Source organism: Pseudophaeobacter flagellatus, assembly GCF_021228235.1.
Taxonomy (GTDB): domain Bacteria; phylum Pseudomonadota; class Alphaproteobacteria; order Rhodobacterales; family Rhodobacteraceae; genus Pseudophaeobacter; species Pseudophaeobacter flagellatus.
In genome coordinates this window covers 114451-171465 of sequence record NZ_JAJQRG010000005.1, presented here as the reverse complement: position 1 = coordinate 171465, position 57015 = coordinate 114451, and the positions used below count along the sequence as shown (strand labels likewise).

Genomic DNA, 57015 nt, shown 5'->3' with positions numbered 1-57015 from the left:
ACCGCAAAGTTGTTCAACACCTCCAGCGGCGGCAGCTCTCCGGAAACGATAACGGTTCCGACATCAGGCACCGGCTGTCCGATACCGTTGAGCTGCGTCCAATCAAAGCTCGTGAAATCAACGCCAATTTGGGCCGTCGAATCCCACTGCTTCATCATCGCTGCGTTGTTTTCATAGCCGAAGGTCGTGTTCTCTCTGATCGCGATCGCAGTATTCTGAGAATAGACCTCTGTCACCTCTACCCGCCTAACCAGCTTGGGTTCGGATATAACCGCCTGTACGCGAGCATCGACCTTCTCGCCAAACTGCGTCGTGACAAAATACCCAATAGCCCCACCCAACAGGATAGAGACAACGATCATTACAATGCGGTCCATCAAGAATATCCTTCTATGAATACTCACACCGCACTGATTATGTCTGCAAAAGTCAACAAACTTTCGCGCAGCGATGACTGCCAAGGCCATCTACGCGCGTTTGATCTGCCGCCTGCTAACAGCCGCCGTCTTTACACAGCTCGTCCTTGACCATGGGACCGACTTTGCCGAAATCCATCTGGCCGGTGAATTTGCCCTTCAGGGTCGCCATCACCTTGCCCATATCACGTATTGATGCGGCACTGGTTTCGCTCACGGCGGCCTTTACGGCAGCGCGGATTTCTGCATCGTTCAGCTGCTTGGGTAGGAACTCTTCGATAATTGCAATTTCTTCCAGTTCCCGCTCGGCCAGATCCAGGCGACCACCCTCTTCATAGGCGCGGGCACTTTCATTGCGCTGTTTGGTCATTTTGCCAAGAATCGCCAGAACGTCGTCATCGCCGATGGCAATCTCGCCGTCATCTGCACGGGTCGAGATTTCTTTGTCCTTGATTGCAGCGTTGATCAGGCGCAGCGTGCTTAGCCGCTGGGCGTCCTTGTCTTTCATTGCCTTTTTCAGAGCCTGATTGACCAGGGTGCGCATATCCATACGTTATATCCATCCTCAGGAAAGCGGAATTGGCACCTCTAGCCAATCCCTCCGCGCATTTCAAGGACCAGCCGTTGCAACCTACCTGACGGCAAGCAATAGTTTCAGTGCGCCGCACGACAGTTCATTTTCCGGGCGCGGCTTTTCCAACCGCCCAAGCAAACCAGGCAGGCTTGACCCCACGCCCGCCGCCCCCTAAAAGCCGATGAATTTAACCCTCAGGAGAGTCTCGTCATGGCCGATTCCGCACCGTCCAAGCCAACCGCATGCCTGGCGCTTGCCGATGGCACCGTCTTTTACGGAGCCGGGTTTGGCGCCACCGGTCGATGCGTGGCCGAACTGTGTTTCAACACAGCTATGACCGGCTACCAAGAGATCATGACCGATCCGTCTTATGCCGGGCAGGTCGTGACCTTCACCTTTCCGCATATCGGCAATACCGGCATCACCCCAGAAGATGACGAAACAACAGATCCCGTGGCCGCCGGCATGGTGGTCAAATGGGATCCGACACAATCCTCCAACTGGCGCGCCACCGAAGAACTGGCAGCCTGGCTCAGCCGTACTGGACGGATCGCCATTGGCGGTATCGACACCCGCCGCCTGACCCGCGCCATTCGCCAGCTGGGTGCCCCCCATGTGGCCCTGGCGCATGATCCCGACGGCAATTTTGACGTCGAGGCCCTGATTGCCGAAGCCCGCGCCTGGGCAGGGCTGGAAGGCATGGATCTGGCAAAAGAGGTAACCTGCGCCCAAAGCTATCGCTGGGATGAAATGCGTTGGGCCTGGCCCGAGGGCTATCCCCGCCAGGAAACCCCTGTGCATAAGGTCGTTGCGCTCGACTATGGCGCCAAGCGCAATATCCTTCGCTGCTTGGCTTCGGCTGGCTGTGACGTGACCGTCCTGCCAGCAACCGCCACCGCCGAAGAGGTTCTGGCGCATAGCCCCGATGGGGTGTTCCTATCCAACGGTCCCGGCGATCCCGCTGCCACTGGCGAATATGCGGTACCGATGATCCAAAGCCTGCTGCAGGACACCACCCTGCCCGTCTTTGGCATCTGCCTTGGCCATCAGATGCTGGCACTGGCGCTTGGCGGCCGGACCGTCAAGATGAACCACGGCCACCACGGAGCCAACCATCCGGTCAAGGAAAACGCCACTGGCAAGGTTGAAATCACCTCGATGAACCATGGCTTTGCTGTCGATTCCCAGAGCCTTCCCAAAGGAGTGGAAGAAACCCATGTCTCGCTGTTTGACGGGTCGAACTGTGGGATTCGCATGACCGGGCGCCCGGTATTTTCCGTCCAGCATCACCCAGAGGCAAGCCCTGGACCGCAAGACAGCTTCTATTTATTTGAACGTTTTGCCGAAGCTATGGCGACCAGAAAAGTCTCGTAAAGCCTGTGTAAATTCTTGGTAAAATCGCGCCAGGGTTGTTGAGCTCTCCCCTTGCCTAGGTCACGCTAAACAATCTCGGATGCATCAAGCATCTGAGATTTTTTGGTGTTGAGTGATCGCATGCCCGGTTCGCAGCCTCCCAGATCTAGACGACTTCGCCGCTCTGTCTGGGCAACCAGAGTAGGGGCGGCCACACCCGTTTCCAATGCCGCGCCCCGGTACGAACAACCGGGAAAACACAGGACGCCACGACCGGCAGAGATCGAAACAAAGGGCCAGCTGCCACCACCACTGCGACATCCGCCGACGCCCACTGACAGGCACCTCCTTGCGCTGCCCGCCACTGTCCTGCCCGAACAGGCGGCGTCACTGCAATCGGCGGGCCTTGCGGATCAAACGCCCCCTGCGGACCAGACAGGGCGCATTGCCAAGATGGCTCAGACCAGCCCGTGGGCCACACTGGCCGCCACGGTGCCTTCTTCCGCTGCGATATCAACGCCCCCATCGGTGCCATCGGCGGTCGATGGCGTTTTCCGCGCCGAGGCCCTTGCTCTGCGCACCGTAGACCTTAGCAAACATAAGCCGAGCATACCGCTCTTGAACCGGATGCCTGCCAATTTTTGGCTGCGCAACTGCGCAATTCCCTGGGTACAACTTGGCGATACCGTTGCCATCGCATTTGGCAGCGCCGAGGTCGCGGAAAGCCAAAGGCAAGTTCTGACAGACCGCTTTGGCCCCTTCATCCCGGTCTTGGCCACCGAACCCCAGATCCTGCCACTGCTGCAGCAGCATTTCAAAACCGCCATGGCCCGGCAGGCCAATATCAGCATCGCACCCGAGCTGAGTACCAGAACCCTGTTTTCACGCTCAAAGCGGCTGAAACAATTGCTGCCGGTCAGTTCGTTCGTGTCGCTCTCTATCGTTTTCCCGCTAGAGGTCTTTGCTGTCTGTTGCGGCGCAGCGCTGATCCTGCTGATGCTTTATACGGTGCTGAAACTAGCTGGGCTTGCAGCCCACCTGATGACACGGGCGAAGGCACACCAAGCGCCACTTGCCAGCGGCGCGCAGCCGCAACAGTCGGTCACCAGCCCGCCCCCCCCTGCGGAAGCTTTGCCAAAGATTTCCGTTCTCGTGCCCCTCTACAAGGAGGCCGCGATCAGCTCTGCCCTGCTCAAACGGTTGGGGCGGCTGCAATATCCCGCAGAGCGGATGGATGTAATACTGGTGCTGGAAGAAGGTGATACCGTCACGCAGCAAGCCATTTCCAAGGCCAGCCTGCCCAGTTGGATGCAGGCGATCGAAGTGCCAATCTGGGGCAGCTTGCGCACCAAGCCACGCGCAATGAACTATGCTTTGAATTTCTGTCGCGGCGACATCGTCGGGGTTTGGGACGCCGAAGATGCACCGCAACCCGATCAGTTGCACCGGGTCGCCGCCGCCTTTGCCCAGGCACCGCCCGATGTGGCCTGTTTTCAGGGCGTTCTAGATTATTACAACCCTCGGGCCAACTGGATGTCACGCTGTTTCACCCTGGAATATGCAGGCTGGTTCCGCATCGTATTGCAGGGGATTGCGCAGCTTAAGCTGGTGGTGCCACTGGGCGGGACCACCATGTTTATACGGCGCGCTGTGCTGGATGATCTGGGCGGCTGGGATGCCCATAATGTGACCGAGGATGCCGATCTTGGGGTGCGCCTGTTTCGCGCGGGTCATCGCACCCAGATGCTGCCCACTGCCACCTATGAAGAAGCCACCTGTCACCTCCCCGCCTGGATCCGCCAACGCTCGCGCTGGCTAAAGGGGTTTATGGCCACCTATCTGGTCAATATGCGCCAGCCCGTTCGACTGGCCCGTGAACTCGGCTGGGCCGGCTTCTTGGGCTTTCAGGCGTTTTTTCTGGGCACGGTTGGCCAGTTTCTGCTGTCCCCCTTTTTGTGGACCTATTGGCTGATCGCCTTTGGCGTGCCCCATCCCAGCGCCGAAATTCTTCCTGAACATCTGCTTTATCTTGGGGTTTCCTGGCTAGTATTTTTTGAGCTTTGCGGCATGATCATCGCCGCATTCGGGGCCTTTGCCTCAGGCCGACCTGGCCTGGCGCTCTGGGTGCCGGTGCTGCCGTTCTATTATCTGATGGGGCCTATTGCCGTATACAAAGCCCTGTATGAACTGCTGTATGATCCCTATTTCTGGGACAAGACCAGCCATGGGGTTCACCCCCCCGACACGAATGCACAGCACCATCTTGGCCCCTCCGACAATCCGGCTTTCACTGAACCAGAACCGCCGCCCCGGCCAAAACAGACAGCCCAGCCCGATTATGTCGCGGCGTATCTTGGCGAAGCCCAGTCAGCACAGTCCCAGTCAGCGCAGGCAAAAGAAGCGCGGTCGCAGACCGAAAAGACCGCCAGCACCAAAAACCGCGCCGACAATGCCGAGCAGGTCTGATAAGGTACTGAAAACCCTATGCCCTCTGCCTGAGAAATAGCGCCTGAACCCGGCGCAAAACCCGCTAGCGGCCCTTGCCACGTTCGCCGGCATCCTGTTTCAACCGGGTCATAAAGGCGACAGAGATGTGATCCTTCAGCGCCTGCCCCGCCGCCTCTTCATCCCGCGCCTGGATGGCGGCGACGATGCGTTTATGTTCAGCCTGGGCAATTTCGCCACGCCCCTCGGCCGCCAGCGAAGTGGTCGCCATCAGCGCCATGGAACGATGCACCAGGTTCAGCTGCTGCACCAGATACCGGTTATGCGAGGCCAGGTGGATCTGTTCGTGAAACCGTCGGTTGGCCTTGGCCAGATCAGAGGGCATATCAACCAGCGCGTCATCCGCATTGACCATATCCTGCAGCACCCGCACCTCTTCTTCGGTAGCGTGGCGCGCCGCCAAACTGGCGGCAAGGCCTTCCAGTTCGCGCCGGACCATATAAAGTTCAGCCATCTGATTGTGATCCAGCGAGGCGACAATAAGTGAACGCCCGTCCCGCTCTAGCAGCGACTGGGTTTCAAGCCGCTGAAGGGCCTCACGGATTGGCGTGCGCGAGACGCCAAATTTCTCGGCAAGATCGCTTTCCACCAGACGGTCGCCCGGCTTATAGACACCCACGTCGATCGCTTCCAGGATCAGGGAATAGGCATCGTTCTGGTTGCTGCGGCTCTGGTTCATCGGCTTTCCCACTTAGACGGTCGCTGTATATTCCTACAGGTCATGCCATGGCATACAAGCCTTGGCGCACCGATCAGCCAGAAAACCAGGCCAGAAGCCAGGCGAGAAACCAAGCAGCCCGACCACCATAGCGCCACTGGCCCGCCAGAAAACACGATTGCAAATCGGCTCCAGCCTGCCTAAGCCAGCACCATGATCAAGACATCCTTCTCTCATGTGCGCCACTGGGTCTTTGACCTGGACAATACGCTGTATCCCCCCTCAGCCCGGTTGTTTGACCAGATCGAGGTCAAGATGACCAACTACGTGATGGCCCAACTGGGGGTCAACCAAGCCGAGGCGGATCATCTGCGCAGCAGCTATTGGCGAGATCACGGCACCACGCTTGCCGGCTTGATGCGTGACCATGATATGGATCCCCTGCCCTATCTGGATGCCGTGCACGATATCTCACTGGATCACCTGGAACAGGATCCCGCCCTGGCCGCCCGCATTGACGCGCTGCCCGGCAAGCGTATCGTCTATACCAATGGCAGCGCGCCCTATGCCAAACGCGTTCTAGCCGCCCGGGGCCTTAGCGGGTTGTTCGATGGGATTTACGGGGTGGAAGACGCAGAGTTTCGGCCCAAGCCAGAGCGCGCCGCCTTTGATATGGTGTTTGAAAAAGCCGGCATTCATGCCACCACCGCCGCCATGTTCGAGGATGATCCGCGCAACCTCTCAGCCCCCCATGCCATGGGCATGCGCACTGTCTATGTCGCCCCGACACCACTTGATGAAGACCATGAAAGCAGCCACATCCATCACCAAACCGATGATCTGACCGGATTTCTGGCCCAGATCCTGTAACTGCGCCTGGGACCGGTCGCGGCGGGGACATTCTGCCGCAGCCAAGATCGTCAGGAAGCGGCAAACAGATCTCCAAAAGGTATCTTTTCCATCCTATATGCAGCTGCGAGACACTCATAAGGATCGCGCGCATGGCTCTTGCCTTTAACCTTCCCGACCGCCTGCCCCTATGGCAACGTATCCTCTTTGCCCTGCCCCTGTTGGGACGGATCGCCAAAGAAGTCGCCTATGGCCCGGAAGAAAACTTCATCTACGCCCTAATCAGCCTGGTTTGCCTTTGGGGGTGCTCGGTCCTGTTGTTTGGCATTCCAGGCCTCTATTTGCCCGCCGTTGCCTTGGTGCCGGTGATCTTTACCCTGCTCATCGCCATCACCCGGGGCTAGGCTCTGGGCCTGGGGCACGGAATTGGCCCTGCCCTGCGACGCCTAGCGAAGATGCTGCTTGTCATTGCTGCAACTGCCAGCCTATCTGAACAAGAACGACAGGAGGCAGGGCCATGGGTGAAACATGTGATATTCTGATTTCCGGTGGCGGTGTTGCCGGTCTCACCGCTGCGGCAGGCTTTGGGGCGGCCGGGTTTCAAGTGATCTGCGTTGATCCGACACCCCCGGTAACCACCCGCGATGGCGCCGGGGCGGATCTGCGCACCACGGCGTTTTTGCAGCCCGCACAGGAATTGCTTGAGCGTTTTGGCCTTTGGCAGAGCCTGGCCGATCACGCCGCGCCGCTACAGATCATGCGCATTGTCGATGCCGGTGGAGCAACCCCGGAACCGCGGGTGACCAAGGATTTCAATGCCGTTGATATTTCCGACAAACCCTTTGGCTGGAATCTGCCCAATTGGCTGTTGCGCCGCGAGATCCTGGCGCGGATCAGCCAATTGCCCAATGTGGATTTCCGCGTCGGCACCGGCACAGAAACCCTGTTTACCCGCAGTGATGAAGCCCGCGTCACCCTGACCGATGGCAGCCAGATCCGCGCTAGGCTGGTGATTGCCTGTGACGGCCGCACATCACCGATGCGGCAGGCAGCGGGTATTCCTGTCAAGACAACGCGCTATGGACAAAAGGCACTGGCCTTTGCTGTTACCCATCCCATCCCGCATGAGAATGTCTCAACCGAGATCCACCGTTCGGGAGGGCCCTTTACCCTGGTGCCGCTGCCCGATCACGAGGGCCAGCCCTGTTCTGCGGTGGTTTGGATGGAACGGGCAGCGCGCGCCGATGCCCTGCAGGCATTGGATCCCACCGAGTTTGAGGCGGAAATGACCCGCCGCAGCTGTGGGCTGTTTGGCCCGCTGACGCTGGCCTCGCGCCGCAGCATCTGGCCCATCATCAGCCAGTATGCAGCGCGGTTGGAAAATCAGCGCCTGGCCCTGATGGCCGAAGCCGCCCATGTGGTGCCGCCAATCGGGGCACAGGGACTGAATATGTCACTGGGTGATCTGCGCCTGCTGCTGCAATTGGCCGAAGCCCGCCCAGAGGGGTTGGGGGATGCTGAAATGCTGGCCACCTACCACCGGGCGCGCCACCGCGAGATCCTGATACGGGTGAAGGGAATTGATCTGTTGAACCGCAGCTCAATGATTGAAGCCCGCCCGCTGCGCGACCTCCGTGCGCTGGGACTCAATGCGCTCTATTCACTGGCTCCTGTACGGCGCAGCCTGATGCAGATGGGGCTTGGGGTGAAATCCTAGGGGCGCGGCACGCGGGGGAGAGCATAGGAAACCGGCTTTCCCAAGGGGAAAGCCGGGGCCTTCGGCGAAGGTATTTTTAGCAAGATGAAATCAAGGCCCCGCACCTGACACCTTTTACCTGCAAATGGGCCTTAGAGTATCTGATCCAGGGCCGTTTGCAGGCGCGCCAGCGTTGCCTCGACGTCATAGAGTTTATCAAGGCCGAAGAGGCCGATCCGAAAAGTGCGGAATGCCACTGGTTCATCACATTGCAGCGGCACGCCAGCGGCGATCTGCAGGCCGAGGCTGGCGAATTTCTTGCCGTTTTGCACCTCTGGGTCGCTGGTGTAGCTGACCACAACGCCCGGCGCGCCAAACCCATCCGCCGCCACCGATGTGACGCCCTTGGCGGCCAGCAGCGCGCGCACAGAATTTCCCAAGTCCCACTGAGCCTGTTGCAGGCGCTCAAACCCGTAGTCCCGGGTTTCCAGCATGGTATCGCGGAAGGCGCGCAGGGCATCGGTGGGCATGGTTGCATGATAGGCATTGCCGCCATCCTCATAGGCCTGCATGATGGCGCGCCATTGTTTGAGGTTGAGGGCAAAGCTGTCGGAGGTCGTATCCTCTAGCCTGGCAAGCGCGCGCGGCGAGAACATCACCAGGCCTGCAGAGGGCGCGGCGCTCCAGCCCTTTTGCGGGGCTGAGATCAGTACATCGACACCGCTGGCCTGCATATCCACCCAGGCGCAGCCAGAGGCGATGCAGTCGAGCACCATCAGCGCACCGACGTCATGCGCGGCGGCAGCCATCTGCTGCACATAGCCCTCGGGCAGAATGACCCCGGCGGCGGTTTCCACATGTGGTGCAAAGACGATACCCGGTTTTTGTGCGCGGATGGTCGCGGTGACCTCCTCGATGGGGGCAGGTGCAAAAGGCGATTGGTCTTCATTTCCTGCCCGGCGGGCCTTGAGCACCGTGGAGGAGGCCGTCAGGCCACCGGTTTCAAAGATCTGGCTCCAGCGATAGGAAAACCAGCCGTTGCGCACCACCAGAACATCCTGGCCTTTGGCAAACTGACGCGCGACAGCCTCCATTGCGTAGGTGCCGCCGCCCGGTACCAACGCCACCGCCTCGGCCTGGTAGACCTCTTTCAGCATGGCGTTGATATCCAGCATCACCGCCTGAAAGGTCTTTGACATATGATTGAGCGAGCGATCGGTGAAGACCACCGAGAATTCGTCGAGACCGTCCGGGTCCACAGTGTTCAAAAGCGCCATTATAGTCTCCGATGTTTTTGCATGACTGCCTGCCCGCATTGGATGCCGGGCGCGGTTGCCTTGCAGATATACTGAATTGCGCGCCCGCTCGAAACCCGGCAATCGGCGATAGCTCTGTCCAAAATCAAAAGACAATGCCGCCGAAAGAGCCTAGCCCAAGGGGCCGGGGCGGCGTTCCTCGGACAACAGGACATTGGCATCCACAGAGCCAACCCCCGGCAGCAACATGATGCGGCGACGCAGTACCCGTTCAAAATCGGCAATATCGCGGGCGGTGACCCGCAGACGATAGTCGTAAAGCCCCAGCACATGTTCCACAGTCTGAACCTCGGGAATGGCGCAGACCGCGCGTTCAAAATCTTCCAGGCTGACGCGGCCTTTGGTGCCCAGTTTGACGCCCAGAAAGACCGTCACGCTAAAGCCCAGCTTTTCGCGATCCAGCTCTAGCCGACTCCCGGTGATAATCCCAAGGTCCTGCAGGCGCTTGATCCGTCGCCAGGTGGCCGGTTGGCTCAGCCCCAGTTTGCGCCCCAGTGCCCCGGCCGTTTGGTTGGCATCGCGCGACAACGCCTTGAGCAGGCCAAGGTCGATCTCGTCCAGGTCGCTCATAGGGGCAGGCTTTCGTTGGATTTGATCCGTGCCACATGCATCAGCGCCTCGATATCCGCGATATGCGGCAGGGTCAGAATAGCACTGCGATAGATCTGCTGATAATGCGCCATATCGCGGGCAATCACCGAGAGGCGCACATCCACCTGGCCCAGAAAGGTCTGGATTTCCAACACTTCTGGGATTTCCCGCGCCTGGGTGATGAATTCATCAAAGGCGCGTGGATGGGTTTTGTCCAGGGTCACCCGCAATGAGACCTCGACCGTATAACCAAGCACCCGCCAATCAATCACCGCCCGGCTGCCCAGCAGGATCCCAGCTTCGCGCAGCTTATCCAGCCGACGCGACAGGCGCGCCGCGCTAAGACCCAACGCGGCGGCGAGATCTGGAATCGACTGTTCCGGATCACTTTGCATGTGGCGCAATATGCGCCGGTCAAGATCATCAAGCATGAAACTTACAGCAACTATTCATCTGACGAATGATAAACTCAAAATTACCAGAATTAGCAACCTCAATCACGGTGCATTTCCCGACTGTCGGCCTATGATGCCTGCAACAGACAACCAAGAGGATCTCTGATATGCGCGTATACTACGACCGCGATTGCGACGTTAACCTGATCAAAGACAAAAAAGTAGCCATCCTGGGCTATGGCAGCCAGGGCCACGCCCATGCGCTGAACCTGCGCGATTCCGGTGCCAAGAACCTCGTAGTGGCCCTACGCGAAGGCTCCCCTTCTGCCAAGAAAGCCGAAGGCGAAGGCCTGAAAGTCATGGGTATCGCCGAAGCCGCAGCCTGGTGTGACGTGATCATGTTCACCATGCCCGATGAACTGCAGGCAGAGACCTATAAGAAATACGTCCACGACAACATCAAGCCAGGTGCTGCCATTGCATTCGCCCATGGCCTGAACGTTCACTTTGGCCTGATCGAGCCAAAAGAAGGCGTTGATGTCATCATGATGGCCCCCAAAGGCCCCGGCCACACCGTGCGCGGCGAATATACCAAAGGCGGCGGCGTGCCCTGCCTGGTGGCCGTCGACAAGGATGCCACTGGCAAGGCACTGGAAATCGGCCTGTCCTACTGCTCTGCCATTGGTGGCGGCCGCTCGGGCATCATCGAGACCAACTTCCGCGAAGAATGCGAAACCGACCTGTTCGGCGAGCAGGCCGTTCTGTGCGGCGGCCTGGTTGAGCTGATCCGCTGCGGCTTTGAAACTCTGGTTGAAGCGGGCTATGCGCCTGAGATGGCCTATTTTGAATGCCTGCACGAAGTGAAGCTGATCGTTGATCTGATCTATGAAGGCGGCATCGCCAACATGGATTACTCGATCTCCAACACTGCAGAATATGGCCAGTACGTCACTGGCCCCCGGATCCTGCCCTACGACGAAACCAAAGCCCGCATGAAAGCGGTTCTGGAAGACATCCAGCAGGGTAAATTTGTACGTGACTTCATGCTCGAAAACGCCGTTGGTCAGCCCACATTGAAGGCCTCGCGTCGTGCCAATGATGAGCACGGGATTGAAGCCACCGGCGCCAAGCTGCGCGGTATGATGCCCTGGATCTCGGCCGGCAAAATGGTCGACAAAGAGAAAAACTAAGCTGCCGAACTGGCTGGGCGGCAAAATCTGCCCGGTCTAGTTCCTTTTGGCCTTACTTCTCTGCCGGGCGTTCCATTTTTTGGAACGCCCTTGCTATTTTCTCAGGAGCACCACCCATGCAGAGCCCAGCCCGAACGCTGCCCGCCCAAACAGGAGTCGGCACCATCAACTGGATCAAGCTGCTGATTCTCGGGCTCATCTGGGGTTCCTCCTTTATGTCGGTCACCCTTGCCCTGCAAGGGCTGGGGCCGATGACGATCGCCGCCGGGCGGATCAGCCTGGGCGCGGCCGCCCTGCTGACCATCACGTCAGTGATACGCATTGGCCTGCCCTCGCTGGTCAACCGCCAAGGGCGTCTTATCTGGCTCTGTGCTTTGGGGATGGGGTTTTTCAGCAATGCGCTGCCGTTCTCGCTGCTCAGCTGGGGCCAGACCTATGTGGCCAGCGGCTTCGCCGGGGTCTGCATGGCAGTGGTACCGCTGTTTGTGCTGCCACTGGCGCATATTCTGGTACCGGGCGAGCGCATGACCCTGCGCCGCGCCCTGGGCTTCCTTATTGGCTTTGGCGGCGTCTTGACCCTGATCGGGTTCAAGGCCTTTGCCAGTGCCGGCAGTGATTATGAATCACTGGCACGGCTGGCCTGCCTTGGCGCAGCGCTGTGCTATGCGGTTGGTTCCATCATCACCCGGCTGTGCCCTGGCGTGAACCTGCTGTCGCTTTCTGCAGCGGCGCTAAGTTGCGGCGCGTTGATGATCGTCCCCGCCGCCCTGTGGCAGGAAGGCCTGCCCAGCCTGCCACAGGGGCGATCGCTGCTGGCGGTGCTCTACCTTGGCCTGGTACCGACCGCGCTGGCGCAGGTGTTGTTGGTGCAGGTGGCGCGCAGTGCCGGGCCCAGTTTCCTGGCAACCGTAAACTATCAAGTACCCGTCTGGTCGGTATTCTTTGGCGCGCTCTTGCTGAATGAAACCCTGCCGCCGCAACTGTTTGCAGCCCTGGCTCTCATCCTTGCCGGATTGTTGCTCAGCCGTCCGGCCGCCCATCGCCAACGACCATAAAGGGCCAGAACATGCCGGAACAAATGGGCCGTTATTGGCTGATGATTGCCACCTTGGGGCTCGTTTGGGGATCCACCTTTCTCGTGATCGAACTGGCGCTGCAGGGCATTACCCCGGTCTGGCTAACGACTGGACGAATTGTCTTTGCCGCGCTGGTGATGGGTTGCATCTGGGGCGCGCGTGGTTTTCGCCTGTTTCTGGGACGCCCCAACTGGCCAATCATAGCCATCCTGGGCCTGACAAGCACGGTGCTGCCCTTTCTGCTGATCAGTTGGGGCCAGCAATATGTCACCTCTGGCTTTACCGGCGTTGCCATGGCGGGCACGGGGCTGATGGTCTTACCACTGGCGCATTTCCTCGTCCCCGGAGAACGCATGTCGCTGCGCCGCTTTATCGGGTTCTTGATTGGTTTTCTTGGGGTTGCACTGCTGATAGGGACCCAGGCGTTTGACAGCACTGGGGCGGCGCATGAATCCCTGGGCCGGGCTGCCTGTCTGGGGGCTGCCGCCTGCTATGCGACCTCGTCAATCCTGACCCGGCGCCTGCCCCCGGTGGATCCGGTGGGGCTGGCGGCTGTCTTGCTGTGCCTTGGCGCGCTGCTGATCCTGCCCCTCGCCTTGATCTCGGAGGGAGCGCCCCCCCTGCCCGATAGCCAAACCCTGTTCTGGATCGCCCTGCTGGGTCTGCTGCCCACTGCGGCAGGTAATTTCCTGCGCATACTGGTCATTCGCGGCGCTGGTCCCACCTTCATGAGCCTCACCAGCTATCAGGTGCCGATCTGGTCGGTCCTGCTTGGCGCACTGTTTCTGGCAGAGCCGCTGCCCGCGACACTGCTGTTGGCGCTGGGGCTTATTCTATCCGGGGTTTGCATTAGCCAATGGGGGGCCTTGACCCGGATGTTTGCGCCAAAGACAAAGCGAGCCTAATGTACCGCCTGCCACAGGTGCAGCGCCTGAACGGTCTCGGCCACATCGTGCACCCGCAGCAATTGCACCCCTTCGGCCACCCCCGCAAGCGCCAGCGCAATAGAGCCGGGCGCCCGTTTGTCGGCCTCAGGGGCCTTGCCGATGCTGCCGATAAACTTCTTGCGGGAGACCCCCAGCAGGATTGGGCAGCCAAGCCCGTGAAACAGACTTAACCCCTTTAGAAGCGCCAGATTATGCGCCTGCGTTTTGCCAAAGCCGATGCCCGGGTCCACCACGATCTGATCACGCAGAACGCCGGTTGCCTCTAATCGATCCACCTGAGACGCCAGAAAATCATACACATCCAGCAAGACATTGGCATATTTTGGATCGTCCTGCATGGTTTCTGGGCTGCCCTGCGCATGCATCACGCAAACCGAAACCCCTGCCTGCGCCGCCAGCGGTGCAAGCGCCGCATCATAGGTAAAGCCGGACACATCATTGATCAGCTGCGCACCAGCGTCCAGGGCCTCCATCGCGACCTGCGCCTTCCGGGTGTCGATGGAAATTGGCACCGAAGATACCGCCCGAATGGCAGAAATCACTGGGGCAGTGCGCGTGATCTCCTCTGCTTCGGGCACAAACTTCGCACCGGGACGGGTGGATTCGCCCCCGATATCAAGGATATTGGCCCCATCAGAAATCAAACGCTGGGCTGCACTCAGCCCCGCGGCGACGCCGATACTGCGCCCGCCGTCTGAAAAGCTGTCAGGTGTTACATTCAAGATCCCCATAATCTGGGGACGCGTCATATCCAGCCCGGCAATGGCGGCACGGCGAAAACTCAGCCGATGGCGCATCTCTGCCGGGATAAGTCCAGCTGGAACGATACGCGGCGGCGCATCCCGGCTGAGCAATTCGACTTCGGAAAACCACAGCGCCCCGCCGGCAAGCGGTAGCGCACCTTCTGGTCTTGTCTCTCCATGACGCACCAACGGCCGGTAATACATCACAACTGTGTTTGCTCCACATCCACGACGCGCAAAGGAACCTGAGGACAGGCAGGCAGCTCGGCGCCAATGACGATCATCTCGCCTGCCTCGAAGGTTGCCGCAAACCAGGCAGCCAATGCAACCGATTCAGACGGGGCCGCGGATGGCCCGTCCACCGCGTCCAGCACAATTTTGGACGGAGCCCAGACACAGATCTGCCCATTTTTCATCGCCCAATCGAGCTCTGTCCGGGTAGAGACCACCACGCAGCGGTCATCTTTTGCCGCCACGCGCCAGGCGTTTTGCTCGATCGACAACAGATCAATGCGGCGCTGGGTCATCTTATGGCCGGTTTTAGGCACCTCCAGTGGATGCGCCCCAACACAGAGAATCAGTGGTCGCTGACGGCTGGCCATCTGGTCGATCCAGGTAGAGAAGTTTTTGCTCTCGATGGCTGCATTGGACAGATACATCAGCCGGGGATGCGGTGGCTCATCCTCTTCGACAATGTGGCTCACCTGATCCTTCGAGCGCGCGATCTCGACCCCGAGGGCACCGGGGCCACGGTCCAGCTTTTCGATCCGCACAAAAACCCGCACGGCCTGGGGCTCCAACAAGATCCGCTCTGCCACGCGCTCTGCCAGTGTTTCCAACAGGTTGAGCCGCTCTGCCGCAAGCTCATAAGCGATAGCTTCCGTGACCTTGTCGTAAGACAGGATCCGGTCCACATCATCGTCCAGATCGGCAGGCAGGGGCGTCACTTCGACCACCACATTGAAGCTGATCCGCTGGGTATTGCCGCGTTCTGCCTGAAAGGCACCGATCTCGACCTCAACCATGTGATCGCGCAGAGAGATCCGGTCCAAGGGGCCAGGCCGCGCCGTTGCAGCTGCGCGTTCGCTGGGGTGTTCAAAGGCAAGGCGAACTTCTGAAGACATGGGCAAAGACGGGCCTTTGGCTGGCTAACGGGAAAAGGTTGGTTCTGTTTACTCTTGTGCCGGGGCCTTAACAGGCCTGCATGCGCCAGACTAGAGAGCGAATGCGGCGTCATAGCCGCTTCGTCCGGCGCAATACACCCGCCCCCGTCGCACCAAAGGGTCGCGCAGGTCAGTCTGCCACTGCCTAGATCCTTGGCAGGTTGTGGGCCGACCCTGATACAGAACTGACAGCAGCCTGGACGTCAGCTCTCGTCGTTCATCGCGGTGCGGTAACGGTCGTCGCGGTAAAACTGGTGTACCCCAATGCGGGTGGTTTTGGTAAAACTGCGGCTCCAGCGCGGACGCACCGCTGTGGTGTGGTAATAGGTGGCGCCCTCGGTCAGATCCGGGACCGCCCCATCAATCACCGCCCTGGCCACCTTGGCCACCCGCTCATAGGCGGTTTTTTCGCGGATCACCTCTTCGTGACCATCGCAGGTATAGGTGAACTGACACTGATAGCGCCGCCCAGTGCCCTGGTTAATCACCCCGCACAGCGAATTGGGGAACTGGGCGCTTTCAACCCGGTTCATGATCACCTCGGCAACCGCAAACTGACCTTTGACCGTCTCGCCGCGCGCCTCAAAATACAAGGCCTCTGCCAGGCAGGCAAAGTTTTTTCCACCCTTGGCCATCGGCTGCTCATCCAACCAGGCTTTCGAAAACGAAAGATCATCTGCTGGCGTGTCTTTGCGCCGGAATTGAAAGCCAAGAAAACCGGACAGGCGGGTATCGGGGAGCGCACTCAGGGTGGATTGTTCACGCTTGAACAGGGCACCCAAGCTGGTTTCGGCCGCCGCCACTTGTCCCATCATTGTTGTTGCTGCCGCCAGGGCAGCCAAGGTCAGGAATTTCATGTTCAGGGATCCTCATTTTTCCGCTTGCGTGCGGCCTCCCCAGTCCGTCACAAGCGCCTCCCTTAAGCGCATTTTGGCAAAACGTCCAGTTCTGGCAGAATCGGACCCACACAGCACCCTCTGAATTCCGCAGGAACCAAAGGGCAGCAGAGGTGGAAAGATGAGATTTTTCTTATATTTTTTCGTATGTTGGAGAAACCACCCCGGTTTTCTCTTGGATTGCGAGCTGCGCCGCCGCCAAGCGCACCACCGGAACCCGGAAAGGGGAACACGAGACATAATCAAAGCCGGCCTCTCGGCAAAATGCGATTGATTCGGGGTTGCCACCGTGTTCGCCACAGATCGACAGGGTCACGTCGGGATTTGCCTCACGGCCCCGCTGCACCCCCAGCTTCAACAGCTCTCCGACACCATCGACATCCAGCACATGGAACGGGTCTTCGGGAAAGACCCCCTGCTGCACATAATTGGACATAAAGCGGCCGGCGTCATCCCGCGACAACCCATAGGTCATCTGTGTCAGATCATTGGTGCCAAAGCTCAAGAAAGAAGTATGCGGCGCGATCTCTGCCGCCCGCAGCGCAGCGCGTGGGGTTTCGACCATGATTCCAAGACGGTAATCAAAGGTCTCCCCCTGCTCTGACGCGACAGCCGCCGCCACCGCATCGATGCGCGCCTTGACCAGTTCGACCTCGCGCTTGGCGGAAACCAGCGGGATCATCACCTCGGGCACCACTGGCGCCCTATCGCGAGAAGCCAGAAGCGTGGCTTCAAAAATGGCGCGGGCCTGCATGTCGTAGATTTCCGGCACCGTCACACCCAGACGCACCCCACGCAGGCCCAGCATCGGATTATACTCCGCCATATCCTCGACCCGGCGGGTCACATCGCTCACCGGAATGCCCAGGGCCTCTGACAGCTCCCGCTGGCCCGACTTGGAGGTCGGCAGGAATTCATGCAGCGGCGGATCAAACAGACGAATGCAGACTGGCAGCCCCTCCATGATGCGAAACAGTTCATGGAAATCATCGCGCTGCATCGGCAGCAACCGGGCCAGAACCGCGGCGCGGCGGCTGGAGGTTTCGGCAAAGATCATCTCGCGCATGACTGTCAAGCGGCCCGGATCAAAGAACATGTGCTCGGTCCGGCACAGGCCAATGCCCTGGGCGTTGAAATTGCGCGCCGTCTGCGCATCCGCCGGGGTATCGGCATTGGCACGAATATCGATGTCACGGACCTCGTCTGCCCAGGCAAGCAAGGCCTGAAAGGCATCATCTTGCGCCGCCTCCAACATCTCGGGTTCGCCCGCCAGCACCTCGCCGCTGCTGCCATCAATGGTCACGATATCGCCAGCGCGAAAGACCTGCCCCTTGCAGGAAATTAGCTGTTTCTTACGGGAATCAAAGGTCATATCCGAAGCTCCGACGATGCTGGGCAGGCCAAGGCCACGCCCGATAACCGCCGCATGGCTGGTCATACCGCCCTTGCCAGTCAACACCGCCACCGCCGCATGCATGCCGCGCACATCCTCTGGCGAGGTCTCGCGCCGCACCAGCACGCAGGGCTCGCCACGCGCCGCGCCAGACTGGGCATCCGCCGCCGTAAAGACAAGATGCCCGGTCGCCGCGCCGGGACTGGCCGCAATGCCCGAGCCGATCACATCCCGCGCCGCGCTTGGGGCAACCTGACGGTGCAGCAATTCGTTCAGCACATGGGCATCCACCCGCATCACCGCCTCATGCGGTGGGATAATCCCATCCTGGGCCAGGGCGACCGCAATCCGCACGGCCGCATGCGAAGATCTAAGCACCCGCACCCCGTCAAGGATATGCAGTTCTCCGTTCTGGATAACAAATTCCACCTGCATCTCTTCGCGCAGACGCTGCCGCATCAGCGCGGCATCCGCCTTGATGCTGGCAAAGGCCTCTGGTGCCAGCTCCTCCAACGACGGCCCCCGCGCATCCTTTTCCAGGAACAGCGCATTTGTCCCCGCCCCCAAGGCCTCGCGCCCCTGGCTCTGGCTTAGGTAGCGGCCCGTCAGTTGCCGTAGCCCGGTTGTCGAATCCACCAGCTGCAACACCCCAGATCCGCATTCCCCCTGACCCAGTCCCGGAATCATCTCTTGCACCACCAGCCCCAGGCCCGCATCCGCCGGCGCGCCCTTGGCCTGACGCAGCAGCCGCGCCGAGGTCCCCTCCCAGGCCCGCGCCATAGAACGCAAAACCGCCGCCAGCTGCTCTCCGGGATCCTGCGGGAACACCTCGTCGGTTTCCGCCTCATAGGCCTGCAGGATTTCGCTCAAGGCATCCGGCCCGCCATCTTCTACATCGTCAAAAACATCCGGGTCCAGCCGCGCCACATGCACCGCGTAAGATTGCACAAACCGCAGATACAGCGAGGCCGCGGCCTCCTGCCCCAAGACCTTGCTCAACGACAGGTAGCGCGCGTCGTTCATGCCGATATTCAGGATCGCACTTGGCCCGCCCCAATCCTGCACCTCTGAAGAGGGGCGCACACAGAGCAGCGCATCCTCGGAAAACTCTGCCAGGATGGCGGGAATATCGGGCAACTCTCCCGCGGCGGTATTTTTCACCGCAGCAAAGGACAGGGCCACGGTACAGGGCACCGGCAAATCAAGCCGAACCAGCCGCTGCAAGCATTTGGCCCGGCCGCCGTGGCTGGCCGTGGCAATGGGCGCCGTTGCGGTGATCAACGAAGCAAGCGGAGTCTCAGACGGGGGATTCTGCACTGCGGCACCTCTTCTTTATCCTGCAGCATAATCCTCCAAGATCACACCGCAAGGCCCAAGCCCCAGCACCAGGCCGGAAAAGCCATAAAACAGCACCGCAAACCGCAAAAGCAGGCCAGAAGCCCCCCTTTTTTTTTGCCGCGACGGGGGTCAAGGCCCGCGCAGCGGCCCTGCACAGCAGGGTTCAGCCTTGAGGCCCGGCGCGGCCTCAAAAACTCGCAGCGGCGCTTTCAGGGGCAGACCGCCCCCTGAAGCGCTTCTCAGCAAAATCAAAAAGGGCCGCACCACAGCACGACCCTTTGAGATGTTTGATCGTTTGATCCGCTTGGCCAGGCAACCGGGCCAGTCGTCTTGGCAGATTTACGCTTCGATCCGGGTCAAATCAGCCACCTGGCCACAGACCTTGCGGATCTGGCTCAACAGGTTCAGCCGGTTGCGGCGCACCACCTGATTGTCAGAGTTCACCTGCACCGCCTCGAAAAACGCATCCACCGGCGCGCGGAGTGCGGCCATGCCGCCCATGGCGGCCGCGAAATCCTCGGCCTCGATGGCCGAGGAGATCGCCCCCTCGCCCGCTGCAAGCGCATCAAACAAGGCCGTCTCTGCCGGGTCCTCGATGAATTTCTTGTCGGCCCCGTAGGAATATTCGACCCCGTCTTTTTCCTCGGCCTGCGACAGGATGTTGTTGGCGCGTTTGAACCCCTGCAGCAGATTGCCGCCATCCTCTGAGGACATGAAGTCCTCCAGCGCCCGGGCGCGTTTCACCAGGAGCGTCAGGTCGTCATTGCCCTCCATGGCGATACAGGCATCGATCACATCGTGACGAATGCCCTGATCGCGCAGGAAGACTTTTAGACGGTCGTGGAAGAAGGAGAGGAGATCAGCAACCATCTCAGGGCTACCTGCCAACACATTGGACTGGATTTTCAGGACCAAGCTCTCTTCTTCATCAGCATTCAAGTCATCACCGAAATTGAAATGGACACATTGAGCGAGCACTTCGGTGTATTGCCAACTTTCTTCGGAATGAAGCAGCGGTTCTGACCAAGCAGAACCTCCGCAGTGCATTCCGAACTCAACGCCGTTAGTGACAATGTCAGCCCTAGAACGGCGAAACGCCGGAACCAGTACAGTCGCGAGGTTCAAACGCAAACCACTTTCCTGCATCAATCGGATCACCCCTAGCGCCGCACGGCGCAGGGCGTAGGGGTCTTTGGACCCGGTCGGCTTTTCATCAATCGCCCAGAACCCGGTCAGCGTGTCGATCTTGTCGGCCAGCGCCACGGCGACCGAGACTGCTTGCGTCGGCACGTCATCGCTTGGCCCCAGCGGCGAATAATGCTGCTCGCAAGCATTGGCGACCTCTTGCGGCAGGCCTGCGGCCTGCGCGTAGTAGCGCCCCATCAGGCCCTGCAACTCGGGGAACTCATAAACCATTTCCGACGACAGATCCGCCTTGGCGAGTTTCGCCGCCTGTTCCGCCAGGTCCGCATCCGCGCCCACAACGGGCGCGATTTCACGTGCCAGCGCCGCGATCCGGTCGATCCGTGCGGCTTGCGTGCCGAGCTTGTTGTGGAAGGTCACATTGCCAAGGCTCTCCAGCCAGCCTTCCATGCCGACCTCGGATTTCGCCACCCGCAGGTCATTCTCCCAAAAGAACTTGGCATCCGCCAGACGTGCCGACAGAACCTTCTGGTTGCCTGCCAGAATGGTCGCGCCGTGATCAGCGGTTTCACGGTTGGCCACGGTGACAAAGCCTTCGATCCGACCGGTTTTGGGGTTTTTCACGCTGAAAAACTTCTGGTGCTCTTTCATCGAAGTCTGCAGCACCTCTGGCGGCAGCTCCAGAAATTCAGCGTCGATATCGCCCAGCAGCACCACTGGCCATTCCACCAGGCCGGCAACCTCGGCCAACAGACCCTTGTCTTCGACCAGCTCCAGCCCACGGGCAAAGGCCTGATTGCTGGCCTCCTGCCAGATCGCCTCGCGGCGTTCGGCCGGGTCCAGCACCACATTGGCGCGCTTCAACTTGGCAGCATAGTCTTCAAAACCGGAGACAGTGATCTCACCCGGCGCCATAAAGCGGTGGCCGCGGGTGGTCTTGCCCGTCGTGATGCCGTCCAGCTCCAGCGGCACCACTTCGCCGCCGTTTTCGTCGCTCAGCACACACAGGATGGAATGCAGCGGGCGCACCCAGCGCAGGGTTCCCGCCCCCCAGCGCATGCTCTTGGGCCAGGGAAAGTTACGAATGGTCGCCTCCAGCACCTCGGCGATGATCGCAGAGGCCGGGCGTCCGGCTTTTTCGATGCTGGCGAAGTAGATCACCCCCTTGGGGGTGTCGCGCTCTTCCAGCTGGTCCCGCGTCAGGCCGGCCCCGCGCAAGAAACCTTCGATTGCCTTGTCCGGCGCCCCCACCTTGGGGCCTTTGCGCTCTTCGCGCAGCGTCGGGCTCTCGGCCAGCAGACCTTCGATTGCCAGGGTCAGACGGCGCGGCGTTGAAAAGGCAACAGCCCCGGCGTAGGTTAGCCCGGCCTCGACCAGGCCATCGGTCATGCGCTTTTTCAGGTCCTCGGCTGCACGCGCCTGCATGCGGGCCGGGATTTCTTCGGAAAACAGTTCAATCAGCAGATCAGGCATCGAAGTTCCTTGCACAGTCGTTGCGCCATCTTTTGACGGCGGGCGCGCAGATAGATATGCGCTTTGGTCTCACGGGGCAGCGGCCATCTCGTCACAAGTGGCCGCTGCATTTATATTATCGTCGGGCTAGTCACCCTGGGTTGGACGCGGCGGGCAGGTTTCCCCGACCACGGTGCCATCATAGGCTTTTTCTCCGCAGGCGTTCAGCTCATGCCAGGCAAAGCCCTGGCCCTGTTCCGTCACCGCAACAATGCGGTCCACCCCGTAAGAGATGTTCTTGACAGAGACAAAGGCCGTCGCAGTGCCATCCGCCAGAGCCGCGCCTAGGGCCTGGGCATCAAAGCAATCAAACCAGCCCGGCGCATTGCGCGGGTCTTTCTGGCTGGAAACCTGGAACAGCTGCGCCAGCGCCTGCGGCCGCAGCGGGGTGGTGAAACAGGCGCGATAGCGGATCGGAGAGCTCTCTGCGTCAATCGCTTGGAAATTTTCATAGGCGATCGGCTTGGGGGTCTCGGCGTTCAGTGGTAGCAGCACCACATCCTCCCCCGGGGTCAGGGCAACATCGTCATAGTAGCCATAGACCTGCAGGTAGTACATCGCCCCGCCCGCCGCGAGCCCGGAAACGACAAGAACAATGGCAAGAAACTTACCCAACATTAGCAATAACCTTCATAATTTCGCCCGCACAGCGGCGCGCTTGGGGCACGGTGGCCAGATGTGACCACCGCCTTTGGGCCAGCCGCCCTAGGCCGCGAACCCACCGGCGCTGGTCTGCACAAAGGCATCAGCGCATTGCTTGGCCAGGTTGCGCACCCGCCCGATATAGGCCTGGCGTTCCGTCACCGAAATAACCCCGCGGGCATCCAGCAGGTTAAAGATATGGCTGGCCTTGATGCACTGGTCATAGGCCGGATGCGCCATGATGATGCGTTTTCCAGTCTTGGGGTCGTCATAGGCCTGGGCCAGAATGGTGGCGCATTCGGCCTCGGCCTCTTCAAAATGGCGCAGCAGTACATCGGTGTTGGCCACATCAAAGTTCCAACGGGCGTATTCTTCTTCGGTCTGCTTGAAGACATCGCCATAAGTCAGCGGGATCGGCGCATCCGGATCGTTAAAGGGCATGTCCATCACATGATCGACGCCCAGCACATACATCGCCAGACGTTCCAGCCCATAGGTCAGCTCGCCGGAAACCGGGTGGCAGTCGTGGCCGCCGACCTGCTGGAAATAGGTGAACTGGCTGACTTCCATGCCGTCGCACCAAACCTCCCAGCCCAGGCCCCAGGCCCCCAGGGTTGGGCTTTCCCAGTCGTCTTCGACAAAGCGGATGTCATGCATGCCCATGTCAACGCCGATTGCCTCAAGACTGCCGAGGTAAAGCTCTTGCAGGTTGGGCGGGCTGGGTTTGATCAGCGCCTGAAACTGGTAGTAATGCTGCAATCGGTTGGGGTTTTCACCATAGCGCCCATCGGTGGGGCGGCGCGAGGGCTGAACATAGGCGGCCGCCCAGGGCTTGCTTCCCAGCGAGCGCAGCGTGGTGGCCGGGTGAAAGGTGCCTGCGCCCACTTCCATGTCATAGGGCTGCATGATGGCACAGCCCTGGTCGGCCCAGTAATTTTGCAACCGCAGAATGATCTCTTGAAAAGAGCGCGGAGCGGCTCTGGCCGCGCCAGATGTCATCTCAGATGTATGGCCGGTGGTCTGGGTCATGTCCAAATCCTTGGTATGGGGCGAAGTGCAGCAGCAAATGCGCGCTTCTTCCTATGCAAGCCCCCCGGCAGGGTCAACGGCTAGAACGCCGCCAAACCCCGCCAGAGGGCCGTAGCCACACATAGCGCGGGCCGAAACCCGCCTTTTGTCCACAACAATTGCCCGGCCAAACGGGTTTGCCGTGACAATAAGGCCATAATCCTCAGATTGCTGCAACGCCGGGCGAATTCCCCCCTGCAAGAGGCGTTCCCTTTACTGCTGCAAAATGTTTATCTGCGCCGCAATAATTTGGTTTACCGGGATAGGGTCCTGATAATGAAAAAATTGATCGCCGCATTGGTTCTGTCGCTGCAGGCGCTAGCCATTGGCTTTGTCGTGCCCGCGCAGGCACAGCAAAACACGCAGGAAACCGTCTGGATCCAGGTGGCCGCGCGGCCCTCTCTGGCTTCGGCCAGCGCAGAGGCGCGCGCAATCGCCGCCAGACTGCCGGATGTGGCCGGGTTTTCCCTGGGCGGCGGCTGGTACGGGGTGCTGATTGGCCCCTATACTCGCGAAGATGCGAATCGCGTGCTGCAGGTCTATCGCTCTGAAGGGCAGATCCCGCGCGACAGTTTCATCGCCTTTCCCGCCAACCTGCGCACCCAGTTCTATCCGCTGGGCGAAGATGCCGCCCAAACGAATGCAGTACCAGCAGATCCTGCACCGCAAACAGCGGAAACAGCGGCCACGGCACCAACCAGCCCAGAGGCCGACCAGGCCCCCGAAACCGCGCCTCTTGTCATTGCGGACCCTGCGCCAACCCTGCCCGACGAAACCCCGGCACAGGCGCGGCGCAGTGAAAGCCTCCTCAGCAGGGACGAGCGGAAAGATCTGCAAACCGCCCTCAAGGCGGCCGGGTTTTACACCTCTGCCATCGATGGCGCCTTTGGTCGCGGCACCCGCAGTTCCATGGCAGACTGGCAGGTCTCGAACGGCTATGAGGCGACAGGTGTGCTGACCACCGCGCAGCGCCAGGCGTTGATGGATGAATATAACGCACCGCTGATTTCGGTTGGCATGCGCCGGATTACCGATGAACAGGCTGGCATTTCGCTGGAGATTCCCGCCGCAGAGGTAGCGTTTGCCCGCTACGAGCCGCCCTTTGCTCATTACGACAGTTCTGGCGATCTGGGCCTGCGGGTTCTGCTAATTAGCCAGCGTGGCGACAAGCGCACGCTCTATGGTCTTTATGATATCATGCAGACACTGGAAATCGTGCCGCTGGAAGGCCCGCGTTCGCGCAGCGGCGACAGCTTTACCCTGGAAGGGCGCAACAGCCGCTTTACCTCCTTCACCCAGGCCAGCCTGAAGAATGGTGAAATCAAGGGCTTTACCCTGATCTGGCCCGCCAACGACGAGGCCCGCCGCAGCCGGGTTCTGGCCGCCATGCAGGACAGCTTTGAACGCCGTGACGGCGTTTTGGATGATGCCGCCGGCGCCGATATTCAACAGGATATCGACCTGCTGTCCGGCCTGGAAATCCGCAAACCCAAGATGTCGCGCTCTGGCTTTTTTGTCAGCTCCGATGGCGCGGTTGTGACCACATCTGATGTGGTGCAGGGCTGCACCCGCGTGACGCTGGATCATGGCTACACGGCAGAGGTGCTTGCGCGTGATAGCAAAAATGGCCTAGCCATCCTGCGCCCCGCACAGGCGCTGGCCCCCATGGCCGTGGCAGAGCTTAGCGGCCACAGCCCGCGCCTGCAGTCCGATATTGCGGTCTCTGGCTTCTCCTACGAGGGGGTTCTGGGCGCACCAAGCCTCACTTGGGGTAAGCTGGCGGATGTGAAAAGCCTGGATGGCAATCCCGATGTCGCCCGGCTTGAGCTGACAGCGCAGAGCGGCGATGCCGGGGGACCGGTTGTCGATGCCTCGGGTGCCGTACTGGGCATGCTGCTGCCGCAGGCGGCCGATGATCGCCAACTGCCCGACGGCGTCAGCTTTGCGGTGAATGCTGCGGCCATCCGCAGCGCGCTCGACAACGCCGGGCTAAGCGTCCAGACCCAACCTGCAGGCGCGGATCTGACCAATCAGGCGCTGACCCGTCGCGCCACAGGCATGACCGTTCTGGTCAGCTGCTGGGACTAACCCCAGTTCAACCAGCCAAGATCGCGGCGCCTGTTACTGGGCCGCAATCCAGAACAAATACAAAAAGACGCCGGTGGGAAACCACCGGCGTCTTTTTATTCGATACGGATGCGAGCCTTGGGACCGCGCTGTTCCCTGTGCTCCGGTCGGGTGGCCGTTCAATAGGGATGGATGCGGCCATCCCAGGTGTGAAAACATCCCGTCGTCCCGAGGGTCAGCACCTCGACTTCTTCAATCAGGCCCCTGGCTGCATCTTCCACGCAGATATCGCCTTGGTCGCCGCCCATATCGGTGCGCACCCAGCCCGGGTGATAGATCCCAACGGCAATGCCCTTGGGGCGCAGATCCGTGGCCAGATTGCGACCCACATTCAACGCCGCCGCCTTGGAGGCCCGATAGGCATAGCTGCCGCCGGGTGCGCGCGCGTGGCTGGCCATCTGCGAAGAGATAATAGCAATCTTGGGCGCATCCGCTTGCCGCAGGTTGGGCAGCAGCGCCTGCACCGTCAAAAAGACTCCGGTGACATTCACCGCCAGGCTCTGGCTCCAGATTTCGGCGGTATAGTCTTCCAGCGCCATCCCTTTATCGAGATAGACACCTGCGTTGCACACCAAGAGATCAACAGGGCGCCCCTCCAGTTCGCTGGCAAATCGAGCCTGTGCGGCGGGATCGGTCACATCCAGCTGGGCAGGGCCAGAGCCATCTCGCGATGTGCCGGTCACCTCATGACCCTGGCTGCTCAGCTGAGTGGCCATTTCAAGGCCAATGCCACGGTTGGCGCCGGTAATCACAATATGCATGGGATCTTGCCTCGTAAATCTGTGTTCGCTGGTCTAATTTGTCTTCCGATTGCGCCCAAAGGGCAACGGCAAAACCGGAATACCTTCCTCGATCAAGGCCTTGGCCTCCTCTGGCTTGGCCTCACCATAGATGGCGCGTTCCGGCGTATCTCCCAGATGCATCGCCCGCGCTTCGCTGGCAAAATCCTTGCCCACATAGTCAGAGTTTGCCTCGACCTGACGGCGCAGAACACGCAGGGCACGCTGCAGTTCTGCGGCCTGCCCCTCTGCCGGGGCGCTCAGCGCGCCAGGCCCGGCGACAGGACCGCCCCGGGTGCCATGGCTGATCGCTGGGTCAACCTTTGCAGTGGGCATCGCGGCGGCCACCGGGCTATGCGGGCTGCTGCCCGCGCCCTGCTGACAGAGATCCGACACAGTACTGCCCTGCTCTGGTTCACCAATACCTGAAACCGCCTTGCGCCCGGTGCGCACCCGCGGTGCCATGATGGCCTTTTCGACCTTGGCACTGCCACAAAAGGAACAGGTCACCAGCCCGGCAGAGGCCAGTTTATCAAAGGCAGAGGCCGACTGGAACCAGCTGTCAAAGCTGTGACCTTCGGCGCATTTCAGGCTGTAGTTTATCATTCTCTTACTCGTAGCAGGCTTTGCTGATTAGCGGGGCAGTAAATTCAAAATCAAGAGGAAAAATGGCCCTCCTGCAGGGGAACAGCACCTGTATTCAGCTTTCGCCGTCAGGATGCATCGGCGATCACAGGGCGCAAAGACACGGGGCCAGCGGGTCACGGGGCCAGCGGCAGGTGACTGACAAATCCCTCCAGCACCTGCGCCTCGGGTAGCCCCGCGTCAATCGCAAGGCGGCGCAGGCCAAAATGGACCAGGGCCACCTCGTGATAATAGCCCGAATAGACATAGTTCGCCGTCGCCCCGGCAGCTGCACCCAAAACAGGCACCGATTGCGCTGCCAGCTTGTGCCCCAGTGCAGTGGCCAGACGGGGGGCCACAGTGCCGATCAGCTGATTGATCGCCTGGCCAGACAGACTCAGACGGAGCGAGAAAAAGGCCGTTTCAGCCCCATCATCATGCGCCAATGGCCCGGCAGAAGCAAAGACCCGCATACAGTCAAACATCACGCTTTGCGCATCAGGGTCGAACCCTTCGGATGCGGCGGCATCTTGAATTGTGCGCAATAAAAACGCGGTCGTCGCCGGCAGTTCCACCAGCGCCCCCGGCAGCCCAGCAGCGCCGCCCGCTGCCCCCATGGCCGTACTGACCAAACGATTGACCCTGGGCGTTTGCCCCGGCATCACCCGGCGGGACTGACGTGCCGCCTGCATGGCCAGATGCAACGCCTGATGGGTCGACTGCTCCAACTGCCCGCGCAGCCCAGCTGGCAACCGCGCCAACAGACTTTCGACCCGACCGCCCAGCAAATTGAGAAGATTAACCCCAAGGCCACTTGCCGCTTGGTAGCGCTGCGCGAGGGCCGCAAGCTCGGCCTCAAACTCGGCCCCTGTCAGGCTGCGCCGATCTGTCAGTATCTCAGTCATCCTGCCGCACTCCTTTAAGAAAAGATTGGCCCGCAGGGCACGGGTTTCAAGGCCTGGACAGGGGGGCGCCAGCGGCTTCCCAGCGAACCACCCGCCCGGAAACCCCCTGCCAGGCCCCCGGATCCGTAGCCAAGCCCAGCACCCGATCCGGGTTGGTCGGCGGCGGCATTTCGACCCCCGCAAGGCGGCGAAACCCAAAGCGCTGGTAGTAGGGCGCGTCGCCGACCAGCATCACCCGCTGCCAGCCATGCTCTGCCGCCTTGGCCAGACTGTCACGAATAAGAGAGCCACCAAGCCCCTCTCCCTGGTGGGTGGGATGGACCGCAACCGGCCCGAGCAGCAGCGCGGTGACACGGGTATTCGGCGCATCTTCGGCATTGGTGGCTTGCCGGGCAACAGCCTGGGAATCGCAAACCTGGGGCACCGGGTCACAGCATTCAATATGGACAGGCCAGAACCGGATCGCGCCCGCCAGAATACCCAGTTCATCACGGGCCACCTGGCTCAACCCCGGCACCGGGGGCACATCATCGCGCAGGCGGTAAGACGACAGCGCCTCGCGCCCCGGCGCAAAGCACAGGTCATAAAGCGCCTCGACCTCCCAGCGATCATCAGGTTGCTCTGCCATCAGTTCGATCACGCCACTTGACCTCCGCGCGCTTGCCCGCACCTCTCGGGGCTGGAATTCGCCCTAGCACGGGCGTAAGTCTGGAGCAAACAATTGGAGACGCGTCATGTTCTATCGCCCCGAAGACGGCCACGGGCTGCCCCACAACCCCTTTAACGCGTTGATCACGCCGCGCCCGATCGGCTGGATCTCTTCACGCGCCGCCGACGGACAGGACAATCTGGCGCCCTACTCCTTTTTCAATGGCGTTGCCTATACGCCGCCGCAGGTGATGTTTGCCTCGACCGGCAGCAAGGACGACCAGCCCGGCACCAAGGACAGCCTGGCAAATATCGAGGAAACCGGCGTCTTTTGCGTCAACATTGTCGCCTACGAAATGCGCGACGCGATGAATACCACCTCTCAGGCGCTGGCCAAAGAGGTGGACGAATTCGACCATGCCGGCCTCACGGCTGTAGACTGCGACACGATTGACTGCGCCAGAATCGCCGACGCCCCAGCGGCGCTGGAATGCAGGCTCACCCAGATCGTCACCCTGCCGGGCGCGGCCAACCGGGTCGCCTTTGGCGAGGTCACCGGCATTCATCTGCGCGACGACTGCCTGCGCGATGGCATCTTTGATGTGACCACATTCCAACCGCTGGCCCGGATGGGCTATCGTGACTATAGCGTGATCCGAGAGGTCTTCTCACTGGCACGCCCTGATGACTAAGGATTTCTGATGCCCCTGCCCAACCCGGCCCTGCGCAACCCGATTGTCTTGCCAGATGGCCAGCCCCATGCCGGAACAGTCATGCTGTCGCGTGTGATTTCGCACCCCAATATCCAGATTGGGGACTATAGCTATGCCTCCGATTTTCAGCCACCGCGGGATTGGGCCAGCCATCTTGCCCCCTATCTCTTTGCCGGCGCGCGTGAACGGCTGGTGATTGGCCGGTTTTGCCAGATCGCTCATGGCGTACGCTTTATCACCGCCTCTGCCAATCACGCCCAAGAGGGGATCAGCTGCTATCCCTTCCCGGTGTTTGATCCGGCCCAGATGGCCGATTTTCAGCCAGATATCCGCGACACGCTAATCGGGCATGACGTCTGGATTGGCTATGGCGCGATGATCCTGCCCGGGGCCCGGATCGGCGATGGCGCCATCATCGGCGCGGGCGCGGTCGTGCGCGGCACCATACCGCCCTATGCGATTGTGACAGGCAACCCCGCCATTGTTGCCCGCTTTCGCTTTCCAAAACCGCAGATCGCGCGGCTGCTGTCGCTGAAATGGTGGCACTGGCCACAAGAGCTGCTGGCGCGCGCCGAACCGGCCCTGCTGTCGGGTGATCTGGAAATGCTGGAAAGCCTCGCCCCCGACTGACCCGCCCCCCCCGCGCCACCCCTGACCTGCTGCTTCGGAGCCATCCTCGTCTTGCCCAAAGCAGTGCAGATCGGCGTCCGAAGTGCAGGCCAAATCGCCGAGGCTCCGCGCCCCATCGGGGCGGGGATGCGGCTATTATGCTTGTCGCGCCGGGCACCGATCTGCCAGGCATAGGCAAGAAAAGAGGAGAGGCCGCAAGCAGCAGATGCTGCTTGGGTGAATCCGAGCCCCCAAACAAACAAAACAGCCGCGCCCCGTCAGGGGCGCGACCGCATAACAAACTGGCCGGGTGGCCGCTGGATCAGTGACCGCCCAGAATGCCGGTTTTCACCGAATAATCCACCGCGACCTGATATTCAGGATCATCATCACTATCGATCATCAGATGGCCGGCCTTAGCCAGCAACTCATGACAATCCCGGCTGAGGTGGCGCAGCATCAAGGTCTTGCCTGCCGCCTCATATTTGCCGGCGATGGCCTCGATTGCCTGCAACGCGGACTGGTCCACAACCCGGCTGCGTTCAAACTCGACAATCACCTTGTCGGGGTCATTTTCCACGTCGAACAGCTCGATGAAGCCATCGGTAGAGCCAAAGAACAGCGGCCCTTCGATCTCATAGACCTTGGCGCCTTCCTCACTTTCGGATTCGCGGGTAATGGCATGAATACGGCGTGCATTGTTCCAGGCATAGGCCAGCGCCGAGACGATCACCCCAACCACAACCGCAATGGCGAGGTCACTCATTACGGTGACGACAGTCACCAGGACAATCACAAAGGCATCCATCGGCGGGACTTTGGTCATGATTTTCAAGCTGTTCCAGGCAAAGGTGCCAATCACCACCATGAACATCACACCGACCAGCGCCGCCAGCGGGATCTGCTCGATCAGTGGCGAGGCCACGACAATGAACAACAACAGGCAGAGCGCGGCCACAATACCGGCAATCCGGGTCCGGCCACCCGATTTCACATTGATCATCGACTGACCAATCATGGCGCAACCACCCATGCCGCCAAAGAAGCCGGTGATCACATTTGCGGTGCCCTGGGCGATGCATTCCTGACTGGCGCCGCCCCGCTTGCCCGTGATTTCCCCCACCAGGTTCAGCGTCAGCAGGCTCTCGATCAGGCCAATGGCGGCCAGGATCACCGCATAGGGCAGGATGATCTTCAGTGTTTCCAGATTGAACGGTGCCAGCATATCCCCGTAGATGCCCAGCCCTTGGCCAAAGGGATTATGCAGCGAGGGCAAGGCCCCCTTGATCGACGCCATATCCCCCACCCGCGGCACATCCAAGCCAAAGATGATCACAATACCGGCCACGATACCAATCCCGGCCAGCGGCGCGGGAATGATCGAGGTGATCTTGGGCGTGGCCCAGATGATTGCCATGGTCAGCCCTACCAGCCCCAGCATCAACATCAACGACAGGCCAGACAGCCACTCGGCGCCACCACTGCCGGGCACCTTGAACTGCGTCATCTGCGCCAGGAAAATCACGATCGCCAGACCATTCACAAAGCCCAGCATCACCGGATGCGGCACCAGACGGATGAATTTCCCCCAATGCATCACCCCGGCGATCAGCTGCAAAATGCCCATTAGAACCACGGTGGCAAAAAGATATTCAACCCCGTGCTGGGCCACCAGCGCCACCATGACCACGGCCAGCGCACCGGTGGCGCCAGAAATCATCCCCGGGCGCCCGCCAATCAAGGCTGTTACCAGCCCAACCATAAACGCCGCATAAAGCCCAACCAGAGGGTGCACCCCGGCGACAAAGGCAAAGGCCACCGCTTCGGGCACCAGGGCCAGCGAGACTGTGAAACCCGACAAGATCTCGGTGCGCACCCGAGCAACGGACCAGCCTTCGTCCTGCATGATTGAAAGGTTCGGCGGGGATATATGATTGGCCAGCAGGGCCATGGCGGCGCGTCTCATGGGGGATACCTGTGATTGGAGGAGCTTTGTTCGCTGCCCGCCCCTAGCGGAATTTCGCCAATGGCACAAGGGCTGGGGCCGCTGGTGGCGACCTGGCCGATCAGATCGGCCAGGCCAAGACACTGGTCTGAACACTGGCCACAGCAGCTGCCGCAAAATACAGCCCCAGCCCAAAGCTGACATGGGTCAGTAAACTGCGTCGACGCGCGGCCCAGGGGTTGGGCAGTTTGCGCGCCGCAAGCCCCAGCCCAAGCCCCGGCTGCAGGGTTGTCATAGGGATCACCACGGTCAGCGCACCAAAACCAAGGCACGCCAGCAGCTGCGGCTCTGCCAATGCCGCACGCCCCAGCAGCAGCCACATCGCCCCCGCCAGCCCAACGCCGACAACATAGTGAAACAGCCAGCCCAGGGCCCGGTCAAAGGACTGCGCCGGGGCGGTCTTTGGGTCCTTCAGCACCCAGTGGCCCTGCGCAACCTGTCCCAGCCAGCGCCCCACCAGGGCCCAATCCATGGATTTCTCGTGCAACAGGCGACTGCGCAGCACGTTACAGAGATCCATAAACCCCGTCGCGATAAGCCCCACCAACAAAATGCGCCCCATTTCCAGATAAAACCCGCTCATCCAAAACTCCTTTTCTTGACGGATGATTGTAACAGGTGTCTTGTTTGCAAATTAAAGCGAGCTTGAGGTCAAGATGAAATCGATGGATATCGCCGATGTGGCTGCACGGGCTGGTCTGAAGCCCTCTGCCCTGCGCTATTATGAAGAGCTGGGCCTGATTGCCGCCGACAGCCGCAAGGGGCTGCGTCGGCAATATGATGCCTCGGTGCTGGACCGTCTGGCATTGATCGCCATGGGGCAGCGGGCCGGGTTCTCGCTGAGTGATATTGCCAACATCTTTGGCCCAGCCAGTGCGGCGCAGGCGGACTTTACCCTTGATCGGGACCGCTTGCTCAGCCGCGCAAAGGAAGTTGACCAGCGCATACGCGAACTGACCATCCTGTCGCGTGCCCTACGTCATGTCGCCCGCTGCAAGGCGCCGCGCCATTCCCAATGCCCGACCTTTCGCAAGATGATGGACAGCACCCTGCTGCAGCCCGATCGCAGCCCCCCATAGGCCGCGCCACCACGGACCGCCAGCCATCCGACACAGTGGCCGCTGCAGTTGTCAAACCCCCGCCAGACAGGCACAAATCAACGGGCACAACAGCAAAGCCCCACCCCGGCAGGCAGAGCAAAAACCAACCAAATACAACAGGAGCAAGACGCGTGACACAGGATACCATGATCGCCGTGATCGGCGGATCCGGCATTTATGAAATCGACGGGCTGCAGGATGCCAGCTGGACCTCGGTTGAAACCCCCTGGGGCGCACCCTCGGATCAGATCCTCACCGGGCAGCTGGACGGGGTAAAAATGGCCTTTTTACCCCGTCATGGACGCGGCCATGTGCATTCGCCAACCGAAGTTCCCTACCGCGCCAATATCGACGCGCTGAAACGGCTTGGGGTGACGGATGTGTTTTCTGTTTCCGCCTGCGGCTCCTTCCGCGAGCAAATGGCGCCGGGGGATTTTGTCATCGTCGATCAATTCATTGATCGGACCTTTGCCCGCGAGAAGAGCTTCTTTGGTACCGGCTGCGTCGCCCATGTAAGCGTCGCCCATCCCACCTGTGCCCGCCTGTCCGATGCGGCCGAACAGGCCGCCCGCGCGGCAGGCGTAACGGTGCATCGCGGCGGTACCTATCTCTGCATGGAGGGGCCGCAGTTCTCGTCGATAGCAGAATCCAAAATCTACCGCGAAAGCTGGGACTGTGATGTGATTGGCATGACAAACATGCCCGAGGCCAAGCTCGCACGTGAGGCCGAACTATGCTATGCCTCCATCGCCATGGTTACCGATTACGACAGCTGGCACCCTGATCACGGGGCTGTCGATATCAGCGACATTCTGGCCACGCTACAGGGCAATTCCAGCCATGCCCGCGCGCTGGTGCGTCACCTGCCCGCGCTCTTGGGGGCAACACGCGCCCCCTGCCCGCAGGGCTGCGACCGGGCGCTGGAATTCGCCGTGATGACCGCCCCCGAAAAACGCGATCCGGCCTTGCTGGCAAAATTGGATGCGGTGGCGGGCCGGGTGCTGGGCTGACCAACACCAACAGGCAGCTTTTTGCAACTGGGGGCAGACCATTTGGCCTGCCCCCTTTTTATTTCGCCGCCCGCACCTTCATTAGACAGGTAGCTTCACGGCGTCGTGATACGACGCATTCATAGTTATCAAACAAATTTGAGAGAGCACCACATGCGCCAAAATGGATTGGATATTGCACGGTTTCTAGCCTATTGCGGCATGGTTCTGGTGAATTTCAGGATTGCAGCGCAGGTCACTGCTGGGCCGGATTTTGCCTCGCTGCTGACCAATAACCTAGAGGGCCGTGCCGCGGCGCTTTTTGTTGTACTGGCCGGAATTGGCCTGACCATGGGCACAAGCAGAAAACGCGAAATCCTGGCACGGGCCGGGGTTCTCTTTGCGCTGGGGCTCTTGAACCTGCAGGTGTTCGAGGCGGATATTCTGCATTTCTATGCGCTGTATTTTCTGCTCGCCCTGCCCTTTGTGAACGCCGCCCCCCGCCACCTGCTGGCCGCCGCGCTTGGCGCTGTAGTGATTGGCCTTCTGGGACTGTTCCTGCTGGACTATGAGGCGCATTGGGATTGGAATAACCTGAGCTACGCCGAGTTCTGGACCTTGGAAGGATTTCTGCGCCACGCCTTCTTCAATGGCTGGCACCCGGTTTTTCCCTGGGTCAGCTTTGTCTTTATTGGTATGTGGATCGGGCGGCAGGATCTGGGGCAAAAAGCAGTTCAGAACCGGCTGGTCCTCTGGGGGGGCGCCTGCGCCCTGCTCGCCAGCCTTCCCGGCCAGATGATACAAGTTCCGGATCTGGCCGCAGTTCTCGGCACCGCGTCGCTACCGCCGGGGCCGTTCTACATCCTCGCGGCCAGCGGCAGTGCCGCACTGATCCTGGGCCTTGTGCTGCGCGTCACCCCAACGCTGGATCGGCTTGGCCTGGGCGAATGGCTGGCCGCGCCGGGACGGATCGCGCTGAGCCTCTATATTGCGCATATACTGGTGGGCATGGGCACGCTGGAGGCCCTAGGGCAGCTGGATGGCAGTCTCACCCCGCAACAGATTCTTGGCTACAGCCTTGGCTTCTGTGCGCTCTCCATGCTGGTGAGCTGGCTTTGGGCCCTCATTGCCAGACGCGGCCCGCTGGAAAGCCTGATGCGCCTGACAACCCGGGTATTTCGGTGACCCGATGGGGATGCGCCGCACCCCGCCCCCTTGCGTGCATCCGCCACATCAGCCAAACCCTGTTGGCCTGAAGGCGCGCCCTACGATACCATCTGCCAATAACAGAAAGCCGAACCATGCCAAAGAAGACAGCCGTCAAAGACTATATCCGCACCATTGTTGATTTCCCCCACGAGGGCATCATGTTCCGCGATGTCACCACGCTCTTTGCTGATCCGCGTGGCTTTCGCATGGCCATCGACCAGATGCTGCACCCCTATGCCGGTGAGCGGATAGACAAGGTCGTCGGGCTTGAGGCGCGGGGCTTTATCATGGGAGGAGCCATTGCTCACCAGCTCAGCGTCGGTTTTGTGCCCATCCGCAAAAAGGGCAAGCTGCCGGGCCGCACCATTAGCCAAGACTACAAGCTGGAATACGGCGAAGCCATCGTCGAGATCCATGAAGATGCCATTCAGCCAGGCGAAAAGGTTCTCGTGGTTGATGACCTCCTGGCCACGGGCGGCACCGCCTCTGCCGGGATCAAACTGATCGAGCGCTTGGGCGGGGAAATCATTTCCTGCTCCTTTATCGTTGATCTGCCCGATCTAGGTGGCCGCAAGGTTCTGGAAAACATGGGAATGGATGTGCACGTCTTATGCGAATTCGAGGGCGAGTAACCTCACATCCCTGTCCCTGACGCAGCGGTGCCCTCCCGCCCGTCAGGCCTCCATCAACATGGAGAACTTCCCGTTGGGCATGGCCTTTATGGCTGGAACAGCCATAAAGGCGCGCCGCGCGGATGCGCGGCGCCGGGCCCAAGTGGCCATCCTTCCTCAGGAAGAGTACGGGCTACGCGGGAGCCCCCCTTTGCTGCCTCGCAGGGCCGTATCAAACGCGCTACAGTGGCAGAACCGCACCGGGGTTCATGATCCCATTGGGGTCCAGCGCCTGTTTGATCGCCTGCATCGCTGCCAGTTTCACCGGATCGCCATAGCGCTGCAGGTCGGCAACTTTCATCCGGCCGACCCCATGTTCGGCACTGAAAGAACCGCCCCGTTCCTGCACCAGATCATGCACCCTGCGTTTGACAGCTGCGGCAAGATGTTCGTAGTCTGCGCGCGATTTTCCTAGGCCCGGAAAGACGTTATAGTGCAGGTTCCCATCGCCGAGATGCCCAAAGCAGTTGACCCGCATATCCCCCTCGCCCAGGGCGGAAATTGCCGCACCGCCGGCCTGGATGAAATCAGGGATCTGCGAAATCGGAACCGAAATGTCATGGCTGGAAATCGAGCCGACCATGCGGTTGGCCTCGGGTATCTGTTCCCGCATCGCCCAGAGCGCCTGCGCCTGGGTTTGCGATTGCGCGATTACCCCGTCCTCGGTCAGCCCCGCCTCTAGCGCCGCTTCAAACAGGTCTGTGAGAGCCGCAACCGGATCTTGCCCGCGCGACAACCCCAGATCGATCAGCACCGACCAGGTGGGCGGCTCGGCAAAGGGTTGGCGTAGCTGTGGCAGGTGCTCTGCCAGAAAGGCCAGCCCCTGCTGGTGCATCAGCTCAAAGGCGCTCACCCCCTCGCCCAGGCGATCACGCGCCAGGGCCAACAGGGCAATGGCGGCCTCAGGCGTTGGCACAACAAAGACCGCAACTCCCTGCCGGGCCGGGATTGGCGCCAGCTTAACTGTGGCTGCGGTGATCACGCCCAAAGTCCCCTCGGCGCCGATCAGCAGGTTGCGCAGATCATAGCCGGTATTGTCCTTGCGCAGGCGGCTCAGCCCGTTCCAGATCTCGCCATTTGGCAACACGGCCTCAAGCCCGAGACAGAGATCACGGGCATTGCCATAGCGCAGCACATTGACCCCGCCGGCATTGGTGGCCAGGTTGCCGCCGATCTGCGCCGTGCCTTCGGCTGCCAGAGACAGCGGAAACAGCCGGTCCTGCGCCAGGGCTGCCTGTTGCACATCGGCCAAAATGGCACCGGCTTCGGCCACCAGAACGTTTTCCTGTGGATAGACAGCCCGGATGCGCGCCATGCGTTCCAGCGAGATCAACAAGGGCGCAGCCCCGTCGGGCATGACCTGTCCGCCAACCAACCCGGTGCCGCCACCATAGGGCACCACCGGCACACGGGCGTTATTGGCAGCGCGCACAAGGGTGGCAACCTGGTCGGTGCAGGTCGGCTTGGCCAGCAGCCCCACCTGCCCCTGATAGCGGCCACGTGGCTCTTCCAGATATCGCGGTTCACATGGGCACAGCACCCCCTCTGGCAGCGCAGCAGAGAGGGTAGCAGCAAAGACAGCATCAGCGGATTTATATGTCATCCCCCTGCATCCCCAATCCGGCGCCCGATGGCAAGCCTCTTGGCCCAGATCATGGGCAACTCGGCCCGGCAGCTGTGCGATTTCACCGGGTGGCTGCAAACCCACTCAACCGACCTGGGTTCGCCCCCGGCGATCATGACGCAGCGCCGCGTACAATACATGGGTGCGCCAGCGCCCGGCAATCTGCAAATAGGACTGCGCCACGCCTTCGTATTTAAAGCCGGATTTTTCCAGCAACCCGCGCGAGGCGGTGTTTTCAGGCAGGCAGGCCGCCTCGATCCGGCTCAGATCGAGCTTGCCATAGGCATAGTGCACCACAGTGCCTATGGCTTCACGCATGTAGCCCTGTCGGCCAAAGGGCTGACCCGTCCAATATCCCAGCGTTCCCGCCATCGCCGGTCCACGCCGGATATTGTCCAGGGTGATCGCCCCGACGATCACCTGATCTTCGCGCCGGATCAGAAACAGTGGCAGCGCCGTTCCAGAAGAGATCGAGCGCTGCGCCCAATAGACCCGATTGGTAAAGGATTTGCGCCCCAAATGATCCGCCGCCCAGGCTGGCTCCCAGGGGGTAAGATAGGCCTGACTTTTCAACCGCAGCGCTGCCCAGGGCTGAAAATCCGAATGCACCGGCGGGCGCAGCGTCAGGCGCTCTGTTTCAAGTCGGAGTTTGCGACGGCTCAGCAGCATCAGGCGATACGACGCGCCTGCAGCGCGGCAAGGCTGGGGGCGCCCGAAACCGGACCATAGAGCGCCATGGCTGCGGGGGCGCGCAGGGCAAGCCCTTCGGCCATCTGGCGCACATCCTCGGTGGTGACCGCATCAATCAGGGCGACAGTTTCCTCCAGCGGCGGCACCCGTTCCCAGATCTGCACCAGACGCGCCAGACGTTCAGCCCGGTTGGTCGGGCTTTCCAGCCCCATCAGCATGCCTGCCTTCATCTGGGCACGGGCGCGTTCAACCTCGGCGTCACTCATATCCTGGGCTGCACGCTTCATCTCATCAATGGTGATATGCGCCAGTTCTTCCAGCTGATCGCCCGCAGTCCCCGCATAGATCGTGGTGCTGCCGGTATCAGCATAAGCGCCGGCCTGGGCAAAAATGCTATAACACAGCCCGCGTTTCTCGCGCACCTCCTGGAACAGGCGGCTGGACATGCCCCCGCCCATAACACCGGCATAGATCTGCGCCGTATAGATCGCATCGTCCCGATAGCCTGGGCTTTCAAAAGACAGGGCAAAATGTGCCTGCTCCAACTCTTTTGTATGGCGTGACTCGCCGCCAGTAAAATGGGCCGGTTCCATCACCCGGCTGGGACGGGACACCATATCGCCAAACAGATCTTCGGCCAATTTCACCAGAGTGGCATGATCCACAGCGCCAGCAGCAGAAAGGATCATCTGCTCTGGCCCGTAGTGTTCATCAACAAACTGCGTCAGGTCTTCGCGACTAAAGGCACTGACCCGTTCTGCCGGACCAAGGATACTGCGCCCCAGGGGCTGGTTGTGATAGCTTTCTTCCTGCAGCCAGTCAAAGATCACATCATCCGGCGTATCCAGCGCCTGGCCGATCTCTTGCAGGATCACGCCGCGCTCTACCTCGATTTCGCGCGGATCAAACACCGGGTTGCGCAGGATATCAGCCAGAACATCCAGCGCCAGCGGCACATCATCCTTCAGCACCCGCGCATAATAGGCCGTGACCTCGCGGCTGGTATAAGCGTTGATGTAGCCACCGACATCTTCCACCGCCTCGGCGATCTGCAACGCAGACCGCCGCTTGGTGCCCTTGAACGCCATATGTTCAAGGAAATGGGCGATACCGTTTTGCTCCAGCCGCTCGTTGCGCCCGCCAGCTGTGACCCAGATCCCGATAGAGGCGGATTGCAGCCCTGGCATGGACTCCGTCACCAGACGGAAGCCATTGGCAAGTTGATGTTGCTGGACGCTCACTGTTTGTTTCTCACTCTGTGATGTTCTTTCTGATATGGGATTCGATGGCGCCAAGGTCATTGGCGATCTGGCTGACCCGTTCGTCGCGTTCAAACAGATCCGCCATCCGTTCAGGCAGGGCCGGATGAAGGCCAGAGGCCTCTTTGACGGCGGCAGGGAATTTGGCGGGATGGGCGGTGGCTAGGGTAATCATCGGCACCTCGGATTCGCGCTGCTCGGCAGCGACCTTGACCGCCACGGCACCATGCGGACACAGCAACTCTCCTGAGGCGGCAAGTTCAGACTTGATCGTCTCCAGGGTTTCTGCCTCGGAGGCGCGACCCGATTTATAGGTCTCGGACAGGGCCTGCATGGCCCCCTGGCTCACCTCAAATCCGCCCGACTTCAGCTCTTCCATCAACTGCGCCACCGCGCCTGCGTCCTTGTTATAGGCAAAATACAGGGCGCGTTCAAAGTTTGACGAGACCTGAATATCCATCGACGGAGAGATCGAGGGCACGGTGTCACCCTTGTGATAGCCGGCCCCGCTCAGGCAGCGGTGCAGAATATCGTTCTGATTGGTGGCAACCACCAGATCCTTGACCGGCAGGCCCATTTGCTTGGCGATATAGCCGGCGAAGACATCCCCAAAATTGCCAGTGGGCACGGTAAAGCTCACCTCGCGGGCGGGCGCGCCAAGGCTGACGGCAGAAGAGAAGTAATAGACCACCTGCGCCAGCACCCGGGCGATATTGATCGAATTCACCCCGGCGAGCTTCACCCCGTCGCGGAACTCAAAATCATTGAACATATCTTTGACGCGCGCCTGGCAATCGTCAAAATCGCCGTCCAGCGCCAGAGCATGGACGTTCTTGTCGGCAGGCGTGGTCATCTGGCGCCGCTGCACCTCGGACACGCGACCATGCGGATAGAGAATAAAGACATCAACATTGCTGAGGCCGCGAAAGGCCTCCATCGCGGCGGACCCGGTATCGCCCGAGGTCGCCCCGGCAATGGTCACCCGCTCGCCGCGCCGTTCCAGCGCCACCTGAAACAGCTGGCCAATCAACTGCATGGCAAAGTCCTTGAAGGCCAGCGTCGGGCCATGGAACAGCTCTAGCAGGAAATGGTTCGGGGCCAGCTGTTTCAGCGGCGCGCGGGCGCGGTGGTCGAACCCGGCATAGGCCCGCGCAATGATGCCACGGAACTCTTCATCTGTAAAACAGTCGCCCAGGAAGGGGCGCATCACCCGAAAGGCGGTTTCCTCATAGGAAAGCCCGGCAAGGGCTGCGATCTCTGCCTGGCTCATCTGTGGGATTTCGGCTGGCACATACAACCCGCCATCACGGGCCAGCCCGGTCAGCATCGCGTCTTCGAATGACAGTTCGGGCGCCAGGCCACGGGTAGAGACATATTTCATCGCTTCAACCTTCTGATTTAGCGTTTGAGCGCCATAGGAAAGAGGCGGTCATCGCGGCCCAGATGAAGGCCAGCGAAAACCAGGTGATCGCATATTGCAAGTGGTCATTGGGAATCAAGGCGGTGCCCACCGGCATCAACCGGATAGCGCTGTGCTCTGGCGGAGCCTCGCGCAGCACCAGCAACACAGGCGCGCTGTTCAGCGCCTCGGCCATTTGGGCCACATCCCGGCTATACCAGATATTGGCCTCCAGCTCAGGTGCAGGGGTGAAATCATCGGTGTCATCCGGCCAGTGCAGGTTGCCCACCAAGGCCGCAGCGCCAATGGGGCGTGCCTTGGTCTTGGCGCTGGCGGGCACATAGCCGCGATCCAGCATCACTCGACGGCCATCACTGGTGACAAAGGGCGCAATGATCCGATAGCCCGCGCCCAGATCCTTGATACTGGTAAAGACATGCAACTCGCCCGGCAGGATTTCCCCCTCCAACCGCACCGGCAGGTATTTATCGCGGGCCTCATTCACATCGGCAGGCAGGGCCACCGGATCCGCCGCAATACGGGTTTCAATCTGGTCCAGGACCGCCTCTTTCCAGGCCAGGCGCTGCATCTGCCAGATGCCCAGACTCAGCAAGGCCGCCAGGCCAAGCCCGCCAATGACGGAAAGAAAAACCAATCGCTGCATGTCAGTCCTGTTGCCATAAAAAACAGCGCATGAGTTTCCCCATGCGCTGTGCTTGATACGGTCTGTTGCCGGGTTTTAAAACCTCAAACATGTACCCGGTACATTCGACCGGGTACAGCTGCCAGATTACATGACAGGGGCACCCCAGAGGTAGACGGCAAAGAACAGGAACAGCCAGACAACATCGACAAAGTGCCAGTACCAGGCTGCGGCTTCAAAACCGACGTGCTGTTCAGGGGTGAAATCGCCCTTCATCGCCCGGATCAGACAGACGGTAAGGAAAATGGTGCCCAGCAGAACGTGGAAGCCATGGAAGCCCGTCGCCATGAAGAAGTTCGAGTAGAATTCATCCTCGCCAAACTTCCAGCCCTCATGCGCCAGCAGTTCATAATATTCATAGGCCTGCAACAGGGTAAAGAAGACGCCCAGAACGATGCCGATGGCCAGGCCCTGTACCAGTGACTTGCGGTCATTGTCATGCACCAGCGCATGGTGCGCCCAGGTAACGGCACAGCCCGAAAGCAGCAGCACCAGCGTGTTCATCAGCGGCAGATGGAACGCATCCACAGCATGGATCGCAGGGGCAACATATTCAGTGCCGACATAGGTCTCCATCGGGTAGATCGCATGTTTGAAGAACGACCAGAACCAGGCAAAGAAGAACATGACTTCGGACATCACAAACAGGATGAAGCCGTAGCGCAGACCAATCCGTACCACTGGGGCATGATCGCCCTCGCGGGCCTCTACGACCATTTTGGACCACCAGTCAAAGGCCGTGTACAGGACGGCAACCAAGCCGATCCAGAACATCCAGGCAGTGATGCCGTGCATCCAGAGAACTGCCCCAAAGAGCATGATGAAGCCACCAACAGCCGCCATAAGCGGCAAAATCGATGGAGGCAGAATGTGAAAATCGTGATTTTTAGCGTGCGCCATTTAAGTGTCCCTCACCCATCGGCCTGGTTCGTGGTAAGATCTGCCCCGGTGTTTTCCCCGGTCTCGAGGGCGGCATAGCCCTCGGGCAGATCGATTTCATAAAACGTGTACGAAAGCGTGATCGTATGCACGAATTTTCCGTCCCGGTCGGTAACAATTTCCGGGTCGACAAAGAAGGTTACGGGCATTTCCACCCGTTCCCCCGGTTGCAGCACCTGCTCGGTAAAGCAGAAGCAGTCGATTTTTTCAAAGAACGCACCTGCGGAATAGGGCGTCACATTGTAAGAGGCCTGGCCTGCGATAGGCCGGTCCGTTGGATTATAGGCTTCATAGAATGCCAGGCCGGTTTCACCGATCTGGATCTCCATTTCGCGCTGCACGGGTTTGAATTCCCAGGCAAAGTCGCGCGCCTTGGAGGCGTCAAAACGCACCGTAACGGTATCGTTCAAGATGGTGTCAGAACCGCGCGCGGCCACACCTGTGACACCACCAAAGCCCGTGACCCGGCAGAACCAGTCATAAAACGGCACCGAAGCCCAGGAGAGAGCGCCCATGGTGATAACAACGGCCACCAGTTGCAGAACCGTCTTTTGTGGACCCTGCATCGCCATCAGTCCTGTGCACCCTGTTCCTGCGGAAACTGAAACCCGTTCGAGGTCACCTTGACCATGGTCAGGGCCAGCACCAGCACCACAAAACTGCCCAACAAAAGGCCCACGCCCATATTGCGGCCAAAGCGGCGTTTGTGAAGGTCGTGTTCTTTATTCAAAGCCATTTTACCAGCCTCCCAGTCCATAGGGTTTCAGGCTTGCTTCCACCAGAATGGCACCAAAGTGCAAAAACAGATAGAGCAAGGACAGCTTAAAGAAGCCGCGCTCTGCCTTGAAGTTATCGGCTTCAGAGTTGTCTTCGTTGCGGCGGGAAATTTTCCAGGCACCCAGCAGGAACAGCGCGTTCATCACCACTGAGACGGCCAGATAGATCGGTCCGCCAATGCCGGAAAACGCGGTACCAACGGCCAGAACAGCCAGCAGGATCGTATAGACGAGAATATGAACCCGTGTAGAGCGGCGCCCATGGGTCACCGTCAGCATCGGCACACCTGCATCATCGTAATCCGAACGCATGAATAGGGCCAGCGCCCAGAAATGCGGCGGCGTCCACATGAAGGTCAGGGCAAACATCAGCCAGGGCTCGACCGACATGCTGCCAGTGGCCGCGATCCAGCCGATAACGGGTGGAAAGGCCCCCGCAGCGCCACCGATCACGATGTTCTGTGGCGTCACCCGCTTCAGCCACATGGTATAGACCACCACGTAGAAAAAGATGGTAAAGGCCAGAAAGGCCCCGGCCAGCACATTGGTTGCCAGTGCCAGCATGATCACCGACAGCCCCGACAGCGCCAGTCCCAAGCTAAGCGCTTCGCCGGCTTCAACCTTGCCCGCCGGAATGGGGCGCGATTTGGTGCGCTTCATCACCCGGTCGATATCGGCATCCCACCACATGTTCAGCGCGCCAGAGGCCCCGCCACCAATGGCGATGAACAAGACAGCACAAAAGCCGATCACCGGATGCACGCCAACCGGCGCCGCCAGCAGGCCGACAAAGGCGGTAAAGACCACCAGTGACATGACCCGTGGTTTCAGCAGCGCGAAATAGTCGCCAAAGCTGGCCTCGTCTTCGCGGGACGTGCTGCTGGCATTGATGCTTGCGTCGCTCATCATTGACCCTTTTGTCGACAAGAAATGCGCAGCGATCTGCGCATTTCTTTGAGTTTCCACCCTATTTCAGCCCGCCTTCACGCGCCAAAACGAGATATCATCGGCTACCGCTTCAGTTGGAAGCGACCAGATAAGATTGGGGCAGACCGGCATATTCGTCGATCGCGCCTTTCAGCCATGCGTCATAAGCCTCTTGGCTGACCACTTTGACGGTGATCGGCATATAGGCGTGGTCCTTACCACAGAGTTCGGAACACTGACCAAAGTAGATGCCTTCTTTTTCAGCCTTGAACCACAGCTCCGCCAGACGGCCGGGAACCGCATCCTGCTTCACGCCGAAGGCAGGAATTGTCCAGGAGTGGATCACATCCGCGCCTGTCACCTGCATTACGATGGTCTTGCCGACGGGCACAACAACCGAAGTGTCGGTGGCCAGCAGATATTCATCTTCGGCAAAGCCGTTTTCAGCCAATTTTTCCTTGGGCAACAGGAAGCTCTCAAAGCCAAACTCGTGGTCTACATATTCATAGCCCCAGTACCACTGATACCCGGTCACCTTGATTGTGATGTCGCCTTCAGGGATTTCCTGCTGGCGAAACAGTTCGGGCAGCGAGAAAGAACCAATGAACACAAGCACCAGAATGGGGATCAGGGTCCAGGCGATTTCGATCGGGGTGTTGTGGGTAAAGCTCGCCGATTCTGGGTTGGCACGGCGGTTGAACCGCACAATAGCGTAGAGCATCAGCCCAGCGACAAAGAGGCAAACGACGGTGATGATGATAAGAATCATCCAGTCGAGTTGGTGGATGCCTTCGGCAAGTTCAGTTCCCGCCGGTTGGAAGTTCAGGCCGCCATTTGTCGGCTTACCAATAGTTTCCAATCCTTCTTGCGCGACGGCTGGAAGACTGGAAAGGCCAGCAAAAAGGCCCGAAAGCATCAAAGCATTCTTCATATCATGTCCTGATCTTTATTGATCGTGTTGTTCCTACAGCCGATCACGCCCGCAGAAATGATGATTCCACAAAACGCGTCTGACCCGTTGTCTTTGATGCTGCTTAAAATCATATTCAGGCGTACAGATAAAGAGGCAGGCAAGCGTCAAAGCGTCGCTTTCTTGATTTAGATCAAAAAACCCGAGGTCCGTGACATGGAAAACCCAGCCTTTCGACCCTTTGAAACCCTTCTCCCCGAGGATGAGGCGCTGCCCATCCTGCGGAAGACCCTCGCTGGGGCCGATGATGGCGAGATTTTTGTCGAGCGCCACAAGTCCGAAGCCTTGATGTTTGATGATGGCAGGCTGCGCAGCGCCAGCTATGATGCCGCCGAAGGCTTTGGGCTCAGGGCGGTGAACGGCGAAGTCGCAGGCTATGCCCATTCGACCGATGTATCGATTGCCGCCCTGAAACGCGCGGCACAGACCGCGCAGCTGGCGGTTGGCAGTGGCGGCGGTACCTATGCCGATGCCCCGAAACCCACCAATACCAAGCTCTACGGCGATGCCGACCCGATTGGCGATCACGCCTTCCCCGTCAAGGTCGAAACCCTGCGCGAAATTGATGCCTTTGCCCGCGATCTGGATCCACGGGTGGTGCAGGTCTCGGCCTCGATTGCCGCCTCTCTGCAGGAAATTGAAATTCTGCGCGCCGATGGCGTGCGCGTGCGCGACACCCGGCCGATGACCCGGCTGAACATTTCGGTGATTGTCGAACAGGACGGGCGGCGCGAAAGCGGCTCGGCCGGGGGCGGTGGTCGCATCGGCCTGGATGGACTGATCGATCCCGCCGCCTGGGGGGCCAAAGCCAAAGAGGCCCTGCGGATTGCCCTGGTCAACCTAGAGGCCGTCCCAGCCCCAGCCGGAGCGATGGAAGTCGTGCTTGGGCCCGGCTGGCCGGGAATTTTGCTGCACGAAGCCATTGGCCATGGGCTGGAAGGTGATTTCAATCGCAAGGGCAGTTCCGCCTTTGCGGGCCTGATGGGCCAGCGCATCGCCGCCCCCGGCGTCACCGTTCTGGACGATGGCACCATCGCCGACCGGCGCGGCTCCATCACAGTGGATGACGAAGGCACCCCTTCGCAAAAGACCACCCTGATCGAAGATGGCATCCTTGTCGGCTTTATGCAGGACCGCCAGAATGCCCGCCTGATGGGGGGGGAATCAACCGGGAATGGCCGCCGCCAGAGTTATGCCCATGCGCCGATGCCCCGGATGACCAATACCTACATGCTGGGCGGCAACAGCGATCCCAGCGATCTGATCGGCGATATCAAGGATGGCATCTGGGCCGTTGGCTTTGGTGGTGGCCAGGTTGACATCACCAATGGCAAATTTGTCTTCTCCTGCACCGAGGCCTATCGGGTGGAAAACGGCAAGATCGGTGCGCCCGTCAAGGGCGCGACGCTGATTGGCGACGGTGCCACCGCGCTGAAACAAATTCGCGCCCTCGGCAATGACATGGCGCTGGATCCCGGCATGGGCAACTGTGGCAAGGCAGGGCAATGGGTGCCCGTTGGCGTTGGCCAGCCCAGCGTATTGATGGGCGGCTTGACGGTTGGCGGGTCTGCCACCTAAGAGAATCCCTTCGGAAGAAGGTCAGAATTCCATCGCATATTTCCGCCCCCCAGCGGCCCAAGACCAGAAAACGCGTCCATTGTGGTTGCGTTTTTTTGTGTTTTTAACGCCTCATAAGGGGAAAAGTAGGGCAGACTTGTTGCGGCGAATCCAACATTTCACGTTGGATTTCAAGGCCCTGCTGCATCACAACGGAGGTGACTGGAATGCATGACGTCTTTATCAAAAAACTTTGGATAACTTGCAGACATTCACGCCCTGTTAACCATTGCAGGGGTATTTTATTAACAGCAAATAGACGGAGCTGCGGATGACTGAAGAAGCACATTCTTCCACTCACCCCCCACTCCCACCCACCACGGAAGAAACTTTGTTTTCCAGGCTTCGTCTTTTGCGCTCTCGACGCGTAGGGCCGGTAAACTTTTACCGCCTACTATCAGAGTATGGTTCAGCGCAGAACGCGCTGGAAGCGTTGCCTAAAATGGCACGTGCTGCCGGGTTCACAGGGTATGAAACATGTCCTGAACCAGCAGTAGCCAAAGAACTATCAACCGCAAAAGCCGCCAAAGCGCGGCTTTTGTGCTTTGATGACCCCCTTTATCCTGCCCCCCTGTCGCAGCTTGGGTCTGCCCCGCCACTGATTTGGGCGATTGGTGATCTGCATCTGCTGACCCGGCCGATGATTGCCATTGTCGGCGCCCGCAATGCCTCGTCCCTCGGGACGCGCATGGCGCGCAGCCTTGCCAAGGACCTGGGGGCGGCCGGCTATGCGGTCGTTTCCGGACTGGCGCGCGGCATTGACACCGCGGCGCATCTTGCCAGCCTCGACAGTGGCACAATCGCGGTGCTCGCCGGGGGATGTGATGTGATCTACCCGCCGCAAAACACCTCGCTGGCTGAAAATATTGCCGCCAAGGGGCTGATCCTGTCGGAACAACCCATGGGCCAGACGCCCCAGGCCCGGCATTTCCCCGCCCGCAATCGTATTATCGCCGGTCTTTCCCTGGCGGTGATCGTGGTCGAAGCCGCCGGCCGATCTGGTAGCCTGATCACCGCACGCGACGCGCTGGATCTTGGCCGCGATGTACTGGCGGTGCCCGGCCACCCCTTTGATGCCCGCGCCTATGGCTGCAATGCTCTGATCCGCGATGGGGCCATTCTGGTGCGCAACGCCGAGGATGTGATTGCGGCCTTGCCGCCGCTTGGCTCTGATATGCAGCCCAGCCTGCCCGAAGCACCGGTTGCGCAAGCCGCCGCTGACCTGTTTCCGCCAGACACTGCCCCGCCTGCACGCCGCCACAAGGCCCAAGACAGGTTGGGCCAGCCTTCCGCGCTCAGCCAGGCACTGTCAAACCTGCCCGCCGCCGCGCCCGAGATCCGCAGCCTGCAAGAAACCGCAGCGTTGCATCAACAAATTCTGGCCCGCCTTGGGCCCAGCCCCACCGCCTCGGAACAAGTCATGCGAGATCTGAAGGTTTCGCCCCAGACCTTTTCCCCCGCGATCACTGAGCTGGAGCTGGAAGGCAAGATCGAACGTTTCCCAGGTGGGTTCCTGGCCCGCCATGGCACCAAGCCCTAAACGCGGCGCCCCACCGTCATCGCGCCCGCCGCCGCGCGGGACCGGGGCCCAGACTGGCACCGAGATCTGGCGCAGGCCAATCCGCCGAAAACCGGTCGGGAACCCACCCGAAATTATGATCCGCTTGCCCGCAGATTCACCCTCTGCTTCCGGCGTCTGGGCTACGTCCAATGCTCTCTCATTGACATTCTCCCCTTGCGCCGCTGAACTTGCGCAGCCATAGAACGCCCGTTAGTGCACATAAGAGGCCAAAGAATTACATGCCAGTTGTTGTTGTCGAATCCCCGGCCAAAGCCAAAACTATCAATAAGTATCTGGGCTCGGACTACACAGTTCTGGCCTCCTATGGCCATGTGCGTGACCTGCCCGCAAAGAATGGATCAGTTGATACCGACAACGACTTTGAGATGACATGGGAGATTGGCAATGACAGCCGCAAACATGTCAAAGCCATCGCCGATGCGCTGAAAGAAGACAACGAACTGATTCTCGCAACTGACCCTGACCGCGAAGGCGAGGCGATCAGCTGGCACCTGCAACAGGCGCTGACCAAGCGGCGATCAATCAAAAAGGACACCCCCGTAAGCCGGGTGACCTTTAACGCCATCACCAAAGAGGCGGTGGCCGAAGCCATGCGCAACCCGCGCCAGGTGGATATGCCCCTGGTTGAGGCCTATCTGGCGCGCCGCGCGCTGGACTATCTTGTTGGCTTCAACCTTTCGCCAGTTTTGTGGCGCAAATTGCCCGGTGCCCGATCTGCGGGGCGGGTGCAATCGGTCTGTCTGCGCCTGATTGTTGAGCGCGAGATGGAGATTGAAGCCTTCAATCCGCAGGAATATTGGTCGGTCAAGGCCAACCTCGCCACCCCGCGCGGCCAGGAATTCGAAGCCCGGCTTACGGTTCTGGGGGGCGACAAGCTCGACAAATACAGCCTGGCCAATTCCACTGCAGCCGAACTGGCCGTGCAGGCGGTGTCTAGCCGCGACATGGTGGCCCAATCGGTCGAAGCCAAGCCAGCCGCGCGCAATCCGTCTGCGCCTTTCATGACCTCGACCCTGCAGCAGGAAGCCAGTCGCAAGTTCGGCATGGGGGCTAAACAGTGCATGAACACAGCACAGCGGCTCTATGAGGCGGGCTATATCACCTATATGCGGACAGACGGCATCGACATGGCGCCCGAAGCGGTCCAGGAAGCACGCGCTGAAATTGCAACCCGCTATGGTGCCGAATATGTGCCCAGCAGCCCGCGCATCTACAAGAACAAGGCCAAGAACGCGCAAGAGGCGCACGAATGTATCCGCCCCACCGAAATGAGCCGCGATGCCAAGGGCCTGAAGGTATCGGAAGACGACCAGCGCAAGCTCTATGATCTGATCTGGAAGCGGACCCTCGCCTGCCAGATGGAAGGCGCACGTCTGGAACGGACCACGGTTGATCTGGGCTCGGACGATGGCCAGGTGGTGCTGCGCGCCACAGGTCAGGTGATGCTGTTTGACGGCTTCCTTCGGGTCTACGAGGAAGGCCGCGACGATGTCGTCGACGAGGACGACAAGCGTCTGCCGCAGATCATGCAGGGCGAAGCGATGAAGTTTTCCGCCACCATGGGGCCACAGGCCGACAAGGCTGGCAAAGACGCCTCAATCCTGTCGGACAATGCGGCGGTTCTGGGCCTGCAGCACCACACGCAACCGCCGCCCCGCTTTACCGAGGCGACTTTGGTCAAGCGCATGGAAGAGCTGGGCATTGGTCGCCCCTCTACCTATGCCTCTGTGATCACCACGATCCAGGATCGCGAATATGTCCGCAAGGACAAGAACCGTCTCTACCCCGAAGACAAGGGGCGCATTGTCACCATCTTCCTGCTGAACTTTTTCCGCACCTATGTGGGCTATGAGTTCACCGCCAATCTGGAAGGCGAACTGGATGACGTCAGCGCCGGCGGGCGCGACTACAAAGACATCCTGAGCAAATTCTGGCGCGATTTCTCCGCTGCGATTTCAGAAACCTCGGATCTGCGGATCTCGGAAGTGCTGGATGTGCTGGACGAAACCCTGGCGCCGCAACTGTACCCACCGCGCGACGATGGTACCGACCCCCGTATCTGCCCAAAATGCGGCCAGGGGCAGCTGCACCTGAAGACTTCGCGTACCGGCGGGTTTGTCGGCTGCGGCAACTATCCCGAATGCGTTTATACCCGCCCCATTTCAGGCGAAGGCGCCGAGGGCTATGAACGGATTCTGGGCGAGGATGATGGCGATGAAATCCATCTGAAATCCGGCCGGTTTGGCCCCTATGTCCAGCGCGGTGAGGCCACGCCCGAAAACAAAAAACCACCGCGCTCTTCGCTGCCCAAGCAGGGCAAAGATTTCCTACCGGGCTGGGGACCGAATGAGGTCACGCTGGAACAGGCTGTCACCCTACTGACACTGCCGCGTGATATTGGCCCTCACCCCGAAGGCGGTGTCATTTCATCAAATCTCGGGCGGTTTGGCCCCTATATCATGCACCAGCTGCCGGATGAGGAAAAACCGGTCTATGCCAATCTGAAAGAGACGCTGGACGTTTTTGAAATCGGCATGAACCGGGCGATGGAGATGATCACCGAGAAGCGCAACAACCCGGGGCGCGGGCGCCGGACTGCTGCCAAGGCTCTGCGGGAATTGGGCAACCACCCGGACGGTGGCGCGATAAACATCATGGACGGCCGCTACGGCCCCTATGTGAAATGGGAAAAGATCAATGCCACGATCCCGAAAGAGGTCGAGGTCAAAGATGTGACCATGGAACAGGCGCTGGAATGGATCGCAGAAAAGGCAGGCAAATCCGGCACCAAGAAAAAGGCACCGGCCAAGAAGAAAGCCCCTGCGAAAAAAACCGTGGCAAAAAAGCCAGCAGCCAAAAAGGCCGGCACCAAGAAAACCACCGCAGCCCCAAAGGCACTGGCACAAAAGGCTGACGGCACAAAAGGCTGATAGCGACGCCTAAGCCAGTGTTTGGGCCCGCCATCAGCGTATCCGCCCTAGTCATCAGCGGAGCGCTCCCGCCCGGATCTGGTGATCCATTGGATCCCCCTCTCCCGTTGGGCCCAGCGCCGCGCCTTTGGCGCGGCGCGTTTGCTGTATGTCCACCGTGACCTTCCAACTCAAGACTGCGCCCACAGGTTCGCGCGGCTGCGCCGGGCACAGCCCGGCGCCCGGCCCAAGGGTTGTCGGGGTTTTGGGTACCAAAACACCACAAATGCGCGGGAGCCTCCCCCCCTGGCCCTGGCGCTCCGTAGTAATACGCGCGGGTCTCGGTATTATTGACTCTGGGCCGTCTTGGCACCAGAACCAAGCCCAACTGGCAGTTGATGGGAGAACTCGATGAAAAAGATCTATTCCAACGCCGCCGAAGCCCTCGATGGGGTGCTTCATGACGGCATGTTCATTGCGGCAGGCGGCTTTGGCCTCTGCGGCATTCCCGAGCTTCTGCTCGATGCAATCAAGGAGGCAGGCACCAAGGATCTGACCTTTGCCTCCAACAACGCGGGCGTTGATGACTTTGGCATTGGCATCCTGCTGCAGACCAAGCAGGTCAAAAAGATGATTTCATCCTATGTGGGTGAAAACGCTGAATTCATGCGCCAGTATCTGAGCGGCGAACTGGAGCTGGAGTTCAATCCCCAAGGCACCCTGGCCGAGCGCATGCGTGCAGGCGGTGCGGGCATCCCAGGCTTTTACACCAAAACCGGTGTTGGCACGGTGATTGCCGACAACAAAGAGCACAAAGACTTCCCCACTGGCCCCGATGGCGCATCTGAGACCTATATCATGGAAGAAGGCATCTTTGCCGATCTGGCCATCATCAAGGCCTGGAAAGCAGATGCAACCGGCAACCTGGTGTTCCGCAAGACGGCGCGCAACTTCAATGCCCCTGCCGCCACCTGTGGCAAGATCTGTGTGGTCGAGGTGGAAGAGATCGTGCCAACTGGCTCGCTTGATCCAGACAGCATCCACCTGCCCGGCATCTATGTGCATCGCATCATCCAGGGTGATCACGAGAAACGCATCGAACAGCGCACAGTCCGCGCAAAACAGGAGGCTTGATCCATGGCATGGGACCGCAATCAAATGGCCGCCCGCGCAGCGCAGGAACTGCAGGATGGCTGGTATGTGAACCTCGGCATCGGCATTCCAACTCTGGTGTCCAACTACATTCCCGAAGGTGTCGAAGTGACCCTGCAATCGGAAAACGGTATGCTGGGCATGGGTCCCTTCCCCATTGATGGAGAAGAAGATGCCGATCTGATCAATGCTGGAAAGCAGACCATCACCGAGCTGCCGCAGACCGCCTATTTTGACTCGGCGCAGAGCTTTGCGATGATCCGTGGCGGCAAGATCGCCATGGCGATCCTGGGGGCGATGGAAGTGGCCGAGAACGGCGACCTGGCAAACTGGATGATCCCCGGCAAGCTGGTCAAAGGCATGGGCGGCGCCATGGATCTGGTTGCTGGTGTTGGCCGCGTTGTGGTGGTCATGGATCACACCAACAAACATGGCGACAGCAAGGTGCTGAAAGACTGCACCCTGCCTCTGACCGGCCAGAAAGTTGTGGATCGCATCATCACCAATCTTGGCGTGCTGGATGTGGTCGAAGGCGGCCTGAAGATCGTCGAATGCGCCGATGGAGTCTCCGAAGAAGAGCTGCGGGCCGCCACCCAGGCAACCATCGTCAACTGAAACCGGGAAGCGCTGATTTCCGCCGAGCTGGCCGCATTAAGTATCGGCTGCGGTGTTTTCAGACCTTACAGGCACTCCTTGGGTCCATCTGCCTGTGCAGTTGGGCCCTTTTTCACATCTGAACGGCCAAGTCATTGCACCGCCTTCGTGTTTCCAAATCCTGACCTCAACGTAAGGTCAACTGCCATTGGATCCAAAGGCCGGTCTGCGGCGCAAAACCAAGAATACCTGCGTCTTTTTTGATAACATAAAGACCATGTGCACAGATTGCTGCCACAAATACCTTGCCAAGCAGCACAGGTAGTTTATCCGATGGTCCACATTCCAACGATAATACGGCAGGCGCATGACAAACCCCAATGACCTTCCCAAACCGCAACCAACGGAGCGGTCTTCGCGCGATTGGGTGAAAATTCTGGCAAAGTACCGCGAGCCGAATGAACTACGCAGCAGCTTTGAGCTTGGTGTCAGTGCCATCCCGTTTGTCCTGCTTTGGGCCCTGGCATGGTGGGCCCTTTCGATCAGCTACTGGCTGACCTTTGGCATCTCGGTGCTGAATGCGGCCTTTTTACTGCGCCTGTTCACCATCCAGCATGATTGCGGCCATGGTGCCTTTTTCAAGAACCGTCGGCTGAGCGACTGGGTCGGGCGGGTGCTGGGGGTTCTGACTCTCACCCCCTATGACGTGTGGCGCCGCACCCATTCGGAACACCACAGCGCGGCGGGGAACCTAGACAAACGCGGCATGGGCGATGTGCATACGCTGACCGTGGCCGAATACCAGGCGCTGTCGCCCTTTGGCAAACTGCACTACCGGGTCTATCGCAGCCCCTTTACCCTGTTTGGCTTGGGGCCAAGCTATCTATTCCTGTTGCAGAACCGTATTCCGCTGGGGCTGATGAACAGCCTGCGCTACTGGACCAGCGCCATGGGCACCAATCTGGCCATCCTGGCAGCGCTGGCGGTGATCTGGTATTTTGGCGGGCTGCTGCCGCTGCTGCTGATCTTTCTGCCCTCGACCATTCTGGCCGCCACGGCCGGCGTTTGGCTGTTCTATGTCCAGCACCAGTTTGAAACCACCCACTGGGAATCTGCCGAAGACTGGCAGCTGCACGATGCGGCGCTGAATGGCAGCTCTTACTATGTGCTGCCAGCAGTGCTGCAATGGTTCTCTGCCAATATCGGCATTCACCAGGTGCATCACCTTTACAGCCGAATCCCGTTTTATCGCCTGACAGAGGTGATCCGCGATCATTCCGAACTGGGGATGAAGAACCGGCTCACCATCCGAGAAAGCCTGTCCTGTGCCCGGCTGCATCTCTGGGACGAAGATAGAAAACGCCTGTTGTCCTTCTCGCAAGCGCGTGCGCTCTACGGCTGAGCCGAGCAAAACCAATAGACGCGGGGCCATTGAGACTGGCTCCGCTCTCTCTGCCCGCTGCCCCGCAGACGCCTATTTCAATTGGCGAAAAACGCAGCCATCGGAAATCAACTCAGGTGGGGTCAGGCAAAGCGCCCGTGCCACCTGGTAGGCAGCCAGCACCTTGGGGACATAGTCGCGGGTCTCGGCAAAGGGCGGCACACCTTGATGCGCCCGTACTGCGCCCTCTCCGGCGTTGTAACCCGCCAGCGCCAGAACTGCATCCCCCGAGAATTCTTCCAGCAACCAATCCAGGTATTGAATCCCGCCGCTGATATTTTGCGCGGCGTTCAGCGCATCATCAACACCAAAGCGCGCAGCGGTATCCGGCATCAGCTGCATCAGCCCACTGGCGCCCGCTGTGCTCACCGCATCGCTTTCACCTGAGGATTCCACCGCGATCACCGCCAGGACCAGCGCGGGCGAGACCTTTGTCCCCGCCGAAGACAGCAGGATCGGCACCGCCTGCTCTTGTATGATCTGCTGCATCAGCTGCAGGCCTGGCGTCGAAACAGGCGTCGGCGCGCTCTGCAGGGCGGCCAGCGCGCTCTCTAGCCGATTGCGCTTCCCCTCGCCCTCTAGCCCGGCAGGGACCCTTTGCCAGAACCAGCCATAGCGGCCAACCTCTGCTGCGTCCCCTGCCGGACCGCTTGCGGTCTCTGGGCTGGTGACCGTATCTGCGGGCGCTGGCCCGGGCTCGGTAATCTGGATGGTGATCTTTGGTGGTGTGCCCGGCTTTGGCGCGGTGACACGCCGCGCTTCAAAACTGGGAAAAGGCGGCGGCGCCGATTTGGCGCGATCCGCCCCCCTGCCATTATCGGTGCCACTGCCAGTCGCGCCGCCACTTTGCTGGGCTGCGGCAGGTTCTGGAGCCTGGGCCAGGGCAAGAGCTACACATAGCACCTGCAGCCCCAATAATGGTCTCTTGGTCATATCCGTGCTCGCTCAAAGGGTCTTTTGCCCAGCAGACTCGCTGATCCCGGCGACAAAAGCCAGTTTTAGCGGGGAAAATCGGGCAAAATTGCCTTATTTCGCCCCTTATGCCCCTGAACGGCCTCTGAGATTGATAAAAGGTAAAGAAATAAAACCTACATTATCAATTAGTTAAAACTCCCCTTGCGGAAAAGTTAAATTTGGGCGGGGTTTTCCAGATTCCAGCCCAAATGCTGCCATGCTCTCCCGGCTATATATATTCATCCAAGCGACACAGGGTCGGTGAGAGAGAGAGACAGACCCTGAAACAACGTCGTCAGGACATCGAATATATTTAGTGATCCTTTGGAGGGACAACACAATGATCAAGTTCATCAAAAACTTCCGTAAAGACGACTCTGGCGCCGTGACTGTTGACTGGGTTGTTCTGACCGCTGCCGTTGCTGCCCTGGCCGGTGCCGCATACACTGCCATCGAATCCGCCACCGACACCGTTTCCGCCGACACCGCAACCTTCATCACCAGAACTGGTAGCAATACCGTTGGTGTGGATGGCGCGAATGCAACCGTGACGCCATAAGGTCTTGTCTCCTAGGCTATTGGCTTAGGCCTGCATAAGTTCCGAGGCCACGTCTTTTGCGAAGGACGTGGCCTCTTGTCCTAGGCTGAACGATTGCGAGGGTGCTATGAAAAAGTTCTGGTTGTTCATTGCCAGCGATGACGGCGCCGTAACCGTAGACTGGGTGGTAATGACCGCAGTTGTGGTTCTACTGGCTACCATTATCTACACAACGATGCCCACTGCGATCTCTACCGTAGCGGAGAATACTAAAATCTACCTGGAAAGCATCGATTTCTTCTGACGCCTCCGCCAGCCAGGCTAATGCAGAATGCAGAGCCTCCCCTGTTCCCACGACACAGCTCCGACCTTGCCAGGGAACTCTGGTCGGGTATGGACTAAAATTGAAAGGTCTCAACCATGCGCGCAGTGTTTGGATTAGTCCTGATTGTCGGGGTCGCCCTCGCCGGTGGCGCCGTGATGATGGCCAAGAACTACATCACCGCCTACCAGACTGAGCTTGCCCGGGAACGCGCCAATCGTGGCCAAGTGATCCCGACAACAGATGTATTTGTTGCCAACAAGCCCCTGAAATACGGCGAACGCCTGACAAAAGAGGCCGTGCGCAAGGTGCGCTGGCCCAGCGAATCCATCCCCGAGGGCGCCTTCACCTCGCTTGACGAGTTGTTTCCCCCGGCCAATCCCGGCGATCTGCGCGTTGTGCTGCGGACCATGGAAAAGGACGAGGCCCTGCTGACCGCCAAGCTGACCAAGCCTGGCCAGGGTGCCGGGATTACCTCGCAGTTGCGGCGCGGCATGCGCGCCTTTGCGATCAAGGTTGATGTGTCCTCTGGCGTTTCCGGCTTTTTGCGCCCCGGTGATCGTGTCGACGTTTACTGGACCGGGTCGGTACGCGGCCAAAGTGGTGGTGGCAATCAGGACATTACCCGACTGATTGAACCCAGCATTGAACTGATCGCCGTTGACCAAAGCGCAAGCTCTGAAACCAATGGTGCAACCATCGCCCGTACCGTGACCGTTGCGGTCCAGCCCGGACAGGTTGCGGCCCTGGCTCAGGCACAGACAACCGGACGGCTG

At 60.0% G+C, this 57015-nt stretch carries 53 protein-coding genes (2 of these 53 cut by a window edge); 23 read left to right on the top strand and 30 right to left on the bottom strand.

Features of this window, described 5'->3' with window-relative positions:
- Both LRK71_RS11620 and LRK71_RS11615 read right to left on the bottom strand, forming a co-directional pair.
- On the bottom strand, nt 1–377 hold the 5' portion of the coding sequence (locus tag LRK71_RS11620; protein WP_232403855.1) for a hypothetical protein. It extends 316 nt beyond the left edge of the window; the window shows 377 of its 693 coding nt (coding positions 1–377); it begins with the start codon at nt 375–377; its stop codon lies beyond the left edge, outside the window.
- 115 nt (nt 378–492) lie between these two features.
- Nucleotides 493–966, bottom strand: a complete 474-nt coding sequence (locus LRK71_RS11615) for a GatB/YqeY domain-containing protein (protein ID WP_232403853.1) — start codon at nt 964–966, stop codon at nt 493–495.
- Nucleotides 967–1200: 234 nt separating this feature from the next.
- Between LRK71_RS11615 and carA the strand changes: the two genes are divergently transcribed.
- Nucleotides 1201–2364, top strand: a complete 1164-nt coding sequence (gene carA, locus LRK71_RS11610) for a glutamine-hydrolyzing carbamoyl-phosphate synthase small subunit (protein ID WP_232403852.1) — start codon at nt 1201–1203, stop codon at nt 2362–2364.
- A 432-nt stretch (nt 2365–2796) separates the two neighbouring features.
- Nucleotides 2797–4809 (top strand): glycosyltransferase, encoded by a 2013-nt coding sequence (locus LRK71_RS11605; RefSeq protein WP_232403849.1) that lies wholly within the window; start codon nt 2797–2799, stop codon nt 4807–4809.
- 64 nt (nt 4810–4873) lie between these two features.
- Here the strand turns inward: LRK71_RS11605 and LRK71_RS11600 are convergent, their stop codons facing one another.
- Nucleotides 4874–5527, bottom strand: coding sequence for a GntR family transcriptional regulator (locus LRK71_RS11600; RefSeq protein WP_232403839.1), 654 nt, complete (start codon nt 5525–5527; stop codon nt 4874–4876).
- A gap of 192 nt (nt 5528–5719) precedes the next feature.
- On the opposite strand from LRK71_RS11600, the gene LRK71_RS11595 reads away from it, so the two are divergent.
- The 3 genes from LRK71_RS11595 to LRK71_RS11585 all read left to right on the top strand — a co-directional run bounded on the left by LRK71_RS11595 (nt 5720) and on the right by LRK71_RS11585 (nt 8072).
- Entirely contained in the window at nt 5720–6376 is a 657-nt protein-coding gene (locus tag LRK71_RS11595) for a pyrimidine 5'-nucleotidase (protein ID WP_232403837.1), read from the top strand.
- Between the two features lie 131 nt (nt 6377–6507).
- Nucleotides 6508–6759 carry a hypothetical protein gene (locus LRK71_RS11590; protein ID WP_232403835.1) on the top strand — a complete coding sequence of 84 codons (252 nt, stop codon included), beginning with the start codon at nt 6508–6510 and terminating at the stop codon, nt 6757–6759.
- 113 nt (nt 6760–6872) lie between these two features.
- On the top strand, nt 6873–8072 hold the full coding sequence (locus tag LRK71_RS11585; RefSeq protein WP_232403833.1) for a UbiH/UbiF family hydroxylase: 1200 nt from the start codon (nt 6873–6875) through the stop codon (nt 8070–8072).
- A gap of 131 nt (nt 8073–8203) precedes the next feature.
- Here LRK71_RS11585 and LRK71_RS11580 read toward each other — a convergent pair whose 3' ends face one another.
- The 3 genes from LRK71_RS11580 to LRK71_RS11570 form a co-directional block, all read right to left on the bottom strand.
- Nucleotides 8204–9328, bottom strand: a complete 1125-nt coding sequence (locus LRK71_RS11580; protein ID WP_232403832.1) for an aminotransferase class V-fold PLP-dependent enzyme — start codon at nt 9326–9328, stop codon at nt 8204–8206.
- A 150-nt stretch (nt 9329–9478) separates the two neighbouring features.
- Nucleotides 9479–9937: an Lrp/AsnC family transcriptional regulator gene (locus LRK71_RS11575; protein ID WP_232403829.1), complete on the bottom strand. Its 459-nt coding sequence runs from the start codon at nt 9935–9937 to the stop codon at nt 9479–9481.
- Nucleotides 9934–10389, bottom strand: coding sequence for an Lrp/AsnC family transcriptional regulator (locus LRK71_RS11570; RefSeq protein WP_232403828.1), 456 nt, complete (start codon nt 10387–10389; stop codon nt 9934–9936). Before LRK71_RS11570 ends, LRK71_RS11575 begins: the two co-directional genes overlap by 4 nt.
- Nucleotides 10390–10520: 131 nt before the next feature.
- Between LRK71_RS11570 and ilvC the strand changes: the two genes are divergently transcribed.
- From ilvC to LRK71_RS11555, 3 genes are all read left to right on the top strand, one after another.
- Complete coding sequence (gene ilvC, locus LRK71_RS11565) at nt 10521–11543, top strand: ketol-acid reductoisomerase (protein ID WP_232403826.1); 1023 nt, start codon at nt 10521–10523, stop codon at nt 11541–11543.
- 116 nt (nt 11544–11659) lie between these two features.
- Nucleotides 11660–12598 carry a DMT family transporter gene (locus LRK71_RS11560; RefSeq protein WP_232403816.1) on the top strand — a complete coding sequence of 313 codons (939 nt, stop codon included), beginning with the start codon at nt 11660–11662 and terminating at the stop codon, nt 12596–12598.
- An 11-nt stretch (nt 12599–12609) separates the two neighbouring features.
- The gene (locus tag LRK71_RS11555; RefSeq protein WP_232403814.1) at nt 12610–13524 is read left to right on the top strand and encodes a DMT family transporter; all 915 of its coding nucleotides are present in this window, start codon (nt 12610–12612) and stop codon (nt 13522–13524) included.
- On the opposite strand, the gene folP is transcribed toward LRK71_RS11555, so the two are convergent.
- From folP to LRK71_RS11520, 7 genes are all read right to left on the bottom strand, one after another.
- A complete protein-coding gene (folP, locus tag LRK71_RS11550; RefSeq protein WP_232403812.1) occupies nt 13521–14516 on the bottom strand; it encodes a dihydropteroate synthase in 996 nt (331 codons plus the stop codon). The genes LRK71_RS11555 and folP overlap by 4 nt on opposite strands.
- Nucleotides 14513–15433: a dihydroneopterin aldolase gene (locus LRK71_RS11545; protein WP_232403810.1), complete on the bottom strand. Its 921-nt coding sequence runs from the start codon at nt 15431–15433 to the stop codon at nt 14513–14515. Before LRK71_RS11545 ends, folP begins: the two co-directional genes overlap by 4 nt.
- Before the next feature lie 242 nt (nt 15434–15675).
- On the bottom strand, nt 15676–16329 hold the full coding sequence (locus tag LRK71_RS11540; RefSeq protein ID WP_232403808.1) for a cell wall hydrolase: 654 nt from the start codon (nt 16327–16329) through the stop codon (nt 15676–15678).
- Between the two features lie 172 nt (nt 16330–16501).
- The gene (locus LRK71_RS11535) at nt 16502–19078 is read right to left on the bottom strand and encodes a putative PEP-binding protein (protein WP_232403806.1); all 2577 of its coding nucleotides are present in this window, start codon (nt 19076–19078) and stop codon (nt 16502–16504) included.
- 360 nt (nt 19079–19438) lie between these two features.
- Nucleotides 19439–21715, bottom strand: coding sequence for a glycine--tRNA ligase subunit beta (glyS, locus tag LRK71_RS11530; protein WP_232403804.1), 2277 nt, complete (start codon nt 21713–21715; stop codon nt 19439–19441).
- A 126-nt stretch (nt 21716–21841) separates the two neighbouring features.
- A complete protein-coding gene (locus tag LRK71_RS11525; protein ID WP_232403802.1) occupies nt 21842–22372 on the bottom strand; it encodes a DUF6446 family protein in 531 nt (176 codons plus the stop codon).
- Between the two features lie 87 nt (nt 22373–22459).
- Entirely contained in the window at nt 22460–23425 is a 966-nt protein-coding gene (locus tag LRK71_RS11520) for a glycine--tRNA ligase subunit alpha (RefSeq protein WP_232403800.1), read from the bottom strand.
- 315 nt (nt 23426–23740) lie between these two features.
- Between LRK71_RS11520 and LRK71_RS11515 the strand changes: the two genes are divergently transcribed.
- On the top strand, nt 23741–25552 hold the full coding sequence (locus LRK71_RS11515; protein WP_232403798.1) for a serine protease: 1812 nt from the start codon (nt 23741–23743) through the stop codon (nt 25550–25552).
- Nucleotides 25553–25710: 158 nt separating this feature from the next.
- Here LRK71_RS11515 and LRK71_RS11510 read toward each other — a convergent pair whose 3' ends face one another.
- The 4 genes from LRK71_RS11510 to LRK71_RS11495 form a co-directional block, all read right to left on the bottom strand.
- Nucleotides 25711–26352 (bottom strand): SDR family oxidoreductase, encoded by a 642-nt coding sequence (locus LRK71_RS11510; protein ID WP_232403796.1) that lies wholly within the window; start codon nt 26350–26352, stop codon nt 25711–25713.
- 33 nt (nt 26353–26385) lie between these two features.
- Nucleotides 26386–26976 carry a DUF1178 family protein gene (locus tag LRK71_RS11505; RefSeq protein ID WP_232403794.1) on the bottom strand — a complete coding sequence of 197 codons (591 nt, stop codon included), beginning with the start codon at nt 26974–26976 and terminating at the stop codon, nt 26386–26388.
- A gap of 155 nt (nt 26977–27131) precedes the next feature.
- Nucleotides 27132–27899: an EcsC family protein gene (locus LRK71_RS11500; protein ID WP_232403792.1), complete on the bottom strand. Its 768-nt coding sequence runs from the start codon at nt 27897–27899 to the stop codon at nt 27132–27134.
- A 46-nt stretch (nt 27900–27945) separates the two neighbouring features.
- Nucleotides 27946–28539, bottom strand: coding sequence for a GNAT family N-acetyltransferase (locus tag LRK71_RS11495; protein WP_232403790.1), 594 nt, complete (start codon nt 28537–28539; stop codon nt 27946–27948).
- 94 nt (nt 28540–28633) lie between these two features.
- Here LRK71_RS11495 and LRK71_RS11490 point away from each other — a divergent pair, with 94 nt between their 5' ends.
- Both LRK71_RS11490 and LRK71_RS11485 read left to right on the top strand, forming a co-directional pair.
- The gene (locus LRK71_RS11490; protein ID WP_232403788.1) at nt 28634–29239 is read left to right on the top strand and encodes a flavin reductase family protein; all 606 of its coding nucleotides are present in this window, start codon (nt 28634–28636) and stop codon (nt 29237–29239) included.
- Nucleotides 29240–29248: 9 nt separating this feature from the next.
- A complete protein-coding gene (locus LRK71_RS11485; protein WP_232403786.1) occupies nt 29249–29890 on the top strand; it encodes a CatB-related O-acetyltransferase in 642 nt (213 codons plus the stop codon).
- A 301-nt stretch (nt 29891–30191) separates the two neighbouring features.
- Here the strand turns inward: LRK71_RS11485 and LRK71_RS11480 are convergent, their stop codons facing one another.
- Both LRK71_RS11480 and LRK71_RS11475 read right to left on the bottom strand, forming a co-directional pair.
- Entirely contained in the window at nt 30192–31835 is a 1644-nt protein-coding gene (locus LRK71_RS11480) for a SulP family inorganic anion transporter (protein WP_232403784.1), read from the bottom strand.
- Between the two features lie 100 nt (nt 31836–31935).
- Nucleotides 31936–32457 carry a DUF2938 family protein gene (locus LRK71_RS11475; protein WP_232403782.1) on the bottom strand — a complete coding sequence of 174 codons (522 nt, stop codon included), beginning with the start codon at nt 32455–32457 and terminating at the stop codon, nt 31936–31938.
- A 73-nt stretch (nt 32458–32530) separates the two neighbouring features.
- Here LRK71_RS11475 and LRK71_RS11470 point away from each other — a divergent pair, with 73 nt between their 5' ends.
- From LRK71_RS11470 to LRK71_RS11455, 4 genes are all read left to right on the top strand, one after another.
- A complete protein-coding gene (locus LRK71_RS11470) occupies nt 32531–32953 on the top strand; it encodes a helix-turn-helix domain-containing protein (RefSeq protein WP_232403781.1) in 423 nt (140 codons plus the stop codon).
- Between the two features lie 167 nt (nt 32954–33120).
- The gene (locus LRK71_RS11465) at nt 33121–33984 is read left to right on the top strand and encodes an S-methyl-5'-thioadenosine phosphorylase (RefSeq protein WP_232404164.1); all 864 of its coding nucleotides are present in this window, start codon (nt 33121–33123) and stop codon (nt 33982–33984) included.
- 153 nt (nt 33985–34137) lie between these two features.
- The gene (locus LRK71_RS11460) at nt 34138–35148 is read left to right on the top strand and encodes a DUF418 domain-containing protein (RefSeq protein ID WP_232403780.1); all 1011 of its coding nucleotides are present in this window, start codon (nt 34138–34140) and stop codon (nt 35146–35148) included.
- Between the two features lie 116 nt (nt 35149–35264).
- Nucleotides 35265–35804 carry an adenine phosphoribosyltransferase gene (locus LRK71_RS11455; RefSeq protein ID WP_232403772.1) on the top strand — a complete coding sequence of 180 codons (540 nt, stop codon included), beginning with the start codon at nt 35265–35267 and terminating at the stop codon, nt 35802–35804.
- Between the two features lie 220 nt (nt 35805–36024).
- Here the strand turns inward: LRK71_RS11455 and LRK71_RS11450 are convergent, their stop codons facing one another.
- From LRK71_RS11450 to coxB, 10 genes are all read right to left on the bottom strand, one after another.
- Nucleotides 36025–37446 (bottom strand): FAD-binding oxidoreductase, encoded by a 1422-nt coding sequence (locus LRK71_RS11450; RefSeq protein WP_232403770.1) that lies wholly within the window; start codon nt 37444–37446, stop codon nt 36025–36027.
- A gap of 105 nt (nt 37447–37551) precedes the next feature.
- Nucleotides 37552–38136: a GNAT family N-acetyltransferase gene (locus LRK71_RS11445; protein WP_232403769.1), complete on the bottom strand. Its 585-nt coding sequence runs from the start codon at nt 38134–38136 to the stop codon at nt 37552–37554.
- Nucleotides 38136–39398, bottom strand: coding sequence for a M16 family metallopeptidase (locus LRK71_RS11440; RefSeq protein ID WP_232403767.1), 1263 nt, complete (start codon nt 39396–39398; stop codon nt 38136–38138). Before LRK71_RS11440 ends, LRK71_RS11445 begins: the two co-directional genes overlap by 1 nt.
- Nucleotides 39399–39408: 10 nt before the next feature.
- The gene (thrC, locus tag LRK71_RS11435) at nt 39409–40797 is read right to left on the bottom strand and encodes a threonine synthase (protein WP_232403765.1); all 1389 of its coding nucleotides are present in this window, start codon (nt 40795–40797) and stop codon (nt 39409–39411) included.
- A 4-nt stretch (nt 40798–40801) separates the two neighbouring features.
- A complete protein-coding gene (locus LRK71_RS11430) occupies nt 40802–41479 on the bottom strand; it encodes an SURF1 family protein (RefSeq protein WP_232403763.1) in 678 nt (225 codons plus the stop codon).
- A 126-nt stretch (nt 41480–41605) separates the two neighbouring features.
- Nucleotides 41606–42418, bottom strand: a complete 813-nt coding sequence (locus LRK71_RS11425) for a cytochrome c oxidase subunit 3 (RefSeq protein ID WP_232403761.1) — start codon at nt 42416–42418, stop codon at nt 41606–41608.
- A gap of 11 nt (nt 42419–42429) precedes the next feature.
- Entirely contained in the window at nt 42430–43029 is a 600-nt protein-coding gene (locus tag LRK71_RS11420; RefSeq protein ID WP_232403759.1) for a cytochrome c oxidase assembly protein, read from the bottom strand.
- The gene (locus LRK71_RS11415) at nt 43029–43193 is read right to left on the bottom strand and encodes a cytochrome c oxidase system small membrane protein (RefSeq protein WP_232403756.1); all 165 of its coding nucleotides are present in this window, start codon (nt 43191–43193) and stop codon (nt 43029–43031) included. Before LRK71_RS11415 ends, LRK71_RS11420 begins: the two co-directional genes overlap by 1 nt.
- Nucleotide 43194: 1 nt before the next feature.
- Nucleotides 43195–44139: a heme o synthase gene (gene cyoE, locus LRK71_RS11410; protein WP_232403755.1), complete on the bottom strand. Its 945-nt coding sequence runs from the start codon at nt 44137–44139 to the stop codon at nt 43195–43197.
- A 112-nt stretch (nt 44140–44251) separates the two neighbouring features.
- Nucleotides 44252–45091: a cytochrome c oxidase subunit II gene (gene coxB / locus LRK71_RS11405; RefSeq protein ID WP_232403753.1), complete on the bottom strand. Its 840-nt coding sequence runs from the start codon at nt 45089–45091 to the stop codon at nt 44252–44254.
- A gap of 195 nt (nt 45092–45286) precedes the next feature.
- Between coxB and tldD the strand changes: the two genes are divergently transcribed.
- From tldD to LRK71_RS11375, 6 genes are all read left to right on the top strand, one after another.
- The gene (gene tldD / locus LRK71_RS11400) at nt 45287–46708 is read left to right on the top strand and encodes a metalloprotease TldD (RefSeq protein ID WP_232403752.1); all 1422 of its coding nucleotides are present in this window, start codon (nt 45287–45289) and stop codon (nt 46706–46708) included.
- A gap of 310 nt (nt 46709–47018) precedes the next feature.
- Nucleotides 47019–48287: a DNA-processing protein DprA gene (gene dprA, locus LRK71_RS11395; protein WP_232403736.1), complete on the top strand. Its 1269-nt coding sequence runs from the start codon at nt 47019–47021 to the stop codon at nt 48285–48287.
- A 260-nt stretch (nt 48288–48547) separates the two neighbouring features.
- Entirely contained in the window at nt 48548–51259 is a 2712-nt protein-coding gene (topA, locus tag LRK71_RS11390; RefSeq protein ID WP_232403731.1) for a type I DNA topoisomerase, read from the top strand.
- A 390-nt stretch (nt 51260–51649) separates the two neighbouring features.
- Complete coding sequence (locus LRK71_RS11385; protein WP_232403728.1) at nt 51650–52372, top strand: CoA transferase subunit A; 723 nt, start codon at nt 51650–51652, stop codon at nt 52370–52372.
- A 3-nt stretch (nt 52373–52375) separates the two neighbouring features.
- Nucleotides 52376–53005 (top strand): 3-oxoacid CoA-transferase subunit B, encoded by a 630-nt coding sequence (locus LRK71_RS11380; RefSeq protein ID WP_232403725.1) that lies wholly within the window; start codon nt 52376–52378, stop codon nt 53003–53005.
- A gap of 346 nt (nt 53006–53351) precedes the next feature.
- Nucleotides 53352–54386, top strand: coding sequence for a fatty acid desaturase (locus LRK71_RS11375; protein WP_232403723.1), 1035 nt, complete (start codon nt 53352–53354; stop codon nt 54384–54386).
- A 72-nt stretch (nt 54387–54458) separates the two neighbouring features.
- Here the strand turns inward: LRK71_RS11375 and LRK71_RS11370 are convergent, their stop codons facing one another.
- A complete protein-coding gene (locus tag LRK71_RS11370) occupies nt 54459–55358 on the bottom strand; it encodes a lytic transglycosylase domain-containing protein (protein WP_232403721.1) in 900 nt (299 codons plus the stop codon).
- 361 nt (nt 55359–55719) lie between these two features.
- Here LRK71_RS11370 and LRK71_RS11365 point away from each other — a divergent pair, with 361 nt between their 5' ends.
- Together LRK71_RS11365 and cpaB are read left to right on the top strand one after the other, a co-directional pair.
- Nucleotides 55720–55938, top strand: a complete 219-nt coding sequence (locus LRK71_RS11365; protein WP_232403719.1) for a hypothetical protein — start codon at nt 55720–55722, stop codon at nt 55936–55938.
- A gap of 399 nt (nt 55939–56337) precedes the next feature.
- Nucleotides 56338–57015: the 5' portion of a Flp pilus assembly protein CpaB gene (gene cpaB / locus LRK71_RS11360; protein WP_232403717.1), read on the top strand. It continues 183 nt past the right edge of the window; the window shows 678 of its 861 coding nt (coding positions 1–678); it begins with the start codon at nt 56338–56340; its stop codon lies off the right edge, out of view.

Bases quoted from the DNA above. Each gene is read 5' to 3' on its own strand.
- LRK71_RS11605 (WP_232403849.1), top strand. From the start codon at position 2,797: ATGGCTCAGACCAGCCCGTGGGCCACACTGGCCGCCACGGTGCCTTCT.
- LRK71_RS11485 (WP_232403786.1), top strand. From the start codon at position 29,249: ATGCCCCTGCCCAACCCGGCCCTGCGCAACCCGATTGTCTTGCCAGAT.
- LRK71_RS11595 (WP_232403837.1), top strand. From the start codon at position 5,720: ATGATCAAGACATCCTTCTCTCATGTGCGCCACTGGGTCTTTGACCTG.
- LRK71_RS11425 (WP_232403761.1), bottom strand. From the start codon at position 42,418: ATGGCGCACGCTAAAAATCACGATTTTCACATTCTGCCTCCATCGATT.
- LRK71_RS11580 (WP_232403832.1), bottom strand. From the start codon at position 9,328: ATGGCGCTTTTGAACACTGTGGACCCGGACGGTCTCGACGAATTCTCG.
- carA (WP_232403852.1), top strand. From the start codon at position 1,201: ATGGCCGATTCCGCACCGTCCAAGCCAACCGCATGCCTGGCGCTTGCC.
- ilvC (WP_232403826.1), top strand. From the start codon at position 10,521: ATGCGCGTATACTACGACCGCGATTGCGACGTTAACCTGATCAAAGAC.
- LRK71_RS11500 (WP_232403792.1), bottom strand. From the start codon at position 27,899: ATGACTGAGATACTGACAGATCGGCGCAGCCTGACAGGGGCCGAGTTT.
- LRK71_RS11480 (WP_232403784.1), bottom strand. From the start codon at position 31,835: ATGAGACGCGCCGCCATGGCCCTGCTGGCCAATCATATATCCCCGCCG.
- LRK71_RS11525 (WP_232403802.1), bottom strand. From the start codon at position 22,372: ATGTTGGGTAAGTTTCTTGCCATTGTTCTTGTCGTTTCCGGGCTCGCG.
- LRK71_RS11455 (WP_232403772.1), top strand. From the start codon at position 35,265: ATGCCAAAGAAGACAGCCGTCAAAGACTATATCCGCACCATTGTTGAT.
- dprA (WP_232403736.1), top strand. From the start codon at position 47,019: ATGACTGAAGAAGCACATTCTTCCACTCACCCCCCACTCCCACCCACC.
- LRK71_RS11460 (WP_232403780.1), top strand. From the start codon at position 34,138: ATGCGCCAAAATGGATTGGATATTGCACGGTTTCTAGCCTATTGCGGC.
- LRK71_RS11555 (WP_232403814.1), top strand. From the start codon at position 12,610: ATGCCGGAACAAATGGGCCGTTATTGGCTGATGATTGCCACCTTGGGG.
- LRK71_RS11370 (WP_232403721.1), bottom strand. From the start codon at position 55,358: ATGACCAAGAGACCATTATTGGGGCTGCAGGTGCTATGTGTAGCTCTT.
- LRK71_RS11380 (WP_232403725.1), top strand. From the start codon at position 52,376: ATGGCATGGGACCGCAATCAAATGGCCGCCCGCGCAGCGCAGGAACTG.
- topA (WP_232403731.1), top strand. From the start codon at position 48,548: ATGCCAGTTGTTGTTGTCGAATCCCCGGCCAAAGCCAAAACTATCAAT.
- LRK71_RS11385 (WP_232403728.1), top strand. From the start codon at position 51,650: ATGAAAAAGATCTATTCCAACGCCGCCGAAGCCCTCGATGGGGTGCTT.
- LRK71_RS11510 (WP_232403796.1), bottom strand. From the start codon at position 26,352: ATGCATATTGTGATTACCGGCGCCAACCGTGGCATTGGCCTTGAAATG.
- LRK71_RS11430 (WP_232403763.1), bottom strand. From the start codon at position 41,479: ATGCAGCGATTGGTTTTTCTTTCCGTCATTGGCGGGCTTGGCCTGGCG.
- LRK71_RS11545 (WP_232403810.1), bottom strand. From the start codon at position 15,433: ATGTCTTCAGAAGTTCGCCTTGCCTTTGAACACCCCAGCGAACGCGCA.
- LRK71_RS11470 (WP_232403781.1), top strand. From the start codon at position 32,531: ATGAAATCGATGGATATCGCCGATGTGGCTGCACGGGCTGGTCTGAAG.
- LRK71_RS11490 (WP_232403788.1), top strand. From the start codon at position 28,634: ATGTTCTATCGCCCCGAAGACGGCCACGGGCTGCCCCACAACCCCTTT.
- LRK71_RS11560 (WP_232403816.1), top strand. From the start codon at position 11,660: ATGCAGAGCCCAGCCCGAACGCTGCCCGCCCAAACAGGAGTCGGCACC.
- LRK71_RS11570 (WP_232403828.1), bottom strand. From the start codon at position 10,389: ATGCTTGATGATCTTGACCGGCGCATATTGCGCCACATGCAAAGTGAT.
- LRK71_RS11585 (WP_232403833.1), top strand. From the start codon at position 6,873: ATGGGTGAAACATGTGATATTCTGATTTCCGGTGGCGGTGTTGCCGGT.
- thrC (WP_232403765.1), bottom strand. From the start codon at position 40,797: ATGAAATATGTCTCTACCCGTGGCCTGGCGCCCGAACTGTCATTCGAA.
- LRK71_RS11465 (WP_232404164.1), top strand. From the start codon at position 33,121: ATGATCGCCGTGATCGGCGGATCCGGCATTTATGAAATCGACGGGCTG.
- LRK71_RS11515 (WP_232403798.1), top strand. From the start codon at position 23,741: ATGAAAAAATTGATCGCCGCATTGGTTCTGTCGCTGCAGGCGCTAGCC.
- LRK71_RS11450 (WP_232403770.1), bottom strand. From the start codon at position 37,446: ATGACATATAAATCCGCTGATGCTGTCTTTGCTGCTACCCTCTCTGCT.
- LRK71_RS11615 (WP_232403853.1), bottom strand. From the start codon at position 966: ATGGATATGCGCACCCTGGTCAATCAGGCTCTGAAAAAGGCAATGAAA.
- LRK71_RS11590 (WP_232403835.1), top strand. From the start codon at position 6,508: ATGGCTCTTGCCTTTAACCTTCCCGACCGCCTGCCCCTATGGCAACGT.
- LRK71_RS11445 (WP_232403769.1), bottom strand. From the start codon at position 38,136: ATGCTGCTGAGCCGTCGCAAACTCCGACTTGAAACAGAGCGCCTGACG.
- LRK71_RS11475 (WP_232403782.1), bottom strand. From the start codon at position 32,457: ATGAGCGGGTTTTATCTGGAAATGGGGCGCATTTTGTTGGTGGGGCTT.
- cyoE (WP_232403755.1), bottom strand. From the start codon at position 44,139: ATGAGCGACGCAAGCATCAATGCCAGCAGCACGTCCCGCGAAGACGAG.
- LRK71_RS11415 (WP_232403756.1), bottom strand. From the start codon at position 43,193: ATGGCTTTGAATAAAGAACACGACCTTCACAAACGCCGCTTTGGCCGC.
- LRK71_RS11575 (WP_232403829.1), bottom strand. From the start codon at position 9,937: ATGAGCGACCTGGACGAGATCGACCTTGGCCTGCTCAAGGCGTTGTCG.
- LRK71_RS11420 (WP_232403759.1), bottom strand. From the start codon at position 43,029: ATGGCGATGCAGGGTCCACAAAAGACGGTTCTGCAACTGGTGGCCGTT.
- coxB (WP_232403753.1), bottom strand. From the start codon at position 45,091: ATGAAGAATGCTTTGATGCTTTCGGGCCTTTTTGCTGGCCTTTCCAGT.
- LRK71_RS11520 (WP_232403800.1), bottom strand. From the start codon at position 23,425: ATGACCCAGACCACCGGCCATACATCTGAGATGACATCTGGCGCGGCC.
- LRK71_RS11600 (WP_232403839.1), bottom strand. From the start codon at position 5,527: ATGAACCAGAGCCGCAGCAACCAGAACGATGCCTATTCCCTGATCCTG.
- LRK71_RS11365 (WP_232403719.1), top strand. From the start codon at position 55,720: ATGATCAAGTTCATCAAAAACTTCCGTAAAGACGACTCTGGCGCCGTG.
- LRK71_RS11505 (WP_232403794.1), bottom strand. From the start codon at position 26,976: ATGATAAACTACAGCCTGAAATGCGCCGAAGGTCACAGCTTTGACAGC.
- LRK71_RS11540 (WP_232403808.1), bottom strand. From the start codon at position 16,329: ATGAAATTCCTGACCTTGGCTGCCCTGGCGGCAGCAACAACAATGATG.
- tldD (WP_232403752.1), top strand. From the start codon at position 45,287: ATGGAAAACCCAGCCTTTCGACCCTTTGAAACCCTTCTCCCCGAGGAT.
- LRK71_RS11375 (WP_232403723.1), top strand. From the start codon at position 53,352: ATGACAAACCCCAATGACCTTCCCAAACCGCAACCAACGGAGCGGTCT.
- glyS (WP_232403804.1), bottom strand. From the start codon at position 21,715: ATGCCTGATCTGCTGATTGAACTGTTTTCCGAAGAAATCCCGGCCCGC.